The following is a 56,697-nucleotide window of genomic DNA, read 5'->3' on the forward strand; positions in this document are numbered from 1 at the left end:
GCTTCTGCAGTGAATGAAGGCAGAATGCTACTACCTGCTTGAAAAAGGCGTTACTGGGGATCCATACAGCTTAGCGCTATTGGTTACATTTCTATGCATTATCAAGCTTTGATTGTGGCGCTTCGATGGTGTTAAATGCCCTCCTCGTGAACCATAGTGATCTACAGTGATCCTATAAAGGACACGAAGATGTGCGGTAAGGCATGCACGCCACTGATGATGTAAGCCTGTAACCTGCTAAATTTGCAGAATTTTTATACGCGGAGAGAAGTCATGTCTAAAGGCAATGTCGTCTCGTTTACCGAAAGAAAGGCGGAGCTTCAAGCCGGGATTGAGTTTCTGGATCTGCTTGACCAGGACATCAAGGATCATCCGGAGGTGATTCAGCCAATCCCTCGCGGCTTGCTACAGCGAATTCAAGCGATTCGCAATCATGCAGACGACAATCGTCGTCGCGAGCTTCAAGAAGGCTAAGCGTGACAGAAAGAACGATTCATATCGAGAACGGGTGGGCCCTTTATGCCCACCCGTTGTTCGTTTCGCGTCTGGAAGAAATCACCGCAGCCATCGAACGAGCCATTGCCAGCGACCCGGATGGATTTCATCACCATCCGGCTTACAAGCTTTTCGACGCAGTTACGTCAAATATTCTAATAAACGTGCCTTCCAATCCAGCGCATCCGTGTTACCGACAAGGTAAAACTTTGGGGCGTGATCTTTTGCACTGGTTCAGGGTAAAGAAGCAGGGAATGCCTCCCCGTTACCGCTTGTTCTTCCAGTTTAGGTCAGAAGCACCTAAAACTATCATCTATGCTTGGTTGAATGACGAAAGAACGATGCGTAAAGAGGGTGATAAAAAGGATGTCTACGCTGTTTTTACTGCAATGATCAGAGGTGGAAAAATGCCTAACTCATTCAATGAGTTGATGGCGGCATCTGACTCCCTGGAGTGCGAAAGTTCAATAACGGGCACTGAAGAAGAATGATTGGACTTGGATGAAGTACCACGTCAAAGCATCCGAAAGGGAACTGTGTAGAAAGCGGCTATCCGATCCTAAGTGAAGCGACGAAACGATAGATGAAAAGACGCGATCTTTTTGCCGAGCTGACGCAAGGCGTGAACGAGATGGGCGAACATCGCGAAGGGAAGATCACCCTTCGCCAGTACGAAGTGGAGGCGATGCCGGCTCCCGAGGTGACTGCTGCAGAGATCGTTTCTCTGCGTGAAAAGTTGCACATGTCCCAGCCAGTGTTTGCCCGGCAGATCAGAACCAGCCCGGACACACTGAAGAACTGGGAGCAGTCGAAGTCAAAGCCGAACGCCCAGGCTGCGTTGTTGATCAAGCTGGTTCAGCGCTTCCCGGATATGGTTGATCGGCTCAACGCTATTTAAGTTAATGCGTATTCCGAAGCCCAGCCCTCGCGCTGGGCTTTTTGCATTAGGAATAGCTGTCGTTCAGGCGAGGTGATGAGCAATAACCTGACTATATAGCCGCACTATGATTCTGGAGTGACGTCTACTCTGCCTCCTCGCGAGACGCAGGAGGCGGCGGGTGAAAAATCAAAATCCCAGCCTCAGTCAACCGGTCGGGCGTGATTCGCGACCTATTGACTCTGTTAAGAGCAGTTGTTTCCTGGGGAGTTAAAAGTACTAGGCGATAATTTTCCTGAATGAAGGAAATTATTCCTTCGTCTGTGATGTTGCTGGTTACTAGCCGGATCACTTCTTGAGCAAAAGCTCGTTGTGGCATTACATGTTCAACTAGCACCTTTTCCCCACGTTCTCTGGCGTGGTGAGCCTCAACACTGCACTCAGCTCTCAAATCTTTCTTCAGGCTGTTGGTATGTCTAAGGTAGGGGTATTTTACACGCTGACAAAGTATGTCGAGTATTCGTTCTACGGAGTGGATCGCGCCACCATTGTCAGTAAAGCCGGTAGCGATCGCTGAATTTCTTGCATCGATGAACAAACGTAGTGCGGGCAAGAGCATGGCTGGGTTGTATTTACCTTGCATAGTTCTTCGACCATCTGCGCACATTGAAAATGTTGGCGTCTCCTACCATATCTCTGCTCCGGCGTTCTGATATGACAAAGCCCACCTAAATGCTGGGCTTTCTGTGTTTGGTCGCTTGCTATCCGCGTTTCAAAGACACCATCGCATCCACAAAACGCTCAGCTTTCTTCTGTGTATCTACAAGAGAGCTGTTCATGACGTTCCCGCCAGTGCTCCGGGTCTGTACAACCCATCGGCCGCGCTTCGAGTAGAGGGCCACGCTACCGATTGAGTTGTAGTAAATACGAGTCTGAACGGCTTTCGACGATGTTCGTGAGCTACCTGCTGCTATCGCTACGCCACCGAGAGGGACTGCACTGGCAAAGCCGCTGGTGGTCGAAAGTATGCCGCTGCCGTAGCCGATGTACTCATCAGTAAACACAACCTGTTCCGGCCTGGTCTTGAGAGGTTGTTCCATCAGCACCTGCTCAATTACTGAGCGTGCCTGCTCTGGGCTGATCTTGGCCGGAGTGTACTCAACGACCTTTGACACGCATCCTGTGAGCAGAAGCATCAGTGCAGCTATTGCGAAGGGTCTCATCACAGGCTCCGTTATTGTTGGCGGGGCATTCTGCCATGACAGCGTTGCTGATGCTAAAGTCCCGCCAAATCAATTAAGGGAACGACATGCGAATTTTGATAGGCGCTCTAGTGGTGGGGCTGTTGGCGGGGTGTTCAACACCCGGCGATCTAAAGAGCGGGAAGCCGAGCATCAGCGCCGCATCCTCGAAAGCGCCGAAGCAGTATGCCCTCTGCGTCATGCCTAAATGGCAGGATGCCCGCACAGGAGCAGCGATGTCTGAAACCGAGACCGGCTACAGGCTGATCGTTGCTACCGACACGACCGCCGAGGAACTCCTCGAAGTTAATCGCTCTCAGACCGGGAGTAACGTGGTGCTCTACCAACGCTTGTCTTGGGCTCCCGGCTACGGTCGAGCAGCTATCGAGAAGGCGGTTCGTGACTGCCTGTAAGCGATCAACAACATCAAGCCGCCTTCGGGCGGTTTTTTATGGTCTGGAGAAAGCTATGTCGAAGCACGCCATGGAATACCAACCCCTTACAACCATCAAGCTATATGGTGCACTTCGTAAGTTTGGTCGAGAATTTAAGATCAGTGTCCGCTCACCCGCTGAGGCGGTAAAAGCCTTATGCGTTCAGGTTCCAGGCTTCGAGAGATTTCTCTCAAATGCCAAGTCCAGAGGAATGGAGTTCGCTATTTTCAGAGGGTCTAAAAACATCGATGAAAAGGAGCTGAGTTACAGTGGCAGCGGTGATATTCGCATTGCGCCGGTAATTACAGGCAGCAAGCGCGCTGGCGTACTACAAACAGTTGTTGGCGCTTTACTTATTGCTGCTTCGTTCTTCACCTTCTGGGCGCCGCCGGTAGCCGCCGGACTTTTCGCAACAGGGGTGGGCATGGTCGCTGGCGGCGTAATCCAAATGCTCAGCCCTCAGGCTGGTGGTCTCAAAACCAGCGCAGCCCCCGAAAATACTCCTGGCTACGCCTTCGGCAGCGCCAAAAACACCACGGCTTCCGGCAACCCAGTGTCTCTGTGCTACGGCCGCCGACGATGGGGTGGGGCAATCATCAGTGCCGCCATCTACGCCGAAGACCAGATATAGAAACTCACGAACACCGCACCGCCCATGAGGCGGTTTTTTATTGCCTGGAGAAAAGCATGGGCGCAGCACAGCTAATTGATATCCACGGTGCCAAGGGTGGATCAGATAAGCCAAAGACCCCGACTGAAGCCCCGGACAGCCTGCGCTCTATTGCCCTGGCGAAAATGCTAATTGCAGTGGGCGAGGGAGAGTTTGACGGGACGCCTACGGCCAAAAACATCTTTCTCGACAACACTCCGCTGCAGGACGAGCAAGGCAATCTCAATTTTCCGAATGTGAAGTGGGAGTGGCGCACCGGCTCCGTGGAGCAGCCCTACATCCCTGGGATACCTTCGGTTGAGAATGAGACCAGCCTGGGCATTGAGCTGCGTAGCGGCACGCCGTGGGTACGGGCTATCAGCAATATCCAACTTTCCGCTGTGCGTCTTCGCTTTGCTTGGCCGATGCTGCAGTCAATTGATGCCAACGGGAACATCAACGGCTACCGGATCGAATACAAGGTTGAGTTGGCCACGGATGGCGGCGCTTACACGCAGGTTCTGAGTGAGGCAGCAGACGGCAAGACCACCAGCACTTATGAACGTACTCGGCGTATTGATTTGCCCAAGGCGTCGAGCGGCTGGCTGCTGCGCGTTACTCGCATCACTGTGAACCAGAACAACAACAAAATCGCCGACACGATGCAGGTTGCCGGCTTCACCGAGGTTATCGATGCAAAGCTGCGCTACCCGAATACGGCGCTGCTCTACATAGAGTTTTCTGCCGAACAGTTCCGCAATATCCCGGCGATCACGATTGAATGTGATGCACGCAAAATGTCAGTGCCGAGCAATTACGATCCTCGCGCCAGGTCCTACATCGGAATCTGGGATGGCACCTTCAAACAGGCATGGACTGATAACCCGGTCTGGATGACCTACGACATTACCGTCAACGATCGTTTCGGTCTCGGCCGCCGGATCAAGCCGTGGCAGGTCGACAAGTGGGAGCTGTACCGCATCGCTCAGTACTGCGATCAGCTTGTGCCGGACGGCAAGGGCGGGATGGAGCCGCGGTTTGTCTGCAACCTGAACCTGCAAGGCAAAGCAGATGCCTGGACGCTGCTGCGGGACATCTCTGCGATTTACCGCGGCATGACCTACTGGGCGCAGGGCCAGGTCGTTTCGCTATCAGATATGCCCCGGGCAACCGACTTCGATTTTGCCTACACCCGGGCCAACGTCATTGATGGCAAGTTCACCTATGGCAGTGCCTCGGAACGCACACGCTACAGTCGCGCACTGATCAGCTACGACAACCCGGCCAACAACTACGACACCGACGTCACAGCTGTGACTGACAGCAAGCTACAGCGTCGCTATGGAGATAACCCGCTGGAAATAAGTGCCATAGGCTGTACTCGTGAGTCCGAGGCGCAGCGCCGAGGTAAATGGGCGCTGTTAACCAACGCCAAGGATCGGGCGGTGACGTTCAGAACAGGGCTGGCCGGGCGCATCCCGTTGCCGGGGTATGTGATCCCGATTGCTGACGAGTTGATCGCCGGTCGGCCAGTGGGCGGACTGGTGGCGGCGGTTGGCGGCAAGGTCATTACCCTGGACCGCGATACCTCGGCCAAACCCGGCGATCGCCTGATCCTCAACCTGCCCGACGGCAAGTGTGAAGGCCGCACGATTCAGCTGGTCAGTGTGCGCAAAGTTACGGTCACCACTGCGTACTCCGTCGCGCCTGAACCGGAACTGGTCTGGTGCCTGGACGCTGACGATCTCGCGGTACCGCTTTACCGGGTCACCAGCGTGTCGCGACCAGAGCCCGGCGTATTTGAAATCTCGGCCGTGCAGTATGACCCGAGCAAGTTCGCGCATATCGACACTGGCGCCCGACTGGAAGAACGCCCCATCAGCGTGATCCCGATCACCGTGGTGCCGGCGCCGGCCAGTGTCACACTGACGTCGAACTCGTCGATTGCTCAAGGCCTGGCAGTGACCACCATGACCATTGCCTGGGAGTCAGTGGCAGGTGCCGTCGCTTATGACGTTGAGTGGCGCAAGGACAGCGGAAACTGGATCACGGTGCAGCGCACGGGGTCGTCCAGTGTGGATGTCACCGGCATCTACGCGGGTGCTTATCTGGCCCGGGTGCGTGCGGTCAGCGCGTTCGATATCTCCTCGATCTGGAAGTCGTCGCAGCTGACTCACCTCAAAGGTAAAGAGGGCCTGCCACCGGCTGTCAGCTATTTGACCGCTCAGAGCAGGCTCTTTGAGATCGGGTTGAAGTGGGGCTTCCCGCCAGGTGCAGAAGACACCCAGCGGACCGAGATCTGGTACGGCCCGTCCAATAGCCTGGAAAGTGCCGCCAAGCTGTCGGATTTGGCCTACCCGCAAAATGATTACAGCCTGCAGAGTTTGACCGCGGGCGCGCAGTTCTTCTTCTGGGCGCGACTGGTGGATCGCACTGGCAATATTGGACCGTTTTACCCGGTCAAAGACGGGGTGATGGGTCAGGCCAGTGCTGAAGCGGGTCCGATTCTGGAGATGATCGCCGGCAAAATCGGCGAGACCGAGCTGGGCAAACACTTGCTCGACCGGCTTGAATTGATTGACGGTACCGGCCCAGGGTCTGTGAGTGACCGGCTTGATGCTGCCAAAAAGGAACTGGAAGACCTGATTGGCGAAATCACTGACGCGCTGGAGTACGACAACACCAAGTCCTATACCTCGGGCGAAGTAGTGCGCCTGGGCAATCGGCTGTTTCAGGCGATCGCAGCCACCACCGGCAATCCACCGCCCGACGCGACCTATTGGCTCGATATGGGCACGCTGGCCGAAACCACCAATGCCCTGGTGCTCCAGGTGCAGAAGAACTCGGCCAGCATCGTCGAACAGGACGGCAAGATAACGGCTCAGGCCGAGCAGCTCAGTGCGATCAACGCCAAGGTCACTGATCCGGAAACGGGACTTGAGGCCACTGCCGGCGGCTTGAGTTCTCTCAAGGGTACAGTTGAAACCCTCGATGGCAAGATCACGGCCACCGCAGAAAAGGTGGAGGGCGTGTACGCGTTTATCGACTCCGGCTCCGCAGGGGATGAGAGCGGCAGCGCCGGCGATGAGACTTCTTCAGCGGGTGTCTGGTCGATCATGTCCGCGATTGCCGAGCGTGACTTTGCTCAGTCAGTCAGGACAGACGTGGTTGAGGCCAAGGTAGGCCAGAACGCAGCGAGCATTATCGATGTTTCCACAGCAGCTGCAAACGCCACGTCAGCGATGGCGTCACGCGTAACTCAGCTAGACGCCAAAGTTGATAGCAATGCGGCGGCCTTCAAGTCTGAAACGACTGCGCTGGCTGATGCGGACAAGGCCCTGACGCAGAAAACGGATGCACTCCAGGCGGTAGCAGGGGAGAACACCGCTGCAGTTGAAACACTCAGCAAGGCTCAGGCAGACCTCGAAGGCAATCTTTCGACCATGTGGTCGGTAAAAATGCAGGTCAACGCGAATGGGCAACTGGTCACGGCGGGCATCGGGCTGGGGATCGAAACCAATGCTGAGGGTGTGACGCAGAGCCAGTTTCTGGTCAGTGCCGATCGCTTCGCAGTAGTTAGCGCTTTGGCGGGTGGTCAGGTGTTTACGCCGTTTGTGGTGCAGAACGGGCAGGTGTTTATGCAGTCGGCATTTATTCAGGACGGCACGATTACCAATGCCAAAATTGGTGAGTACATCAGCTCAATCAATTATGTACCTGGTATTTCTGGATGGAGATTGGATAAGGCAGGAGGGCTTGAGATTAACGGAGTCGTTGAGGGAGGTGGCCGGCTAACGATCAACAATAACGTGATTCAAGTATTTGATAGTGCAGGAACTCTGCGTGTGCGCATGGGGATATGGGGATGACGGCAGGTTTTCAATGCTTCAACGCGCAAGGGCAACTGATCGTCGATATCACGGATAACCTTCCTCGGTTCATTGGCTCAGTCTTCACCGGGACCGCCGTAGGCGCGTTTGCGATACCTGCGTTTGCGGGCGGGCGTGGTTTTGCCTACAGCACGGACACAACTGACACGTATCCAGGTGATGCGGTAAATCGGCCGATCTTTCAAGTCACTCCATCAGGAATATCGTGGTCGTGGGGAAGCGGCCCACCGATCCGGCGTCCGACGACCATTTTGTATGGAGTTTACTGATGGATGCGGGCCTCCAGATTTTCAATCAGAACAACAACCTACAGATTGACTCTGCGTATTCCAACTACGTGATGACGACCAAAGGATCTGCCGTGAGCAGGCCAAGGTCGCCTGATGCAGGCTATGGGGTCGATATCGCAAGTGGCAAGAAAAATAGCATCATCGCGATTCGTTCCGGCACATACGCGGCAGTGTTCAATAGCTTGGACCCTGCGGGCAACGTCGTTCACCGAGTAGTTACTGAAACAAATGGCGCGGCGTTGGATTACTGGATATTTGCAGCTGATCCGCCTGGAGATACTTCTTTTGGGCTTGAGGTCTATAACGCAGCTGGGGTCAGAGTATTTCAGTCAACAGCGAAGTATATGCGGCTGCTTAACTTCAGCACTGTTCCTGTGACTGCCGGTACCAGCGGAAGTATCGCGACCGCAGGCAAGAGCCCAGCATGGGTTTCGGCGTCATATTGCGCGCTGTGGGAGGGCGTAACTGTACCAAACCCCGGTGGCTCGCCCATATCTCGTGGGGTTTTGAGGACGCTGATGGGGAGAGGTGTCGTTGGCGGTGCTCAGTACCGGTCAGCGATCATATATGAGTTTGGAGCAAACCGAGGGACCTCCAACAATGCTTATGGGTCATTCTTTCTGGTCGATGTAGACAATCTTTAATGCCGTGAACTCGGCAACGCAGCCCGCCACTGAGCGGGCATTTTTTCGCCTGGAGAACAGCATGGCACGACAAGAAATCATCCTGGGTACGCCGCCCTCAGGGCTCGGTGGCGATCCGCCGCGAGTGGCCAGTCAGAAAATTAATCACATGACGCAGGAGCTCTATGACAATTTTTCAGTGATTGGGACGGCGGCTTCAGCTGATCTACAGACTAAAAATAATGACTTGGCCGCAGGCAAAGTTCTGGTCGTAGGCGCTGCCGGCTGGAATGGAGGGGCTGCAATAATTATGGGGTCTGGCACTGATCTTAACGCATTGGTTACTGCCGGTATTTATGCCCTAAACGGAACCTATACAAACGGTCCGCCCGGAACCTCAGCCGGTTATTACCCTCCGCTCTATGTCCGCATAACTGTACATGGGCAAGGGGCTTGGACCTTGCAGGAAGTATTCGGGATTACTGGAGATACGAGTGCTATTCGATATCAATCTGTTGGTGAGTGGGCACCATGGAGAGTCGTTTACACCTCTTCCAATGTCGCTGGCAGTATGTCGGCTGGCGCGATTATTGAGCGAGGAGATAACGCCAGTGGGAGCTACGTCAAGTTCGCCGACGGGACCATGATGACGTGGGGGCAACAGATCATTAACGCGACTGTTTTACCTGGGCAGGCCGTTGCATGGGATGTGGGCAGGCAGCCAATGCCATTTGTTGGTCAGCCTTCACACAAGATAGATATGGCATACATGCATGGCGCTAACGGTACAGGCGATGTCATTTACACCTGTATACAAACCTATGCCACCAGCGGTAGACCGATCGTTGCAGGAGTGAATATGGGCGTCCTGCCCAGCCTGTCCCACCCCAGCTTTACATATGGCACGGTGGTATCTGCATCTCACTTTGTGTACTTCCAGTCAGTCGGGCGGTGGAAATAATGAAAATAGAATTCTTTCCTCAGCGCCTCGATAACGTGTCGGTACTTTACGAAATCAAAGGCGAGTCAGTGGTTATTGCCAATGGCGAGGCATTCGACTTTTCAAAAGTAGAGGAGGGTGATTTCCTGCCCAGAGAAGCCATCAACTCCCCGTGGTTCATGGGCTCAGTAACGCGAGTGAACGGTGAACTGGCGCTGACTTTGTTGCTACCCAACCCCATCAACTACAGCCCGGAGCAAGCATTTCCGGCGCCCATTGTGGTCAAAAAAAGCGGTCCTTTAGTCCTGCCTCAGCCCCTCCCGAAACCCTTGCCCTTTGAGCCTGTGGAGCTTACTGATGAGTAACATTGACTGGTCAAAATTGCGTAAGGCGGCCGACATCAAAGCAGAAGCCGACGCGGCACGTTTAGCTCCCTTGATTGCTGCAGAGTCTGAGTGGGTAGAGCAGGAGCGTCAGTTCGTGGCCGAGCAGCTGGAAGCCATTGAGGATGGTGAAGAGGTCCCTGGCACGGAACGCGAGTGGCGTGATTACCGGATTCTGGTGCGAGCCTGGAAAGCCGGCGCAGATGGTTATCCTGATTCAAGCCTGCGACCAGCACGCCCAAGCTGATTGATCCGCAACATCGAACCCCGCCGAGTGCGGGTATTTTTTTGTCCGGAGAAAGCCATGTCCATCACTGTGCAGCAACTGCTGCAGATTCTTCCGAACGCCGGCCAAGTTGCCGGCGTTTTTACACCCCTACTAAACACCGCGATGGTGCGGTACCAGATCGTTGGCCCGAAGCGAATCGCAGCCTTCATCGCCCAGGTTGGCCACGAGTCAGGCCAGCTCAGGTATGTGAAAGAGATTTGGGGGCCAACCAAAGCACAGGCCCGCTACGAGGGACGTAGTGATCTGGGCAACAACCAGCCGGGCGACGGTTCGAAGTATCGCGGCAGAGGTCTGATCCAAATCACCGGCCGGGCTAATTACATGATGTGCAGCGAGGCGCTGGCACTGGACCTCATCAAGCAACCCGAGCTGCTGGAAAAACCACAGCACGCCTGCATGTCAGCAGCGTGGTTCTGGGATTCCAGAGGACTCAACACACTGGCCGACGCGAGGCAGTTCGACAAGATCACCCAGCGTATTAACGGTGGCCAGAACGGCGCGGCTGATCGGCAGGCGTTGTATGCCCAGGCATTGAAGGTGTTGGCGTGAAGGTTGAGGCGGTGAAGTGGGGAGGGGCGCTGCTGTTGATGTTCGGCTTAATGGCAGGCAGTGCCTGGGCCGCATGGGAGTGGCAAGCCAATACCTACGGCCAGAAGTTGGCCTCGCAGGAAACTGCACACCAGACCGTGCTCACCAACCTGGCCAACGCCAATTCCGCGCTGATTCTGGCGGAGCAGGACAAACGCATTGCCATGGAGCAATGGCTGGCAGCCAGCGACCAAGCCCATTACCGAGCCCTGACCAATGAACAAACCAAACAAGCACGCCTGCGTGATCGCCTTGCTACTGCTGACCTGCGGCTGTCAGTCCTACTCGACGCCACCGAGTCAGTTGGTCGTGACGGAGTGCAGGCCACCACCGGCGCCGGCGGCGTGGTTTATGGAGCCCATAGAGCCCAACTTGACCCAGCGCATGCTCAACGAATTATCGGAATCACCGGCGACGGCGATCAAGGACTGATCGCGCTGCAGGCCTGTCAGGCCTACGCGAGAGCAGTCGCACGATGAGCAACGCTAGTTAGTTCGTTCTTTTGCGCATTAAAGAGTGGCAAACTCCCTGCCGGCCGGGGAGGGTCGATCATGAAAACTGTAATGCTGTCTTTTTTGCTGATATTTATTGCCGGGTGCGCTAACCACCCACTGGACTGCGCAACGGGACTCATTGCCTGGGATGACTGCTTGCCAGGAACAAAAGGGTATGAAATTCGGCAACAGAGCTTGAAGAACCTGTCCGACGCCAAGGCAGGTAAAGACTATGTGGATGATGCCAAATGCCGTTCCTACGGAGCAGTACCTGGTAGCGATGCATATGTGAGCTGCCGCGTTCAGTTAGGTAAGTAATGGGGAACGCGTTAAGCGTGATCGAGGCGTGACTGCGTGATTTCACAGGTGTACGAGCGTGCGTAAATGAAACGGACAATATTGGGCATAATCGAAGCGGGAGAGCCATTGATCCAGCAGGCTATCGAAGCCATGCGTCACCATCGCGAGGCAGAAGTTGCAGGCAAATCTCCAGATGAATTGGCGCGGCTCCGCTTGTTGGCTGACTCGCTCTACCAGGCGGTTGTCGACTATCACCCCCGAGCGATTGCAGATGGATCGCAGGCACTGCATTAGAACTGTCTCACCCCACAGCCTCTGTGAGTTTTTACGTTAATGGCTTCAGCGGCCTGACCAGTTCGGGCCCTTGGTTTTTCACATTCCCCACCGCGTTTCCAACCGGGTACCACTCAAAGTCCTCAGTTGGCTGGCAACAGCTCAACACCAATTCTTCAGCGATTTTTTGATCGAGGTCGTTTCCCAACCACTCTCGCGCATGCTCGGGTGAGAACACCACGGGCCGTCGATCATGAATGTCGACCATCCCCTGATCACTGGCAGCAGTGATAATCACAAACCCATCCCCTTCATGAGGCTCCAGGCCCGTGTGAACTTCGGCCAACGCCGCGAAGAACATCGGCATCTGACTTTTCAGACGAATGAAGTAGGGCTGTTTCTTCTTGAGATCATCCGGATCCTTGACCCACTCATACCATCCATCAGCCATAACCAAGGCGCGGTCTTTGGGCCAGAGTTGTTTGAAGAACTTCCCGGTTGTGACTGTTTCCACTCTGGCGTTGATCGGGTCAGGGCGTTTGCCCTTGGCCCAAAACGGCGCCCAGCCCCAGTGGACGGGATCAATCCGCAGCCCCTCATCTGTGCTGTGAAGAATGCTTACGCGCGTGCCAGGAGCGACGTTGTAGCGACCTATGGGCTGATTGTCATACCCGCTCACGACGACCCGGTCAGGTGCCAACACCTCCAGATAATCAGAAATGCCCTGATACTGCACAAATCGTCCGCACATGGTGGTGACCTCTTGCAAAGGGAACCTTCGCAAAGCGTAGCTCGAAGTGCTCGGGATGTTCCTCTCGTCGAAAATCCCCACAGACAAATTGACCAAAATCACGCACCACAGTTAACTGTACGTACATACAGTTAACTTAAGGCGTGCGTCATGAGCTTCACTTCTCTGGGTCCAATTGCTGAGGGGGGCATTCGCCTGCCTCTTGGTTCTTTCAAGGTCCCGGCCGGATTCCCGTCCCCAGCTGCAGACCATCTCGAAAAGGAAATCTCGTTAGACCAACTGCTGAACATCCGCGCTCCGCATGTTTACCTGGTATCAATCGATGGGGATAGCATGCAGGGAGCTGGGATCTATTCCGGGGATGTGGCCGTTGTCGACCGCTCACTCGAACCGGTCCACGGCGATGTGGTTGTAGCGTTGCTCAATAACGATCCGATTTGCAAACGTCTTTGCTTGCGAGAAAAGAAGGTCATTCTTCAGTCTGAAAACTCGAAATACCCAGACCGGCACGTGCTCGAAGGAGACGATCTCTCCATTTGGGGAGTGATCACTTACACAGTGCGCAGCCATGGCAATTAAGCCAGATCCAGTATTCGCGCTCATCGATTGCAACAGCTTCTATGCCAGCTGTGAGCGTGTGTTTCGTCCTGATCTGGCCAAAGTACCCATCGTGGTACTGAGCAACAATGATCTGAGGGGTGGGAAATGTTAGTAATTCGTGTACAGCCCGCGTAACTCGTGACGTACTCCGGAGCCCCCATTTCCGACCCTACGAAAACCCACGCAAGATAACGAACCGAGAAACGTAAAATTTTTGCTTCTAGGTCTTTATTTGGAAATGTTTATTTCCTATACTGGCCCCATGGTCACCAAATCTGAAATTTCTGCCCGCCCCGGCCGGCCACGCGAGTTCGACACCCAAGCGGCGCTGGACAAGGCGATCACGCGTTTCAGTGAATATGGATTCCACGGCACCTCGATCTCGGACTTGAATGCGTGTCTGGGGCTCACTTCGGGCAGCATCTACAAGGCCTGGGGCGACAAGCGTGGCCTGTTCCTGGCAGCGCTTGATCGGTATATCGCGCTCCGTGCAGAAGCTATTGCTGCTTGCCTGGCGAGCGCACACTCGGGCCGTGACAAAATCGAGTCCCTACTCACTCACTATGCACGCCTTAGCTGCGAGGCGACAGGCCTTACAGGATGTCTGGTGGTCGAAACCGCCGTTGAGCTTTCGTTGGCGGATAAAGAGATTGCAACCTTGATCGCTGCGCAGCAGAACAGGCGAGAAGCCCAACTGCGCCGTCTGATCGAGGAGGGCCAGCTTGATGGTTCTATCCGTAAGGAGCTCGATCCCGCCAATATGGCAAAATTGCTTTTGACCCTTCAGCAGGGTATGCGGGTGGTCGGCAAAACGAAAACTGATGCCAAGCGAATGCTTGGAATGGTTTGCGAGCTGATGCAGTTGCTTTAATAGTATTTTACTTAATTAGGAAACGATCAATTCCATTTAGGGGGAGTCATGAACGTTCGATCAGAGCAGCCGCAGTACGTTGGCGCAGATTTCATGATGCGCACCGATTTCTGGAAGTGCTTTCACCATGCAAGTGCGCGAGTTGGCGATGTCAATCTTCACTACGTTGAGGGAGGTGAGGGCCCGCCTGTATTGCTGATTCCTGGCTGGCCACAGAGCTGGTATGCATGGCGCTATGTAATGCCCCAATTGGTGGATGCCGGTTATCGAGTCATTGCGGTCGACCCTCGCGGTATGGGGGAAAGTGATGCACCGATAGATGATTATGATCTGGGTACTGTAGCCGCTGAACTGCGCTCATTTGCTGAAACAATAGGGCTATTCGAAAGAGGGCCTATCGATGTTGTGGGGCACGACGTAGGCGCTTGGATTGCTTATGCGTGGGCTGCAGACTGGCGCTCGGATATCCGACGCATCGCATTGCTTGACGCTTTGATTCCCGGCGTTTCTGCGCCGCGTACTGACCTGTCCGTCGATGAGGCTAACCGACGTAGTTGGCATTTTGCGTTCAACCAACTCGACGATCTCCCAGAGCTGTTGATTAGCGGACGCGAAGACGTGTTTCTCACTTGGTTGTTTCGTGTCAAGTCACTGCAGCCCTGGACTATCACTGCCGAAGACATCGCCGTTTATGCACGTCAGCTGGCCGCACCTGGCGCATTACGAGCCGCGACCCGCTACTACCAGTGCGCCTTGTCGCCAGAAGGAGTTGCCGCAAACCGGCTTCGCGCTGAGAAGCCACTTGATATACCGGTGCTGGCGTTGGGGGCGGATCGAGGGGTCGGCGATCATATTGTCAAGGCGTTGCAGGCCTTGGCGACTAATGTTCAGGGTGATGTGATCCTTGACGCCGGCCACTATCTGCCAGAAGAAGCCGCCAATCGAATAGCCGATTTGTTGGTGGACTTCCTCAAGCCGCAAGGGAAATAACATGCCTTTGTTCCTGTTTCTCCTAGCCGCCGCCGCTGGCGTGATGCTGCCCCTGCAGGCGGTCGTGAATGCCCGGTTGGGACGGGCAATAGGCGGCCCTCTGTGGGCAGCAGCGCTCTCGTCGGTGGTTGTAGCGACGATACTTGCCTCCCTCGCGCTGGCCTCAGGGAAGCCTTGGCCAAGACTTTCTCAGATGACAGGCCTACCTTGGTGGGCCTGGATCGGAGGGCTATGCGGCGCTGTTGTGCTGTCCGCAATGACCGCCGTCGCTCCTCGTATTGGCGCCGCCAACATGATCGCATTGGTCATGACAGGGCAGGTTCTTGCGGCCATGACTCTGGATCGCCTGGGTTGGTTCGAGATGGCTATACAGCCCTTTAGCGTTCAACGAATGGCGGCGGCAGTATTACTAATTGCTGGTGCGGTGCTGATGAGTGTTTAGGTTTCCAAAAAGCTCTGAGGCGTGGGCGCGCGATATTTGCTGCCGATGAGGAGTTGGTCGTAAACGCTCATCACATCGGAGCCGTTTACGGCCTTAACATTACGATTTAAAGGTAGAGCATATGAAGAGTCTGGAAGGAAAAGTGGCACTCGTTACCGGTGCATCCAAAGGTATTGGCGCTGCCATCGCGAAGGCACTGGCCGCGCAGGGCGCTGCAGTGGTTGTTGGTTATGCCAAAAGCCAATCGGCAGCCGAAACGGTAGTTGCTCAAATTACAGCGGCAGGAGGACGGGCAACGGCGACAGGTGGCGACGTCACTAAAGCTGAAGACGCCGAGGCGTTTGTTCAGTCAGCCATTGACGAATTTGGTCGCTTGGATATCGTGGTCAATAACTCCGGGATTTATGCTTTTAGCCCAATCGAAGAGGTTACTGAGGACGATTTCCATCTTCAATTCAATACCAACGTGCTAGGCCTACTCCTAATGACTCGTGCAGCCGTCAAACACCTGGGCGAAGGCGCCAGCATCATCAACATCAGCTCGAGTATCACCTCCCTGTTGCCAGCAGACTCCGTTCTTTACAGCGGCACAAAAGCTGCTGTCGACGCCATTACCGGGGTGCTTGCTAAAGAGTTAGCTCCGCGCAAAATCCGCGTAAACGCGATTAATCCGGGATATACGGAAACCGAGGGCACCCATCGCACCGGTATCACCGGGTCGGATATGGAAAAAAATCTGATTGCCTCGACGCCTCTAGGTCGGGGCGGAAAGCCCGAAGATATTGCCGATGTGGCCGTGATCCTGGCTTCGGATGCTGCGCGTTGGCTGACGGGGGAGCGGCTTTTCGCCTCCGGAGGGATGCGTTAGCCCGCATAGATTCGAATAACATGAGAAGGGTGCCGTGCTTATCAGTCATCTGAGACTGGTTACAGGCATAAAGCCTGGCACGATATTGTATTGATATCGCACCTGCGCTCTCAACGGGAAAATGTTAGGAGCTTATTGTGTTGTAGAATCAACAGGTTGTGGCTTACTAACAGTTAGTATCATTCAGATCGACTGACGGCTGCGTAATTGCTCGCAGCTATGACGCCAAGCCCCACGTGAAAATGGGGGAGCCGTATTTCCAGATAAAGCATCGCCTGGAGAAGCTGGGCATTGTGGCCTTCTCATCGAACTATGCGCTGTATGGCGACATGAGCGAGCGGGTCATGAGCTTGATCGAAGCGATGGTGCCGGCGGTGGAGGTCTACAGCATTGATGAGTCATTCGCTGATCTGACCGGCATAGCTGATGCTTCGGCCATGGGGCGGAAAATACGCAGCCGCATATTTCAATGTACCGGCATCCCCGTCGGCGTAGGGATCGCGCATACCAAAACCCTGGCCAAGCTAGCCAACCACACTGCGAAGCGATTACAGGCCCAAACCGGCGGGGTCGTGAACCTATGCGGGGACTTTGAACGCGATTGGGTGCTGCGTAATACAGACGTCTCTGAGGTGTGGGGGGTAGGGCGGAAAATGACTGCACACCTGGAAACAATGGGCATTCGTACTGCCATGGACCTAGCCAAGGCTGATCCGTGGACGCTGCGCAAGAAATTCAGCATCGTTATTGAGAAAACCGCCCGGGAGTTAGCCGGGACGCCTTGTCTTGAGCTGGACGAGCCTGATCCGCCAAAGCAGGAAATCTGTTGCAGCCGCATGTTCGGCAAACGACTGACTGAGCTGGCACCCATAAAAGAGGCGGTGGCCACTTACATGATGCGTGCCTCAGAGAAGCTGCGCGCCCAGAAGTCCTACTGTAAAAAGGTTCGGGTCAGTATCCGCACCGGTATGTTCAATCCGGATGAGGCCAAATACGCCAAGGGAGTGGTGGTAACGCTTCCTTATCCCACTGACGATGTACGGCTGCTGACAAAGGCTGCAGTGGATGCACTCGATCATGTATTTCAACCCGGATTTAAGTACAGCAAGGCTGAGGTCTTGCTGCTGGACCTTCGGCAGCCTGGTGAGTTTTCAGATGATCTGTTTGCAGTTAACCAGCCGGCAGAAGCATCCCGGGTGATGGCTGTGCTGGATGAAATCAATGGTCGCTGGGGAAGGGGTACGCTGCGTGCAGCGAGTGTGCCGAGCAACCCCGATTGGGGTATGAGGCGAGAGATGATGAGTCAGAGCTACACGACACAGATTCAGCAATTATGGCAGGTGTCTTGTAGGTAGATGGGAAGTGGATTTTCAGTTGGCAGGACGCCAAGGAAGGTTGATATGTGCGTCGGGAGATATTCGGGGAATTGCTACTCAGGGTCAAGCATCGTGGGGCGTCGTTGCAGCGAGCGCGAGATGCAAAGCCCTGATTTCATTGGGCTTTTAGGAGTTATGCAAGCATGGGGTGCTAGGGGTCGAGTGTTGGAATCACTCCGTCCCGACCATGTTTTTCAATGACTTAGACCAACTTTCGCGAGTTGGGCTTTTTCATGTGCGTGACTTTTGCGTGGCTTCTCCAAATCTACGCCTGCTTCCTCTTCAGAATCGTCAGCACCGGCCCGCGCGAGTCAGTTGCTGATACCTTATTTGCAGCTTATATCAGCTGCCCCAGTTCAGCGCCGGAGTAGTGGCTGGAGATGTCTAAAATACCGGGCGCTATTCAGTCGCCTGTGCCAGTCCAAAACCTGCCGTTGGTTGCATTCAATAGTCATCGAAGACGGCTGGAAATAGGGCTAAAAGTCACACCAGTCTGACCACATGCCGGGGGGAGCGGTAGTGATGTGGTACAGCCAATTGTTTGAGCCGACCTCGTTTACTAGCCGAATCGTCCCAAGACTGACTTTCGCCAATTAATCCAATTCTTCCGGGCGCCTGTGGCGGCAGGCAGAATAAATCATTCCAACTCAAGCTTCATGTGAATGATTTCTATGGGTAGCCCACCCACACCGTGACTGAAAAAACCGTGCTTTTGTGCCACAAAGCCATGCTTTTTATAGAAGCCTTCTGCGTTTAAAGTCGACTCTACCTTTATAAAGCGGATGTCAGGCCCACGTGCATTATCAATACCTGTCTTGAGCAAATGCGCACCAAGCACCTTACTGGAGGCCTCGCGAAGAAGAAAAAGCGCGTCACTTCTCCTGGCTCTGAATCGACAAAGCCAACGATCCTGCCCAGTTGCAGGGCCACCACCAGTTGCCCTTGTTTTATCAGTCGCTCATAAAACTCTGGGGTCCTTTCGCCCATCCAGCCATTGAGTTGCTCTGGGGTATACAGTCCGTTCGACAGCTCGGCTATCGACTGCCGAGTGACATGGAAAATAGCTTCGCCATCTCCTGGTTGTGCAGTTCGAAGGGTAAATTCCTTTTTCATGTCCGCTGCTTTTTTTGTTTGGATTTATGGTGCCCTTGAATCTTGTTCGAAGGTCCGTTTTTGGCCGAAAGCAGACCCTCTTACAACACTGTCAGTTTTGGAGTTCTAGGAAAAATTATCAGTCAGCAGAACTCCGTAGGAAACGACAAGGACTCGTACTGTCTTTGATTGGACGGATCGGGGGAGAGCGCTTAAGTCGCAGTTTCAATCAAGTCTAACGGGCTGCTTTAATTTTGCTACAGCAATACTGAAATAAAACATAAGTTATTGATTAATAATGATTTTTTAAGTCAGTGGCTTCGATCCATCATAGGGGCCACGCTAAAGCGTCTGGACACCGCAGAGCCCGTGTTTACGTGGGGTGCAACTGAATTCTGTACCATTTTGCTCTACGTGTTTTAGGCGTGTTTTAGGGGGTAAAAGTGCGTTTTTGATGGCTCGCTGGTACAAGGTACCAACTCATTTTTGAATTGTACCAGTTGACCATGGCCACGATCAGAGCACGGATATGCACCGACGGCAGCATCAGTTAGACGGCCCAAATACGCCTGATTCGTGAAGGGGCGCAAGTCTACCAAGAGTGACTGACTTTCGCCCGTAAACAGGCTGCCCAGCCACGGGGGGCAGGCTTCTGTTTGAGATAGATTGGGACACTCCCAGGGTTGCAAGCGTCTCAGGTCGTCGCGACTGGAACTCGATGCGCGGCTACACACTTCATCGTGGGCGATGGGGATGCTGACTGGCCGTCCATGGCCGGATGTTTTGGCTGCAGGTGGATATTGCTGGATGTTCTAGAAGGGCGGTCTAGGCACCATAAAGGCACTTTGATATCATTTTGATACCGCATTAACGCCACAACAACAGGATTTTTTTGTGCCTAAGTTCTTTACTTCGGACTGTGTGATTTCTAACTTGAGCCGGATTGAGCCCGGTAAAGATGTGTTCAAGGCGACCATTGATGGCCGGCAGATTGAGCGTTTGGTAATGGAGCCTGAGGTTCATCAGTACCTGACGGGTGTCGGTAAGGATACAAAAAACCGCGTGTGGTTTTTTGCGCCGGGATTCAAAAAAGCGCTGATCATTGGCGGCATAGAAAATGCCGCCGGTGAGCGTCAAGTCATCAAAAGCAAGCTATCGCACAAATTGTATAATCTGACGATTCGTCCAGCCTGTGCGGGTTTTCTGTTCTGGTTTGCGAGCTGGTTAGTGTTAGTCATTCCGGTTGCACTGTATGCCTACAACGTTGCCGAAAAATCATGGAAGGGGCCGGGTGCGACCATCTACAACATCATTAATCCGATTGGGATCTATGGTGGTATCGCTGTCGCCATAGGGCTTAGCTTTTCAGCCTGGCATCTGTATAAAAAACTGGCCAACCTGGAAGCTTGGCAGTCCGGTGACACCACCGCTTACACCAAGGTCGTTAAACCGGCATTTGGCTCGGGGCTGGCTGCAAAATCCAGGGCCGAAAGCATCGGTTGATTAAAGTGTTCCCGACAAAAAAAGCCCGCTGATAGCGGGCTTTTTCAGGTCACATCAACCAAGGCGTTATTTTTGGTTAATGGTGTCCGGCAATGCATAAGCGATGATGTAGTCACCCACATCAGGCGAGTGGCTCATGCCACCTGCCGAGATGACCACGTATTGCTTGCCGGTGGCGGGGGATTTGTAGATCAGCGGGGCTGCAACCGCGCCAACCGGCAGGCGTGCTTTCCAGACCTCTCTACCGGTGGCCGAATCGAGGGCTCTGAGGTAGTAGTCCTGGGTACCGGCGAAGAACACCAGGCCAGATGCTGTTGAGGTCGGGCCACCCAGGGTCGGCATGCCCAACGGGATCGGCATATGGGTTTTGATACCCAGCGGGCCGGTGTCCTGGACGGTGCCCAGTGGGACCTGCCAGACCAGTTTCTGGCTGTTCAGGTCGATTGCGCTCATGCTGCCGAAGGGCGGGGTGTTGCACGGTACGCCTAGTGGTGACTGCAGAATGTCGATTTTTACACCGCCATAGATACCGGCAACTTGTGGCCGAATGGTTCCCATGAAACCAGGCACTTCATCGCTCGAAACCTTGAACTTCTTGGTGTCTTCCTTAGTGACCAGTGACATGCGCAGCGGCATACGCATGTCGTTGACGAACATCATGCCGGTGTTTTCGTCGATGGAGATGCCGCCCCAGTTCATGCCGCCCAGCAAACCTGGCCATTCGATGTACGGTTTTTCACTTGGAGGTGTAAATGGACCCAGGTACACGGAGTCTTTGAACATGATCCGGCAATACAGTTGGTCGAATGTCGTCACGCCCCACATGGACTTCTCTGTCAGCGGGTCGACCCCAATGGTCGGCATCCCTACGGAGAAGGGTTGGGTAGGCGAAAGATGCTCGCCTTCGGCTGCTGGCGAGGTAGGAACAGCGCGTTCTTCAACTTCTGTGACTGGCTTGCCGGTACGACGATCCAGCACAAAAATGTTGCCGGTTTTGCTGGTCTGGATCAGGACTGGAGTTTTCACGCCCTGGGCGTTTTTGATGTCATAGAGGACCGGCTGCGAAGGCAGGTCATAATCCCAGACATCATGGTGAACGATCTGATAAACCCACTTGGCTTTACCGGTTGATGCATCGACTGCAACGACCGCTGTACCAAACTTTTCTTTGACCTGGTTGCGATCACCACCCCAGTAGTCGGGCGGGCCATTACCCGTAGGCAGGTAAACCAGATTCAACTCTTTATCGTAGGTCGGAACAGTCCAAACGTTAGGCGTCTCAAGGGTGAACTGATGATCGGCTGCTGCTGTGTCCTTGGCCTCTGGAGCGCCCACATCCCATGCCCACACCAACGCACCGGTCAGGACGTCGAATGCACGCACGGCGCCGGAAGGCTCGCCTGCCACAATGTCACGTACCCAGCCACCGACCACGGTGAGATGGCCCATGACTACTGGCAGTGAGGTTGGGTGATAGCGCTTGCTGTGTTCTGTCGGGCCCATGCCTTTCTTGAGATCAACGTAACCGTTGTCGCCAAAGCTCGGGCACAGGGTGCCGGTATGCGCATCAAGTGCGAACAATCGGGCATCTACAGACGACACCAGAATACGCTGGCGGCACTGCTGTTCAGTGCTGTATGACGCCTTGACCTCAGCGCTCAGGCTGTCGTCTTTATCGATGTCGTAATAGCCCACACCGCGGCAAGTTACATGCTCTTCGCTTTTGGCGTGGGGATCGAATTTCCAGATCGGGGTCCCGGTATCACCGTCCAGGGCGGTTATCAGGTTTTCCGGCGTGCACGAGTACAGAACGTTACCGATCTGTAACGGTGTGTTTTCGTCTACACCCGCGCCAGCACCCGTGGTGCGACGGCCTGTTCTGTAGGTCCATGCAACCTGCAGATCCTTGACGTTGTCCGGTGTGATTTGCGTGTAAGGGGCAAACCTTGTTCCCGATGCATTACGCCCAAAGAACTCCCAGTTTTGATCGATGCCGGAGGGCTCTTCGGCCTTGGGTGTGCCAGTGGCAGCGACCGGGTTGGAGATCCCTCCGTGCGGGTAGAACGCAGCAATAAAGGTCGCGATCAATGCCAGGAATACGGCGATCCCTAAGCGGTTGGCAACGCGTCGAGTATTCAAGGACGTGTCCGGCAACGCGGCGCCCACCCACAAGCTGAGCGTCAGGATAATGGCTGGCACGACCAGGCGTGGCAACAGTTCCCAATAGCTGAACTGACCGACCTCATAAAAGGCCCAGGCACAAGTTGCCAGGAAGATGGCAACGGAGAGGGTAATGCCAAGGCGCTTGCGCAACAGAAAGAGGACGGTAAGCACCAGATAAGCCAAGCCTGCAATCAAGTAGTAACTTGAGCCGCCCAGTGCCACTAGTTGGATACCGCCATAAATCAAAGCGATGCCCACGGTAAATACAAACAGGGAAAACAGGACCCTCGCGATATTGCTCATGGAGAGCCTTGCAGTTGGAGATGGATTGTCATTCGTCATTTTCGTGAATGCTCTGCTAGTGGATACAAGACTGTTCGCGCCGGGTGCGAACAGCTGAGTCGAATGTTCAGTTCGATCCGTAATGCACTGATGGTGGCGCGTGTTGGATTGCGCATCTTGTCGACAACAAGTGAGCACTGGACATCAACGCCGAGGACTCTACGAAAAGTAAGGCAGGTGTTTGCTTGGGTATTGAGGATTCTCGACGCTCTGTTCGTTGCCCAGAGACGCTGAGTCAGTTTATACGGGGGCGGATTTGGATAAATCCAACAGCAGGAGAAACATTGTTCAAAAAACAGTAACAATCCGTGGTGGCCTGGAGGTTGCTTATTCTCCAAGTCCTCTTTTGGCTCGATCCACTAATGATCTCAAGAGCAACTTGTTCAGAAAATGATCGCCGCTTTTGCAAGCGAAAGTCCGTAGATTACCGGTGGATTATTGCCTCATCACCCACATAATTTTTCAATTTCGTGGATATATCCAAAAAATCATCCGCTTAAACTTGCCCTCACGACTCGCGCCCGATGACATCTGTAGTTCAATAACTTTCAGGGCGACGATGCCACTGTAAAGCGAAGTTCCCGGCGGCTTCGAGCACCCGTAATCACGTTGCATTGACGGGGCTGCCCCTCAAGAAACCAGATCATGGACCCCCCTTGATGCCGCCGGTAGAAACCGGTTCGGCCCGGGTTTTCAATGGCTGGCCAGCGCCCCGGTTCTGACGAAACTTTCAGGCGTTAAGCAGGAACGGCCAGCCTGCTGCCAGGTCCGCGCGTGGTGGATCAGTACACCAACATTTTTTACGGAGCACAGCCCAAATGCTTTTTTCTTTGCGCACCCTGCTGGCACACCAGCCTGTGCGGCGGTTTGTCATTAAGTATCTTGACTCCATCCTGGGCACTGGCGGACTCATCCGCCCTGATGAATCGTTCGACACTTACCGGTGATTGGGGCGGTGAGCGTCGAAAGCTTGCTGACAAGGGAATCACGATTACCGGTGATTACAGCTCAGAAACAATTTCTAACCTGCATGGGGGGATCAAACGCGGTACGCGTTATGCGCAGCAATTACGTGTGGCTGTCAAGTTTGATCTGAGTAAATTGCTCGACACTCCGGACGCCGGATTTGTGCAGATAATGGTTAACGACCGTCGCGGCAATAGCGCCACGGAAGACTTGCTCGGCAATCGGCTGTCAGCACAAGAAAACTACGGAGGGGAATACACCCGACTGACTGAGTTCAGTTACCAGCGCAATCTGTTCTCTGCAGCGGTGTCCGCCACAGTCGGTTACCTGGTGATGGGCACCGATTTTGGTGGCATGCCGATTTTGACCAATTTTGTGAGCGCCGGCTTTTGTGCGCATCCGTTGACCATGTCCAGCGGAAGTGGGTGGGGCAACTATCCCACGGCCCATTGGGGGGCAGAGTTACGCTATGACGTTAACGACTCACTGACGTTGCAAACAGCGGTATTCCAGGTCAACCCGGAGCACAACAGTCTTCCCTCTGAAGCGTTTTCAATGCCCAGACACGATACCACCGGGGCCATTTTGCCACTGGAAGCTATCTTCAATAACCACGCCTTTCTCAGTGGCTAATACAAAGCAGGTTGGTACTACGACAGTTCGCACTCGCCAAAAATTGGCAGCATCGAAAAAAGCAGCAACCGCACCGGTGCTTATGTGCTGATGGACCAGGCTATCTGGCGGGATGAGCAAGACCCTGAAAGTGTGCTGCGTCTGTTTGGCCAGGCGGCCACCAGCAACGCGGCAACCTCGCCGATGCGGCGCTGGTATTCGGTCGGCCTGGTCAAGCAAAAGCCATTTGCCAGCCGCCCGCATGACACCATCGCATTTGGCTACGGTCGAGCCGTGCTCAATTCGCGAGCGCGGGACCTACAAGAATCGGCTGCAACCAGCCTCGGCGAATCCGAAATTATCGCCAGCCTCGACAATGGCGAGCAAATGCTTGAGCTCAATTATGGTGCGCAGGTCACCCCATGGCTGTTGCTGCGTCCGGACCTGCAGTATTACATCGAGCCGGGTGCTTTCTCCGGTAAAAAAAGAGCCAACGCATTGGCCGCTGGCCTACAGGTCAAAGTGACGTTTTAAAAGAGTCGTTTGGGTGAGCATTCAGCGAAAACCCTGCGCCAATCAAGCTATGCATCACTGCTTTGCCTTCGACACTTTATGATTGAGTATGATTATTTCTAAAAGGAGGTTTTGCAGTATGGACAAGGCATTCAAGCAGCCATTATTCGTGGTCGGGATATCGATGTTTACTACAGGCCTGGCGACTTCAATTCCCGGACTTTGGATACCCGGTAGCGTATTCATGGCCATAGGCTGGTCGCAGAAGTCGAAGGATTGAGGCTAGCCAAGGTCGAGCAAGTCCCGCCGGTATTCCTTATGGCAGTGCTGCTGCTTATCGGCGCAGGCCCGAGCGTGATCACAGCGCTCAGGCCCGAGGCTGGCTCGGGTCGCGGATGACATCCAGTATGCGGCGCAACAGAGATGTCACCTTCTAGCCGGAGTACAGGGCAGCTACGTCTGGACAGCCACTCTTGATGTCTGGCCAGGCTGCGGCCCGGAGCGCTGTCATCCTCGTACTGAGCCGCCCACTCCAGGAACTCCGGTTTGGCGCGACCGAAGCGTTCGATTTCCCGACGTTCGAGTCTCTCCAGCCGCAGTTCCACAGGCAGGGCAAGAAATACCACGAGATCAAATATATCTTCAAGGGCCTGACCCCAGCCCATGATGGAGCCGGCAACCACGGCCCTGGCTGCGCAGCGCATTTGCACAAGCAAGTGCTCATCGCGCAGGTCTTTATCAGCCAGATGCTGATAGGGCGGGTCACTGGGCAGCCACAAATAATCATCTGCTTCCAGATGCGCCAGCTGCCACTCGGCTGCCAAGGCCCGAGCCAGGGTGGTTGTGCCTGTACCTGCGGCACCAGTAATCAGGATGTAGCGTGGTGGCTCTTCGATCATTTTGTTTAAACCGTCTTGAACCTGCGCCGTCTTCCACCAGAAGCCAGAACCCCGTCCAGTTCGGTGCAGGTGTCGTTTTCACTTCATTCTGGCCGCAAAGGGCAAGCGGTTCCTCAGGTTCATCCTAATGGATGCTCGATCACCATCACGGCAGTCGTATCCGCCTCGAGGGCTTCGAACACGTGGGGCGCATTGGCGAGGTAACTGATGTAGTCGCCGGCATGCAGCAGCACCGGCTCATTGGCCGGGCCGATATTAGCGCTGCCGCTGCACAGCACCACATGTTCCACAGTCCCTGGCGGGTGGGGTAGAGACTGGCGCAATGCGCCGGGCTGCACCTCGAGCCGATAGATATCGCGCCGTACCCCTGCCGGGCAGTCCGCCAGCAGGGTCGCCGCGTAGTTGCCGTTCTCGGTATAGGCCGTCGAGCCCTCATTGGCACGAATGACCCGCGTATTCTGCCGCGGTTGCTCGAAGAACCGGGTGACCTGCAAACCCATGGCCATGGCCAGCGCCCACAACGTTTCGATGCTCGGATTGCCGAGGCCGGACTCCAGCTGGGACAAGGTCGATTTAGCCACCCCGGCGCGTTTTGCCAGCTCTGTCACTGAAAGCCCGGCTGCCAGGCGCTCGCGTCTGATCGATAGAGCCAGTTGATCTATTCGACTCAGGTGGATTGCGAGTTTATCGTTCGTTATATCGGTCATTTGTTTTTCAAATCGTCCTTAATCGGGTTGACGCTCGGGTATGCAGTGTTCAGTATGGCGGTCATTCGTTCATTATATTATTGGTGTTGCCGTGCGATAGCCAGCACGGGGTGGGCCTGAGTTCACGGTGATGCCAGCGCCAGGGAAGCAATGGGTAATGAAGTCACACACTCGTCATAGATATGATTCCAGCGGGCAGGTCCCGTGAGCTGGTTTGTGTTGCGACTTTGCTGCTTTTGGGTGTACCTGCACTGGCAGGAGCCCGAGGGCTGGCGGTCGTTGCTGGTTGCCACGCAATTGGCTGAACAACATTGCCAGCGGTTATTCTGCGGACCGCTCTGAGTGTGCACAGCCCGTAGGCAGTTACCTGTTCAGCGATTTATGTTCACGATATTCATGGAGGATTCTGACTGATGGCACGTGTGAGTTTGATCTTGACCCCCGGTTTTGCGGACTGGGAATACGCTTTGATCGCAGGAACCGGTTCTGCGTTTTATGGAATCGATGTCAGGTTTTTTGCTCCCGCTACGGGAGAGTTCCGATCGCAGGGTGGGTTGGCAGTCACCGTCGAAGGCACCTTGCAGCAATGTCTGGACTGGAATCCGGACGTAGTTGCCGTCATTGGGGGAATGATCTGGGAAAGTGCAGATGCACCGCATCTTGGAGATTTTCTACACGCCAGTCGATCAGGTGGCGCCATCTTTGCGGGTATCTGTGGTGGAACGTTGGCACTTGCAAGGGCAGGGCTTCTCGACACGGTGACCCATACCTCGAACAGTGCTGAGTTCTTGCAACACAACGCCGCTGATTATAAAGGGGCAGGGCTTTATACAAGCAGCCCCGCAGCGGTGGCCGCTGATCGCATCATCACGGCCCCTGGCACTGCTCCGGTGAGCTTTACCTGCGCAGTGTTTGAAGGTGCCGGGCTATCGACAGAGATCATTGCGCAATTCAGGTCAATGCTGGCGGCGGAACATGAGTGAGCGCCTGGTCATCCGCAGCGCCGATCAGATGCTGCTTTTAATTAGCCACTCTTGCGGGTCGTGTTGAAAAATCCGGTTTTTGACTCGTTGCTGGCACCCATGAGAATGCTTTGTTTATCCGGACTATTTCTTGTGTCGACTCCCGCTGTGGCGTCCTGACCCTGGCTGGACGACAGGGCGTTCATGCAACGCAAACCTGCCCGCCAAGTGTTCAACTCCTGTGATCTACCCGCCAAATGTCCGCCGTAATCAGGCACCGCTGTAAACTGCCTGACCCACAGGCGGTTTAATTTATCGGGCTCCAGGGTGCCGCATGCGCTTACATCCCGTTCAGCCAGGCGGCACCGGGAACTGGTTTTTGCTCTTTCGATATCCTGTTAGTGAAGGCACAATGCGCATCCTTTTTTGGCTGGCCTTGCTGGAGGCGCCTCGAAATGATCAAAACGCCGTACTACCTGATTGATAAACAGAAACTGCTGGCGAACATGCAAAAGATTGCCTATGTGCGCGAACAGTCCGGGGCCAAGGCTCTGCTGGCTCTCAAGTGCTTCGCCACCTGGTCGGTATTCGACCTGATGCAGCAATACATGGACGGCACCACTTCGTCGTCGCTGTACGAGTTGAAGCTGGGCCGCCAAAAGTTCGAAGGTGAGACTCACGCCTACAGCGTCGCCTGGGCCGACGATGAAATCGAAGAGATGCTCGCCAACTGCGACAAGATCATCTTCAACTCCATCGGCCAGCTGCAGCGTTTTGCCGAGCGCTCCGAAGGCAAGATCCGTGGTCTGCGGGTTAACCCGCAAGTCAGCAGCTCCGACTACCTGCTGGCCGACCCGGCGCGTCCGTTCAGCCGTCTGGGTGAATGGGACCCGGTGAAGATCGAAGGCGTCATCGATCAGATTTCCGGTTTCATGTTCCACAACAATTGCGAGAACGGTGACTTTGGCCTGTTCGACCAGATGCTGTGCACCATCGAAGAACGCTTCGGTGAGCTGCTGCACAAAGTCCAATGGGTCAGCCTGGGCGGCGGCATCCACTTTACCGGTGAAGGCTATGCACTGGACGCGTTCTGCGCCCGCCTCAAAGCGTTCTCCCAAAAGTACGGCGTGCAGGTCTACCTGGAGCCGGGCGAAGCGGCGATCACCAACAGCGCCTCGCTGGAAGTCACCGTGCTCGACACGCTCTACAACGGCAAGCACCTGGCCGTGGTAGACAGCTCTATCGAAGCTCACCTGCTGGACCTGCTGATCTATCGCCTCAACGCCAAGCTGGCACCGAGCGACGGTGAACACACCTACATGGTGTGCGGTAAGTCCTGCCTGGCCGGGGACATTTTTGGCGAATACCAATTTGATCGTCCGTTGACCATCGGCGATCGGCTGTCGTTCATCGACACAGCGGGCTACACCATGGTCAAGAAAAACTGGTTCAACGGCCTGAAAATGCCGTCCATCGTAGTGAAACAACTCGACGGTACAGTCGAAGTGGTTCGTGAATTTGGTTACGAAGACTACCTGTCCAGCCTTTCATAAGCTGGCGGATAAAGGAGAGATAAAGCAATTGAAAAAGAACGTTCTTATCATTGGTGCAGGAGGTGTCGCCAAGGTGGTGGCCCACAAATGCGCGCAGCACAACGACGAACTCGGTCGTATTGCTATCGCGTCGCGCAACATCTCCAAATGCCAGGCCATCATCGATAGCGTCAAGGCCAAGGGCAGCCTCAAACTGCCTGCCGAAATCAAGGCTTACACGCTAAACGCCCTGGACGTGGAAGCGACCAAGGCCCTTATCCAGGAAACCGAATCGCAGATCGTGATCAACGTTGGTTCCTCGTTCCTCAACATGTCGGTGCTGCGTGCCTGCATCGATACCGGCGTGGCCTACCTGGACACCGCCATCCACGAAGAGCCGGGCAAAGTCTGCGAGACGCCGCCCTGGTATGGCAACTACGAGTGGAACCACCTCGAGGAATGCAAAGAGAAGAACATCACCGCCATCCTCGGTGTAGGTTTCGATCCGGGCGTAGTCAACGCCTATGCTGCGCTGGCCAAGCAAAAGTATTTCGACAGCATTGATTCGATCGATATTCTCGACGTCAATGCCGGTTCACATGGCAAGTATTTCGCTACCAATTTCGACCCTGAAATCAACTTCCGTGAATTTACCGGACAGGTCTGGAGTTGGCAGAACAGCCAGTGGACGAGCAACACCATGTTCGAAGTCAAGCGCACTGACGACCTGCCGGTCGTAGGTGAGCAGAACCTGTACCTGACCGGCCACGATGAAGTGCATTCGCTGTCGAAGAATCTGGACGTGCCTAACGTGCGGTTCTGGATGAGCTTTGGCGAACACTACATCAACGTGTTTACCGTGCTGAGAAACCTCGGCCTGCTCTCCGAGCAGCCGGTCAGGACCGCCGAGGGCCTGGAAGTGGTGCCGTTGAAAGTGGTCAAGGCCGTCCTGCCGGATCCGAGCTCGCTGGCTCCCGGTTATACCGGCAAGACCTGCATCGGCGATCTGGTCAAGGGCACCAAGGATGGACAGCCACGCGAGGTGTTCATCTACAACGTCGCCGACCATGAAGAAGCCTACGCAGAAACCGACAGCCAGGGCATCTCCTATACCGCTGGCGTGCCGCCTGTAGCGGCAGCACTTCTGGTCGCCCGTGGCGAATGGGACGTGCAGCGCATGGTCAACGTCGAAGAGCTACCGGCCGAGCCGTTCCTCAACGCGCTGGATGTGATGGGTCTGCCGACCCGCATCAAGGACGAGAATGGCGATCGTCCATGGAACCGCAACGCCTGAGTCGCCTGAATAACAGGTGAGCCTCAGACCCGGGTTCCACGATACGCAAAACGCCGCTTATTAAGCGGCGTTTTGATTGAAGCCGATTGTTAAATGTATGCAGCCTTGAGTTTTGCCCCCCCTGAGCAGTGATCTTCTGTCCTGCTACCGCCAACCTCCCCCCAGTACTGCAGCAGGCGCTGTCCTGCGTGGCCTGATGCGGCGCTGTAAAGTGAACCAAAAGCGTATTACAGGTTTACATTACAGTGGTTAACCCGCTTTCTCAGGATGTGCATATGTCCACTTCTCGTAAACTGATTTCAGCTTTCACCTGCCTTGCATTGGCTTGCAGCTGCGCTGGCGCATTGGCCGACCCCGGTAACGGTAACGGGGGCGGGCAGGGCGGCCCGCCAAATAGCCAGGGGCATGGCAACCAGGACAACCCTGGCCACCCGGACGACCACGGCAAGCAGGGCGGGCCAAGTGGGCATGACGCCAACGACGGGCATCCGGGAAAGGGCGACCGGGGCCATGGCCCGAGCGTCAATTATGAAAGTGCCCGGGGCATTATCGGTGGTCATCGGGACTACTGGCGCCCGGGTCCGGCCTTGCCACCCGGCATTCAAAAAAACCTGGCGCGAGGCAAGCCTCTGCCGCCCGGCATCGGCCAAAGGCTTGATTCCCGGCTGGAGGGTCGCCTGCCGCGTTATGAGGGCTACGAATGGCGCCAGGCAGGCACGGAGCTGGTGCTGGTGTCGCTTGCATCCGGGCTCATCTATGAAATTGTCAATGGCGCGTTCAATTGAAACAACGGGCCATCCCCGCCGCAGTAGTCATGCACCGGGAGCGCAGGAGCCGGTGCATGACCTGTTCAAAGGTGTACATCACAAACCCCGGCTATAGTGAAACTCCACTCCTTGAATTATCGAGAGCCTTATGAAACGGTCAGTTTTATTTGTTCTGGCGGGCCTGGTCGCAACTCCGATTTTTGCAGCCGAAGATTTGTGCGCCATCAATCTGCAGAAATTATCCGATTACAAAGCCACAGCCAGCACGCTGGGGCAGCCACTGCTCGGGCAGATACGTGATGCGCGAGTTGAGGCACAAAAAGCACAGGCTGAAGGTGATACGCAGAAGTGCATCAGCCTCACCAATAAAGCACTGCAGGATGTTGTGAACTCGCAAAAAGGTCAGTAGCCGAAGAGGCGGGCCCGCAGTGAACCCTCAGTGAAGCGTGCGGCGATTTTCGCCAATCCGGATCCTGTCCAGAGCCCGATTTAAAGCGTCCAGGGCATCAAGCAGGGCTTTGGCCTCGGCTTCTCTGCCATCCCCCCAAAGGCGCTCAGCCATTTTGTTGAGCGCCTGTATCGATCTTTCTATATCGGCAGCGGTTACTGTCTTGGCGGGCGGCTTGTTTGGCATGGGTGATTCCTGCTGGTGCTGCCCCTAACGTCATGGCCGCTGAATATCGGCTGTGCTGCGGTTTGCTTCGGGGCGACTATCGAGGGGGCTTACTGCTTGCTGCGCAGGCGTTTGAAAAGCTTCACCAGATACCAGGGGGTGGCAAGGATCAACACCAGAATGGCTGCGAGCGGCAGAGACTCGAGCCAGAGGGATGCCATAAGCCTGGACTGGATCAGCCATCCCTCAGCGCTATTGGGATCGGTCTGGGCATACGCCGAAAGCAGTGAAATCACGCACGTGATCAGCGCCAGCCAAATGGCGGTACGAACCTGCTCTCTATTCATGTTTTTTCGATTCCCTTGGAGGCTGAGTAAAGCGCGCGATGCTATCAACATCGATACCGAGCCGGACAGAAGAATATTGTCATGCACCCGGATGCCAAAGTCGTCCACCATTGAGGAAACGCCGTTTGTGGACATAGCCTTTGCGGCCCGGATTTCACGAGCATACGCCCCCCTGTAGGAGCGAGCTTGCTCGCGAGCTTTTCAACGCGCAGAGCACGGCTCGCGAGCAGGGGGGCGGGTATCTTGGGTATCAGTTGTCAGAAACCTCGCCAGCCGGCAGGGCTTCCTTGCTGCGCCAGTGCGGCAGCGAGTTCCAGTAACGCTCGCCCTTGGCGTCGTCGTACATGCCTTCCCAACGCGAAATCACCAGTACCGCCAGGGCGTTACCAATCACGTTCAGGGCGGTACGCGCCATGTCCATCACACGGTCAACACCGGCGATAAAGGCCAGGCCTTCAAGCGGAATACCCACGCTGCCCAGGGTTGCCAGCAGCACTACGAAGGACACGCCCGGTACGCCGGCGATGCCTTTGGAGGTGACCATCAAGGTCAGTACCAACAGCAATTGCTGGCTGATCGACAGGTCGATGCCATACAGCTGCGCGATAAAAATCGCCGCGATACTTTGATACAGGGTCGAACCGTCAAGGTTGAACGAGTAGCCGGTCGGTACCACGAAGCTGCAGATAGCCTTCGGTGCGCCGTAGGCTTCCATCTTCTCGATCACCCGCGGCAGCACGGTTTCAGAGCTGGCAGTGGAGTAAGCCAGAACCAGCTCGTCCTTGAAGATGCGCATCAGCTTGATCACCGAGAACCCGAACAGACGAGCAATCAGGCCCAGCACCACGAAGGCGAAGAAGGCAATGGCGAAGTAAACCAGAAGCACCAGCTTGGCCAGCGGCACCAGCGACGCAAAACCGAAGTTGGCAACGGTCACGGCGATCAGCGCAAACACACCGATTGGCGCGTAGTTCATGATCATGTGCGTGACTTTGAACATCGACTCGGACACGCCCTGGAAGGTTTTCACCAACGGGTCACGCAGCTCGGCGTTCAGGCTCGACAGGCCGAGGCCGAAGAGTACCGAGAAGAAGATGATCGGCAGCATCTCACCGCGAGCCATGGCAGCGAAGATGTTCGACGGAATCAGATTGAGGATGGTTTGAATGAAGGCGTGCTCATGGGTCACTTCAGCGGCAGTGGCCTGATACTTGGAAATATCGACCGTGCCCAGTGTACTCATGTCGATGCCGGTGCCCGGCTGGAACACGTTGGCCAGCACCAGGCCGACCAGAATCGCGATGGTGGTCACCACCTCGAAGTAAAGGATGGTTTTAAGACCGATACGCCCAAGCTTCTTCGCATCACCGACGCCTGCAATCCCGACAACCAGCGAGGAAATCACGATCGGGATCACGATCATCTTGATCAGACGGATAAAGATATCACCGGCAGGTTGCAGAACGTTGCTGATCCACCAGGCCTTTTCGGCACTGAAATGGTTAAGCAGGGCGCCGATTGCAATCCCCAGTACCAGACCGATGAGGATTTGCCAGGCGAGGCTAAGTTTTGCCTTCTTCATATTATTTTTCTTTTACCTTTACTTCAGTTTTACGTAGGTGGGTGCCCGAGCCGGAACGCTCTTTGGCGCAAAAATCTGAGTATGTGCCCCCGGACAGGGTCGCCTGCAGCTCTCTGGCAGGTGCCCAGGGCGGCGCGACTATTCCAATGCGCGAGGGCGCCGTCTAATGCTGTAAATGCCTACCCCATGCTGAAACTGCATGGGATTTGTCCAGCAATACCTCTGCCGGCAACGGTTCGAATACGCCATTTCGGGGGGCATAAGTGCCGGAATCCGGCCATCGCAGATCAGGGTGAAGCGTTTTCTGGTTGGCCAAATCAAGGGCTAAAGCCAAGGCCGATGAGCCCTGCACAAAGGCCTTTATGTTAGTTTTTGGCGGTATTGCCGCTGCCCGATCCGGTATTTGCAGATGCTGAAGCCATCAGCAGGGTTGCCGATGACATGTTCGACCATGGCCTGAACACCGCAAAGCTGGCGAGCGCCAGCAACAATACGCTGCTGGCGCCATACACCAGTACCCAGCCGAAACCCTGGTTCAGGGCCGCGTGAAAGATAGCGGCTGGCACTTCGATCTTGCCGGCCGCCAGGGTTTGCGCTGCGGCCTGTAATGCCAGCGGGTCAGGCGTACCAGGTAAGGTCTGGCGCAGGCTGGCAGCAATCCCTTCCACCAGTATCCAGCCCATTACGGCGATGTTGATCGCAAGCGATATCATCCGCGCGCTCATGTCCATGCCGGATGCCATGCCTGTCCTGGCCGGGGGCACGGACCCGGTACTGAGATTGGTCACCGGGGTATTAGTCAGGCCAAGCCCGGTACCCGCCAGCAAGCAACCGGCGGTCATGCACGCCAGCAGCCACTGCGGGTTCGCGACACCTGTAGCCATCACTATCAGCCCTGCACCTATGGCCAGCATTCCGGCGGGAATCATCACCCCCGGGTGGAGGGTGAGCATCAGTCGCTCAGCCAGCGGTGGAATCAACAAGGTCGGGAGGGTGTAAGCCAGTAGCAGCAATCCACCCTCGAGCCCGCTAAGCCCCATGCCTGTCTGGACGTAGATGGGCAGATAAATCATTAACGGCCAAAAGCTGAAATTCATGCCCATGGATCCCAGCAGTGCCCCAGAGAATTGCCGGATCCGGAATACCGAAAAGTCGATCACCGGTTGCGGGTTGAGCTTTTGTGAAATCAGAAAAACCATGAAGGTCAACAGCGTGGCCAGTGCTGCCCAGCAGACCGTCGCTCTCGACATATCGGGCTGGGGGCCTTGAATAATCAGGTAGGTCAAGCCAAAAACGCTCAACGCCAACAGCACGATACCGAGGCTATCAAGCTTGCCTGCGGGAGCATCCCGTGACGACTGCACACCTGCCCGGCCGAGGGCTGCGGTCAGCAGTGCCAACGGCACATGCACCAGAAACACCCATTGCCAGCTCGACAGGGCAACGATCCCCGCGCCGATCACAGGCCCCAATCCCAGCCCTGCGCCAAACACCACACCCCACCAGGCAAAGGCTTTGCTGCGGCTGACGGGATCGGCGAACTGTCGGGACAGAATGGAAATCTGGCAAATCAACATCGCGCCCCCGCAGGCTCCTTGCAAAGCCCTGGCGACAATCAGCAGTGGCGCGCTGTCGGCAAGCCCGCAGGCCAGCGAGGTCAGACCGAACAGCGTCACGCTGGTTAAAAACAGGGTTTTGCGACCGTAGCGGTCGAGCCAGGCGCCGACCGCCATCAACACCGTGGTACAGGCCAGGGTGTAGGCATTCATGACCCATTGCAGGTCGCTGAAACGGGCTCCGAGCTGGGTGTCCAGGGTTGGCAGGATCACCGGCACGCTGGATATTTCCAGGCCGAACATCATCGCCGCCAGGCATACCGCCGCCAACGTTACTGGCGCTCTCATCGATTCCTTCATGCTGCATGACTTCCATGGGTTCAAGTTCAGGCAGCGATGATCAGGGGAGGGCGCACGGGTGGAAATCGGCATAAAGGCCATGTATCGTCAATTTCATGCCAAAACTCATTGATGACACTCTTGCCCCCTTTAACGCCATGCTGGTGGTACTGGCTTACGATCAGCTGTGCACTTTCGAGTTCGGCACCGCCATCGAGGCATTCGGGCGCGATGATCCGCAGCGCAAGGCACCGCTCTACGATCTGCGGGTTGCTGCTGTGGAGCCGGGACCGCTGAGGGCCTTCGGGGGTGTGCAGATCGTTGTGCAAGGAGGGCTTGAGTTACTGGCGCAGGCCGGCACCATTGTCATCCCGGGCTGGCGCGACCTTGCACCGGACGTGCCCGCAGAACTGCTTGAGCAATTGAGGGCGGCCAGTGCCCGGGGCTGCCGGATTGTCACGATTTGTGCCGGCACCTTTGTACTTGCAGCCACCGGCTTGCTGGCGGGCAAGCGTGCCACTACCCACTGGCATCATCACCTGGCCCTGGCCCGTGCCTACCCGGATATCCAGGTTGAGCCCTCGGTGCTTTACGTCGATGAGGGCGACATCCTGACGTCCGCGGGCAGCTCCTCCGGGATCGATGCCTGCCTGCATTTGATCCGCCGCGACTTTGGCCCTGACGCTGCGAACCGCGCCGCCCGGCGCATGGTGACGCCTCCGCACCGGTTGGGGTGTCAGGCGCAATACATTGAGCAACCCGTCAGCGTCAAACCCGGCAGCAGCCTGGCGCCCCTGCTGGATCAGTTGCGGGCGCACCCGAACAGCGAAATTGATATTGCGCATTTAGCCCGCATCGTCAACATGAGCCGCCGCACCTTCCTGCGCCGCTTTCACGATGCCACCGGCACCACTCCCGGCGACTGGTTGCTTGGGGTCCGGCTAGAGCGTGCCAAGGTCTTGCTGGAGACCAGCGTATTGTCCATACCGCGGATTGCCGAACAATGCGGGCTGGGTTCGGCAGAGAACTTGCGCCACCACTTTCGCAACAAACTGGGGAGCAGTCCTACCTGTTATCGCAAACAGTTCGGGCGGGCAGTGCCGGCTGATTGAATAGAGCGCGCCAAGGCGGTTCACCTCGACAGGTCATTAAACGGGATCTACATGGACGAGCAAGAGGTTTGCAGCAACAGCCACTGGGCAGTGACTCATCGGCGAGATGCCCGTTACGACGGCTACTTGATCATGTCATCGGTACAGGTCGCATCCGACCTCAGCGATTTAAGCGACCAGGCGCTGTCATCCCTGGGGCTAATGATGAAAACCCTGGAGTGCCTGCTGGTAAAGGCGTATTCGCCCTACAAGGTGGTGTTTTACAAATTGGGTTTCTCCCCGGGTTTCAACGTACATTTTCATGTTGCTCCCGTCTCCCGGGCCTTGCTGTCAGAGATAGCAGAACACCCCGCATACCCCGACGAGCCTGACGGAAATGACGTCATCCTTTATCTGAGTCGGCACTATTGCGAAAGACCTCTGCGCGCAGAGGAAACCGCAAAACAGCGCTCGGCGGTTCGTCTGCTGCGCACTTTTGTGTGAACAAATACCCATCAGTGGAGGGTTGCAGTCCGGTGCCTTGTCGTTTCTTCAACTGTGTTGCTATGTGGTTTGTTCTCTCATATCGGGCATAAAATTTGTATTTATTGACCGGTATCGACTGAGGCGTGCAGGTTCGGCCATGTAGTTCGATCGCAGAATTGTGCGTTACGCCAGTGCCGCTTCAATCTGCAGTCCCGATGAAACAAGGCTTATAGCCTTAAAAGTGTGCAAAGGTAACGACTGCCTGCTGCGTTGTGTAGCCTCGTAACGCTTCTTTGACCTATTGACTGATTCCACATAATTGTTGGCGTCGCTGGGTTTTGACTGAGTGACACTCCGGTCTGGCGATCTGCTAAGCATGCTGTTAGCGCTCAAAAATCTCCTCTTGGACCCTCTGCACGCAGTAACCATTGGCTATTGAGAGAGACTTGATTGCGGCCCCGGCATCACGGCATTCCAGGGGCGTTCGTTTGGCGAGTGAATAGTGGCTGCCAATCGGTCATTCCAACCCCGAATCGGTCAATGGCATATGCAATGCAGTCTTGCAGGCATTACAGATGCTGCCACTTCACCAGACAGGCTTGATCATGACGAAACCATTCCCGAATCAGACCGATGCCTACGACGTTGTCGTTATTGGCGGCGGCGTTGTGGGATGCGCGATGGTACGGCGCTTTACCCTCGAAGGCGCGCGGGTGCTCCTTCTGGAGAAAAGCCCTGACATCCTTTCCGGCGCCAGCAAAGGCAACAGCGCCATTTTGCATACCGGCTTCGATGCGCCGACCGCAAGTCTCGAACTGCAGTGCATGAAAGACGGCTACCGGGAATACCTGGATATTCGCTCGAAAATGTCGCTGCCCCTGCTGGAAACCGGGGCAATGGTCGTGGCCTGGAATGAGGCTGACCTGCACAAGCTGCAGGGGATTGTTCAGCAGGCCCATGACAACGGTGTCGCGGACGTCTCGTTGATCGATCGCCAACAGGTGCACGCCCTGGAACCGTACCTGGCACTGAACGCACTGGGGGCGGCCAGGGTCCCGGGTGAATTTTTGATTGATCCGTGGTCGGCCCCGTTGGGCTATCTGCTGCAGGCGCTGATGCACGGCGCTGAAGTGAAATTCAATACACAAGTCGACGGCGGCCGGTTTGATGGTCAGATCTGGTCTCTGGAGACCACTGCCGGGATGATCCGTGGCAAGACCATCATCAACTGCGCCGGTTTGTTCGGCGATGTGCTGGAGCAAAAGCTGCTGGGCCAGTCAAGCTTCTCGATCCATCCGCGCAAGGGCCAATTTGTGGTGTTCGACAAGGCAGCAGCCCGCTACCTGACGAACATCATCTTGCCGGTTCCGAATGAACGAACCAAAGGCATCGTCCTGACCCGCACGGTCTACGGCAATCTGCTGGTCGGGCCTACGGCCGAAGAACAGCAAGACCGGATTCATGCAGGGCTGGACAGCGAGGTGCTGCAACAGTTGGTGGATGCTGCGGTTGAGCGTATTCCGCAACTCGAGGGCATGCCTGTCACGGCAACCTACGCCGCGCTGCGACCTGCAAGTGACAAGAAAGAGTATCGGGTGGGCCGGGTCGAAGGTAAAAACTGGATGACCGTCGGCGGCATTCGCTCAACGGGGCTGACCGCTGCGCTGGGGATCGCAAAGCACGTGTTCAGCCTTTACCAGGAACACCATGTGCCGCTCCCTGCTACCAGCCTGCAATGGCCGGCGCTGCCTAACCTTGCCGAACATTTGCCGCGGGATTATCAGCGCCCCGGCTACGGGGAAATCATTTGCCACTGTGAAATGGTCACCCTCAGAGAAATCGAGAATGCTCTGGCCAGTGCACTTCCACCCGGCGATCTGGGGGGGCTGAAGCGCCGCACCCGTGCCTGCATGGGGCGCTGTCAGGGTTTTTATTGTGGGGCCCGGGTAGCTGAGCTAAGCGCCGGCCATCTGGCCATTCCCCTCGCTACAGGTGTTTGTCATGAATCCCATTGAAATCCAGTACGTTGATGTCGCCATTGTCGGTGGTGGCCCGTCGGGCCTTTCGGCTGCGATAGAGCTGCGCAGGCTTGGCGTATCCAGAGTGGTGGTGATTGAGCGCGAGCCGCAAGCGGGCGGCATACCGCGCCATTGCGGGCATCCGCCTTTTGGCTTGCGCGAATACGCAAGGGTTTATACCGGTCCCGATTACGCCCGGCGCAACGTGGATGAGGCGTTAAAGGCCGGCGTGGATATTCGGCTTCAACACTCGGTAACCCGGCTGGGGGACGATGGCCTTCTGGAGGTTGCAACGCCCGACAAGGCAATCATTATCCAGGCCGGTCGCGTGCTGATTGCCACAGGCGCAAGGGAAACCCCGCGTTCTGCCCGCCTGGTAGGGGGCGATCGCCCGCTCGGGGTCATCAATACCGGGGCCTTGCATTCCTATCTCTACCTTGAACACCTCAAGCCTTTCGAGCGGCCATTGATTGTGGGGACCGAGCTGGTCAGTCTGTCTGCGGTGCTGAGCTGCCGTCGTGCCGCAATCAAGCCCGTGGCGATGATCGAGAGCAATGCTAGGGCCACGGCCCGCTGGCCGTTGTCCCTGTTCCCCAGGCTGTGCGGGGTACCCATGTACTTCGGTGCGCAGTTGCTGGAGATCCACGGCACCGGCCGGGTAGAGGGCGCAAGCGTGCGGCTGGCCAATGGCAGTGTCAGGCAACTGGACTGTGACGGGGTGTTGCTTACCGGGTGTTTTATCCCTGAGTCCAGCCTGGTGCGAATGAGCAATCTGAAGCTGGATCTCAAGAGTGGCGGGCCGGAAATTGACCAGTACGGTCGCTGTTCCGATCCGGTGTACTTCGCTGCGGGCAACCTGTTGCGGCCTGTCGAAACCGCAGGCTGGTCGTTCCGTGAGGGCCGTAAAATAGCCGCCATGATGGTCAAGGACATGCACGGCCAGCTTCCGGATGCAGAGCATGGGGTGCCAATCATCTGCAAGGGCGGGTTGAAACTGTGTGTGCCACAACGCTTGAACCTCTCTTCAGTAGCCGGTATGACGCACCTGCAAATGAGGGTGGGCAAGGCAGTCAAAGGGCGTCTGGTGGTGCGCGCGGATGGCAAGGAACTTTGGTCGCGTGCCGGCTCCTGCCTGCCGGAGCGCCGGCTGCTGGTGCCGATTGCAAGTTTGAATGTGCCAAAGGGCGTGCAGCAACTCGAAGTCGACTTTGTCGGCCAATAACAACCCATACGGCGAGGAGACTTTAAATGCGTATTGCCGCTCTCGATCAAGGCACCACCAGCACCCGGGTGCTGGTGGTGACCGAAAATGGCTCGGCCGACATCCAGCTGTCGCTCCGTCACCAGCAGCACCATCCACAGCCGGGCTGGGTAGAGCACGATCCGCTTGAGTTGCTGAGCAACATTGAGCGGTGCCTGGAAGCCACGGGCCAGGTGGACGCCATCGGGATCGCCAATCAGGGGGAGAGTTGTCTGGCGTGGGATGCCAGGACCGGAGAGCCTTTATCTGCGGTCATCGTCTGGCAGGATAATCGTACCTCTGCACAGATCGCCAGGCTGCGCAGTGACGGCGGCGAGACATTGACCCTGGAGCGGGCCGGGCTGCCGCTGGACCCTTATTTTTCGGCCAGCAAACTCGCCTGGATAGTACAAAACCTGCCCGCCGCCCAGAACGCCCTGAAAGCGGGCCGGTTGCGTCTGGGTACCACGGATGCCTACTTTCTGGATCGCCTCACCGGTGTCTTTGCCACCGATGTCACCACCGCATCGCGAACCTCGCTGATGAATCTGTCTACCGGGCAATGGGACAGCGAGCTGTGCGAATTATTTGGCGTGCCCATTGAGACGCTGCCTGAAATCCGCGATACCGTCGGCCACTTTGGCGAGATTGGGGTGACCCCGGTAACGGCATCCATTGTCGATCAGCAGGCCTCTCTCTATGGTCACGGTTGCCGTGAAGAAGGCGATGCAAAGATTACCTTCGGTACCGGTGCATTCGCGCTGACCCTGACCGGCGAGCAAATTATCAGGGCTCCGGAAAAGGGACTTTTGGCAACCATCGCCTGGCAGATAAACGGCAAGCCGACCTATGCCATGGATGGCGGCGTTTATGATGCGAGCGCGGCGGTCGAATGGGCAGGGCGGCTCGGCTTGTTCTCGGACTTTTCGCAGCTTGCGGCTTTTGATCAGCCGCCAGCCATTTCCCGGCAGCTGGCATTTGTGCCTGCGTTGTCCGGGCTCGGCTGCCCGCACTGGGATCGAAGTGCAGCAGCGCTCTGGGTCGGCATGAATGGCGGTACGACACGCGAGGACATGTGCCAGGCATTGCTTGAAGGCGTTGCGTTGCGCAGTGTTGAAGTGATCACGTCCATGGATGATTTCTTGAATGTGACCGATCATTTATCCATCGACGGCGGGCTGGCGCGCAGCCCCTATTTTGCCCAGTTTCTCGCGGATACCTTGCAACGCAGCATTGTCACCCAGCGTTTTGACGAACTGACTGCCTTCGGTTGTGCCGCTCTGGCCGCTAAAGGCATAGGTGTCGAACTCAAAGCCCCGCGCAACACCAGTACCACGTTCCGACCCAAAGCCAGCGCCGGGGAGGCGCTGCAATGGCGAGCTACCTTCGCCGATGCCGTGAAGCGCTGCACCCACTGGCGTTAGATGCCGGGCAACCGGATTCAGCGAGGGGCAGACAACCGCGTTCGCCCCTCGATCATTCATGGCCAGTCGGGTTTGTTCAGGGCGGGGGCCTCATGCACCTCAACCCGGGCGTCGGCCAATGCTTTGGCAAGTTCACCCATGGGTTTTCGATCGATCACAAGCCGGTCAATCCGCTCCAGCGGGAACACCTGGAACAGCGCTCTTTTGCCCAGCTTCGAAGAGTCTGCAATGACGGTCAGGTAGCGTGTACGCGCAATCATCGCCCGGGTGATTTCCGCTTCCTCAATCGAAAAGTCAAAAGCCCCGTCCGTGCTCAGCGCACCAATCGTCACCACGGCATGTTCGGCGTTAAATCTGGCGATTTGCTCCATGGCCAGTGCGCCGGTGTTCTGCTCCGATTCGGGGCGATATTCCCCTCCGATCATAAATACTCGATTGCCGCTTGCGCCAATACTAGCCGCGATTTGCAGTGAGTTGGTAATCACCGTAATGCGATTGAGGCGCGCCAGGTCCCGGGCAAAAAACAAGGTGGTGGTGCCCGTGTCGATGAGGATGCTGTCGCCGGGTGCGTAGAGCCCTGCCGCATATTTGGCCACTGCCCGTTTTTCCTGGGAGAACTCGTTCATCCGTGTCTGAAACGCGTTTTCGTGTTCGCCGCAGGGTGGCAGCGATGCACCGCCATGGAATTTGGTGACTTGCCCATCCTCGGCCAGAGAGGTCAAATCCCTGCGAATGGTTTCCTGTGACGTGCTCAGGGTTCGTGCCAGTTCGTCGACCGAAATCCGCTCGCGCTGACGAAGCAGTTCAAGGATGTGTTGTCGTCTTTCGTTGGGGCGCATGTTCAATCCTCTCAGTGCTACGCGAATGCTCTTTGGCCGCGCATTGCTGTTACCCGGGCACACAAATGATGCCGGGGTAACGACGTCAGTGAATAGCTGCTCGCCATGGAAGACTTCAGCGTTTGGTATTCACCTTTGCCGCCACACATCGCTGGCCCATTGCTTTCAAGGGGTCGCTCAAGAGTACGGAATAAAAATGACCGATTCCAGTGGGTTTAACGATCAAAACCACATCAAAACAACAAATGGCATGCGAAGTGGTTACTAATACGGCGTGAGTGAAACCTTTGGGCGCAGATACACAGCGTGCAGACGATGAAGCACAAACAAAACAGGGTATTTGAGTCCTGGTCGCTTCGGTTGATCCCCGGTGGATTTTCGCGAACGATCCAGCAATCGGTTTATGAGCCTCAGCGCTCATTCGTTGGTGCGACCAGCTTTGGCTGCGCCCGTTCAAGCATTTGATTCAGCACAGGTGATGGCAATGGCGGAATTCGGGAATTACGTAATTTATCTGATCATGATAGGTGCCGTTGTCGGGGCTTTCGCCTCGGTGCTCAAGCCAGAGAGCGGCCTTGGTAAAGAGTTCGTGAACGGCATTCACTCGATCGGTCCTGTGTTTCTGGCGCAGGCAGGGATCATGGTGGCAATCCCGTACCTGTCGAAATTCATCGAAGTCGCTCTGGGGCCTTATTTCGGTGCAATGGGCTCGGATGTCTCGATTGCCGCGCTGTCCATCATTGCCGTGGACATGGGCGGGTACCAGTTGGCCGATGCTCTGGCGGCGAACCGCGACATGTGGATTACCGCAATGATTGTCGGCTACACCTCGGGCGCCACCATCGTTTATCTGATCCCGGTCGGCTTGATGATGCTTGACCGTAAAGACCACAAGTATCTGGCGTTGGGTGCGATGGCCGGTTTGATCAGCATCCCGTTTGCAGTGCTGGCATCGCTGATGATGATCACCGCATTCAATCTGCCGGTACGTGAAGTCGTGTCCACCACCGCCCCCGCACTGCACTACCTGACACTGGACTTCGTCGGCTGTCTCAAGTTGCTCGCGCCGCTGTTTGTGTTTTGTTTTTTGCTGGCTGGCGGGTTGCGCTACAAGGCCTCGCTGATGGTGTCCGGCTTTCTGATCTTCGGCAAATTGATGGATGCTTTCATCAAGATCGTATTGGCCCTGGCAATCGTGGAGCACTTCACCGGTTTCTTCATGAAGAATTTTGGCGTATGGGGCTTCGATCCGATGTTTGCTGATCAGAAGGAGCTGTTCCGCGCCATCGAAATTGCCGGTTATATCGGCATCATGCTCGCGGGCACATTTCCGATCTGCTACCTGTTTCAGCGCTACTGCAAAAAACCGATGGAAGTGCTGGGCAAGCATCTCGGGCTTTCGGCCAATGGTGCCGCGGCATTCATCATGGTGTTCGCCAATATCATTGCGGTGTATCACCTGTTCAAGAAGATGAATGCCAGGGACAAAGTCCTGTGTGTGGCGCTGGGTGTTTGCGCTCAGGCGACCATTGGCGATCACCTGGCATTCACCGCGAACTTCCAGCCGACGCTGATCATGCCGATTCTGCTGGGCAAACTTTTCGGCGGCCTGCTGGCGGTCGCGATCGCGATCCGTATCTCCGTGCCAGCCGCTCAACGTTATGAAGCCGAGGAGCAGGCACGGGCGCAAATTGCCGATCAGTTTGGTGTTGCGTCGATCCAGCCTGCCTGAAACCGGACATCCGTAGTCGGGGAGGGCACAGGCTCTCCCGTTATAACGAGGTAAACATGAGAAAGATTTTTCTGGCCTGCCCTTACAGCCATGCAGACGCATCGGTCACCCATAATCGTTTCATCGAGTGCAACAAGGTGGCAGCAAGGATCATTGAGTCGGGCAACGTGGTCTTCAGCCAGGTTTCAATGTCCCACCCGATCAACCTGGCATTTGCAGGCAAGGACAGCGCCACCATCGGCAAGCTGTGGGCGCCGGTGGATGCGGTGTTCATGGACATGATGGAGGAACTGATCGTTCTTGATCTCGTAGGTTGGGACCTGAGCTCGGGGATCAAGCGTGAAATCGAGTTCTACAAAAACCGTGGGCAGAAGGTAAGCCTGTGGTCGGAAGTGCAAAGCGAATTTAACTGACGCTCCTGCAAGCAGTCCGGGGCCCTGCAAGGGGCCCTTTTTTATGGGCACCAGTGTGCATTTACGGGCGGTCGGGTTTTTGCCGTGGCTGCGCTTGACACAGAGACTGATTAGACGATAAATATGAAGCGCTTCATAAAACGACTTGGTAAAAAATAAATCTAATAAATTGTTTCGTGTCAGTGCTTATTTTAATTGGCTATAGCCGAGTGGCATGCATCTGAAGCGATTCATTTAGTGTCGAGGCATCGGCACTGAACCAGGAGAGAATAATGAATAAAAAACACTGGGTTGCCTCTGTCTGCGCGCTCTTGACGGTCAGCGCATCGCTTGTAGCCCATGCCGATGTAAAGCTGGGCGCGCTGTATCCCTTCAGCGGTTCCCTGGCCCTACTCGGTGACGAGAGCTATCGCGGACTGGAAATCGCCATCGCAGAGCGCAATGCTTCAGGGGGCTTGAAGGGCGAACAGATCAAACTGCTCAAGGCGGACGCGGTAGATGCCGGTCAGGCCGTGGGGGCTGCGCGCAAGCTCACCTCGGTAGAAAATGTTACGGCAGTGTTCGGCAGTTATTCTTCAGCCCTGGCTTTTGCCGCGACCCAGGTCACCGAGCTGGCAGGTGTGCCTTATTTCGAGTTGGGCGCGGTGTCGGACAACATCACCGAGCGCGATCTTAAATACGTGATGCGCAGCAATCCCACCGCGCGCAATTTTGCTGAAGGCACCATCACGGCGATCACCGACGTTGCGGCTCCCGCACTGGATATCGACCCGCAAAAGCTAAAGGTCGCAATCATTCACGAAGATGCCCTGTATGGCACCACGATCGCGAACTTCCAGAAAAAAATTGCCCAGGAAAAAGGCTTGAATGTGGTTGAGGTGCTGCCCTATTCAGCCAAGGCGGTCGATCTGTCTTCCTTGATTCTGCGCCTCAAGGGCTCACAGGCCGATGTGGTTCTGCAAACCAGTTATCAGAATGATACGACCCTGTTTTTCCGTCAGATCCGCGAGGCCGGTTTCAAGCCCAAGGCCGTAATTGGCGCGGGTGGCGGCTATTCCATGCAGGACACGCTCAAGGTCGTGGGTGCAGAAAATATGGAAGGCATCCTGGACGTGGATTTCCCGCAGTTTCAAACCAACGAGGCAGGCGCGCCGGGGATTGCTGCATTCGCCCGGGTCTATAAAGAACGCTACGGCACGGACCCGCGTTCAGGGCACAGTCTGATGAATTACGTGGGGGCAAAGATCTTTCTCGACGCCATGGAAAGCAGCGAGTCTCTGGACGCAGATGCCATTCGGGCGTCGGTGTCCCGGGTCGACATTGCCGTGGGTAATACCGCCGCCGGGGTCGGTGCAAAGTTTGCCGATAACGGACAGAACGAGCGCGCCAGTACCGCCATCATGCAATGGCAGGACGGTGTGTTGAAAACGGTTTATCCAGAGTCTGCAGCTGTGGCCAATGTGCGGTTTATCGACCCCCAGTAATGCACTGACACTAGTAGTGTTGCCTATTCGTTCGCTCGACAAGAGGGCGCTCCGTGGATATTTTTCTGCAGCTGGTTCTGAACGGCTTATTGCTGGGAGGAACATTAGCCATCATCAGTATCGGCCTGACTTTGATATTCGGCATCGTGCGCGTGGTCAACTTTGCCCACGGCGAATTTTTAATGATCGGGCTGTACGCCGTTTATTTCATGAATGCCAAGTTCGGGATTCATCCCTACGTTGCAATTATTCCGGCGACGATAGTGTTGTTTGCGGCAGGCGCGGCGATGCAGCGCTTCATCATTGAGCCGCTGCTGAGCGCTGAGGGGCATATTCAAATCTTCGCCACGGTAGGCGTCTCCATCGCGCTGATGAACGCAGCGCTGCTCATGTTTGGCGCTGATGTGAGGACGGTGCAGGACGTTTCATTCGGGACCGGGTCCGTGACCCTTGGCCCGTTTCGCGCCAGCAGCGGGCAGTTGATTACCTTTGCCGCTTCGCTGGTGATGGTTGCCGGCCTGCACTGGTTCTTGCACAGCACATTTCTGGGGCGGGCCGTACGGGCAACCGCCCAGCATCGCGACGCTGCCCAGCTGATGGGCGTGGATGTGAAAAAAATCTACATCTTTGCCTTCGGTCTCGGCTGTGCATGCCTGGGCGTGGCGTCCGGCCTGATTGCACCGCAATACCCGGTATTCCCTACGGTGGGTACTTTCTTCGTGCTGACCGCTTTCGTCATCGTTGTTCTCGGCGGTCTGGGAAGTTTGTCGGGAGCGCTGATGGGCTCCATGGTCATTGGTGTGGTGGACAGTCTGGCGGGTTATTACATTGCCCCGGACTTGAAGGAGGTCGTCTACTTTTCGATCTTTCTGGCCATTCTGGTTTTCCGCCCGACCGGGCTCTTCGGCGCCGGCCGCGGGTCTGAATAGGAATTAGGCTGATGAATATCTTGCATCCCCGCGTCTATATGAGTTTTTTGCTTCTGGCGCTGTTGCTGATCATCCCGATCAGTGCCGGATCGCCCTTTGTTTACCACCTCTTCATCTTGATTTGCAGTTACGCGGCGCTGGCCAGTGCCTGGAACATAGTGGGCGGTTTTGCCGGCCAGCTGTCTCTTGGGCACGCGGTGTTTTATGGCGTCGGCGCCTACACAACCACCTTGCTGATGATCAACTTTGGCTTGAGCCCGTGGATCGGCATGTTTGCGGGGGCCATTCTCTCGGCGCTGGTTGCGATAGTTATCAGTTGGCCGTGCTTCAGGCTGCGCGGGCCATTCTTTGCCCTGGCAACCATCGCCGTACTTGAAGTGGTGCGGCTGGTAGCCATCAATCAGCACGATGTCACCGGCGGCGCGGCAGGGCTGGGGGTGCCCCTCAAGCTGGGTTTTGAATGGATGTTGTTTCGGCCTCGCTGGCCGTACCTGTTAATAGCCTTCGGGTTCTTGGTCATCACCCTGGCAGTGTCCTGGAAAATCAAGACGTCACGTTTGGGCTATTACCTCATCGCCGTGCGCGAGCGTGAAGACGCGGCGCATGCAGTGGGGGTCAACTCGGTAAAAGTGAAGCTCATAGCAGTGGTGCTGTCTGCTTTCCTGACCAGTCTGATCGGCAGTTTCCATGCGATGTACCTGACGTTTATTGAGCCGGGGTCCATGTTCTCTCTCGACTTGTCGATCCAGATTGCGATGTTCGCGCTGATCGGTGGTCTGGGTACGGTTTCGGGGCCGCTGATCGGCACTCTTCTGGTTCTGCCGCTGGCCGAGCTTGCCCGTGGCTGGCTCGGAGACATGGGCAGCGGTGTACATGGCCTGGTGTACGGCATTGTCCTGGTGGTGGTGGTACTCACTATTCCCCAAGGGCTTGTGGGCAGGTTCGGCGCGAGAGTGTTTGGCTGGATCGATTCGTTACCTGGCGGCAAGACACCGCAGCGCAGGCCGGCACCGCTCGCAACTGTTTCGCCGACGCCACAGCGCCCGGTGACAAAGGGCGAGCCGATTCTTGTTGCAAAGCATTTGCACAAGTTTTTCGGCGGTTTGCACGCCACCAACGATGTGTCATTGAGCCTGGCCGAAGGTGAGATCGTCGGGGTTATCGGCCCGAACGGCGCGGGTAAAACCACCGTGTTTAACCAATTGTCAGGCTTCCTCTTGCCGTCCGAGGGGAGGGTCAGGGTGCGCCTGCCGGACGGTGAGTGGGTGACACCCGCCAGCCCGGCAGAGTTTGCAAGGGCAGGAATCGGCCGGACCTTCCAGATCGTGCAGCCATTTGCTGATCTGAGCGTGAGTGAAAACATCATGCTCGGTGCGTTCATGCATACCGCCGACACGGACGAGGCCCGGGCTATCGCCAGCCAGGTCGCGCAGTTGACGGATCTGGCAGCCTTGCTCGACACCAGGGCCCGAAACCTCACCGTAGGCGGCATGAAGCGCCTTGAAATGGCCCGGGCACTGGCGACCCGTCCGCGAATCCTGTTGCTTGATGAGGTGATGGCCGGCCTCAATCCGACCGATGTGGTCAAGGCCATCGAAGTCATTCGCCGGGTTCGCGACTCCGGTGTGAGTGTGCTGATGATTGAGCACCTGATGCAGGCCACCATGAGTCTGTCCGATCGAATTATCGTCATCAGCTCAGGCTCGATGCTGACCCAGGGTGCGCCTCAGGATGTGATCAATGATCCCCGGGTAATCGAGGCCTATCTGGGCAAGGAGTACAGCCATGCTTAAGTTGACTGATGTGCATGCCGGGTATGGCGGTACCGAGATTTTGCGCGGTGTTTCATTTGAAGTGAATGCCGGTGAAGTCATCACCATTGTCGGTGCCAACGGTGCCGGCAAAACCACCACGCTGCGCAGCCTTTGTGGTGTGGTGGAGCCCACCCGGGGCACCATCGAGTTTGAAGGCGAGCGCATTGACGGGCGCCGTCCCGACCAGATTGTTGCAGCAGGTCTGACCCTTATCCCGGAAGGGCGACAGCTGTTTCCTTTCTTGAGTGTGCGCGACAATTTGCTGATGGGGGCCTACAAGCGCAGCGCACGTTTGAATTACAAAAAGCAGCTGGATGATGTGCTTGATCTGTTTCCTCGAGTACGCGAACGGCTGGAGCAAAATGCCGGGACCCTGTCGGGCGGTGAGCAGCAAATGGTTGCCATTGCCCGTGGCCTCATGGCGCAACCCAAGTTGCTGATGTTCGATGAACCGTCCCTGGGCCTCTCGCCGCTGCTGGTTTCCCAGGTCTTCGACATCATCAACAAGATCCTGGCGCTCGGCACCACGGTGCTGATCGTCGAGCAGAACATCGTTCACACACTGCGCATCGCCGATCGCGGGTACGTACTCGAAAACGGCGAAGTGGTACTCAGCGGGACGGGGCAGGAGTTACTCGATAACCCCCACGTCAAGCGCGCATACCTGGGGCTGTAAGCCGGTGACCGGGTCACCTACGATTATCAAGTAAGAGGCGGGTCATGAAAAATCTCCGACATGCCGGACGTGTAGTCCTGGTCACGGGCGCCGGTGGCGGAATCGGCGCTGCTATCGCCCGGCTGTATTGCGAAGAAGGCGCCAGTGTTGCACTGGTTGATTTTGATGAGGCCAGTGTGCGGCAGCAGGCGGCTTTGCTGCGCGAGGCCGGACATACGGTTGAATGGGCCAACGCCGATGTCGCGCAGTATGACGCGTGTGCAAGGGCTTGCGCTCAGCTCGCGGCGAAGCTCGGCCCGATCGACACGCTGATCAACAATGCCGGGGTGTCGCCCAAGCACAACGGTGCTCCGGCGCCGGTCTGGGAAATGCACCCGCAAGAGTGGGAGAGGGTGGTCGGGATCAACCTTACGGGTTCTTTCAATCTTGTACGGGTGCTGACGCCGTCGATGGTCGAGCGCCGCTTCGGGCGCATTGTTAACATGTCGTCCGTCGCAGGGAGTGCATACCTGCCCATAGTGGCGGTTCATTACAGCGCTACCAAAGCGGCGATTATCGGTTTTACCCGGCATTTGGCCGGTGAGCTTGGGCCATACGGCATTACGGCCAACGCCCTCGCGCCCGGCCGGATCGAAACGCCAATGCTCAAGACGGTGTCTGCCCAGGCTAACCAGGCGGTGGCTGCCGAGACTCCGCTGCGGCGTCTCGGCACGCCTCTGGAAGTGGCGAAGGTGGCGTGTTTCCTGACCTCGAACGAAAGTGATTTTGTGACCGGGCAGGTTGTTGACGTAGCGGGTGGCTGGTTGATGCGTTAAGGGTCTGCCGCCGCCCGGGCAAATTGCATAAGCTGATTGCGGGGGCTATGGTCCGGTGGTCCCCGGCCACATTTTTTCCGGCGTGTTGATCCAGGAATGCAGATCTTTAGATGAAAAATAACCAAAAGCCCAAGCTCAAGGATGTCGCTGAACTGGCGGGGGTTTCGATTGGCAGTGCTTCCCGGGCCTTGTCCGTACCGCACCTGGTAAAGCCTGTAACGTTAGAAAAGGTTTCAGCGGCTGTATTGAAGCTTGGCTATGTGCGCGATGGCGCAGCGCGGGCCCTGGCGTCACGGCGAACCCATAGCATCGGGGCGATCTTTCCGACCTTCAATAACCCGGCTTTTGCCGAAGCGGTGCAGGCCCTTCAGCAGCGACTGAGCGAGCTTGGCTACCACCTGATCATTTCTTCGCACGAGTATGATCAGGGCCAGGAACTGATCTGTGTCAGGAACATGATCGAGCGGGGCGTGGAAGGGTTGCTGCTCGTGGGTACAGAGCACAGCCAGTCGGTGCATGATGTATTAAACAGCTCCAAATGCCCGTTTATCCTCATGTGGTCCCTGGATGGCGCGCACCCCCATCACTGTGTCGGTTTCAGTAATGAGGAGGGCGGGCGCATGATCGCGCGGCATTTGATCAGCCTTGGGCACAAACATATCGCCATGATTGGGGGTGTCGCTGCCTACAACGAGCGGGCCCACTACCGAAGGGTCGGCCTGGTCGGCGAACTCCTGCAGAGCTCGATCGAACTGCCCGGCTCGCGGATCATTGAACAGCCCTTTACCCTGGAAGGCGGGCGGGCAGGTCTGCGGATTGCCATGGAGATGACGCCCAGGCCAACAGCGATTGTCTGCAGCACCGATGTGACCTGTATGGGGGCCATCGCCGAAGCACGGATCATGGGGATCAAGGTACCCGAAGAGCTGTCCATTACCGGTTTTGACGATATCGACTTTGCGGCTGTATCGGTCCCGGCGCTTACCACGGTGAACGTACCGTCTTCGAAAATCGGCATCAGCAGTGCCAACAACATTGTCTCGTTGATTGAAGGGCGCCCGTTTGCCCGCCGCGAGCGCGTGCAAATAGAGCTGATTGTTCGTCAGAGCACTGCTGCCTGTCCTGATTGAATCCCTTTCCATGCGGCCACGAAGAGCTCGCTCCTACAGGGTGTTTTCAGCCATAAAAAACCTCGCTTCCTTGACAGGAGGAGAGGTTTTTTTATGGTGCTGTCTTATGCCGAAGTGGGCGTTTTCGGACGGCGTACATCAGGCTGCTTCCAGGACTCGGCCGAGGCTTCGTCGATGGCTTGCTGGATGGCCTTTTTGCGATGCTCTTCGGCACGGCGGCTGAAGAACCACACCAGGAAGGTCACCAGCGACACCGCCAGCAGAATCAGGCTGGCCACGGCGTTGATCTCGGGTTTGACCCCCAGACGTACCGCCGAGAACACTTCCATCGGCAAGGTGGTGGAGCCCGGCCCGGACACGAAGCTGGCCAGTACCAGGTCATCCAGCGACAGGGCGAACGACATCATGGCGCCCGCCGCCAGTGACGGCGCAATCATCGGGATGGTGATCAGGAAGAACACTTTCCACGGTTTGGCACCCAGGTCCATGGCCGCTTCTTCGATCGACAGGTCCAGCTCGCGTAAGCGCGACGACACCACCACGGCCACATAGGCCGAGCAGAACGTGGTGTGGGCAATCCAGATGGTGACGATGCCGCGTTCCTGCGGCCAGCCAATCATCTGCGCCATGGCCACGAACAGCAGCAACAGCGACAGACCGGTGATCACTTCGGGCATCACCAGCGGTGCAGTCACCAGGCCGCCGAACAGCGTGCGGCCCTTGAAGTGGCTGATCCGGGTCAGCACGAAGGCTGCCAGGGTGCCCAGCGCCACCGCCGCAATCGCCGTGTACAGGGCGATTTCCAGCGAGCGCATCACCGAGCCCATCAGTTGCGTGTTGTCCAGCAGGCCCACGTACCACTTCAGCGACCAGCCGCCCCACACCGTCACCAGCTTGGACGCATTGAACGAGTAGATGACCAGAATCAGCATCGGCAGGTAGATGAACAACAAGCCTGCGACCAGCATAAAGCTGGAAAAACGGAAGCGATTCATACCTTGCCCTCCAGTTCTTTAGCCTGGCTGCGGTTGAACAGAATGATTGGCACGATCAGGATCGCCAGCATGACCACGGCAAGCGCAGAGGCTACCGGCCAGTCACGGTTGTTGAAGAACTCTTGCCACAAGACTTTACCGATCATCAGGGTTTCCGGGCCGCCCAGCAGTTCCGGGATCACGAACTCGCCCACCACCGGGATAAACACCAGCATGCAGCCAGCGATGATGCCGTTCTTGGACAGTGGGACGGTGATTTTCCAGAAGCTGTTGAAGGTGCTCGAGCCCAGGTCGGACGCGGCTTCCAGCAGGCTGTGATCGTGTTTGACCAGGTTGGCGTACAGCGGCAGGATCATGAACGGCAGGTACGAGTAAACGATGCCGATATAGACCGCGATGTTGGTGTTGAGGATCTGCAGCGGTTCGCTGATCCAGCCCATCGACATCAGGAAGCCATTGAGCAGGCCGTTATTGCTGAGGATGCCCATCCACGCGTAAACGCGGATCAGGATCGCGGTCCAGGTCGGCATCATGATCAGCAGCACCAGCACGGTCTGCATCTCTTTGCGCGCATTGGCAATGGCGTAGGCCATCGGATAACCGATCAGCAGGCACAGCGCCGTGCTGAAGAAAGCCATCTTCAGCGAGCCCAGATAAGCGGCGATGTACAACTCGTCGTCACCCAGCATGGCGTAGTTGCCCAGGTTCAGCAGTAGCTGAATTTTTTGGTCAACGTAGCTGTAGATCTCGGTGTACGGCGGAATCGCGACGTCGGCTTCGGCAAAGCTGATCTTCAGGACGATGAAGAACGGCAGCATGAAAAACAGGAACAGCCACAGGAATGGAATCCCGATGACCATCTGGCGGCCACCGGGGGTTATTCGTTGCAGACGGCGTTTGAGTTTTCGAAGGTTCATGAGCGCAATACCACGCCGCTGTCGTCTTCCCACCAGACATAGACTTCGTCGTCCCAGGTCGGACGCGCACCGCGGCGTTCGGCGTTGGCGACAAACGACTGCACGATCTTGCCGCTCGGCAGTTCGACGTAGAACACCGAGTGGCCACCCAGGTAGGCGATGTCATGCACCTTGCCCCGCGACCAGTTGTATTCGAAGACCGGCTTGACGGTCGTGACCAGCATTTTTTCCGGGCGGATTGCGTAGGTGGTCGACTTGTCCTCCAGAGAGGTGGTTACGCCGTGACCCACATAGATATTACGCTCCAGTTCCGGGCAGTGAATGATTGCGAACCCTTCCTCGTCCTCAATCACGGAGCCTTCGAAGGCATTCACGTTGCCGATGAATTCACACACCATCCGGCTCACCGGTGCTTCGTAGATATCCACCGGGCTGCCGATCTGGGCAATCCAGCCCAAGTGCATGATCGCGATGCGCTGGGCCATGGTCATGGCCTCTTCCTGATCGTGGGTCACCATGACGCAGGTCACGCCGACGCGCTCGATGATTTCCACCAGTTCGAGCTGCATTTGCGAGCGCAGTTTTTTATCCAGCGCCCCCATCGGCTCATCGAGCAGCAGCAGCTTTGGACGTTTGGCCAGCGAGCGGGCCAGGGCCACACGTTGACGCTGGCCGCCGGACAACTGATGCGGCCTGCGCTTGGCGTATTGGGTCATGTGCACCAGCTTGAGCATCTCTTCAACGCGGGCGTCGATTTCGCTGGCAGGCAGGCGGTCCTGTTTGAGGCCGAAGGCAATGTTTTGCGCCACGGTCATGTGCGGGAACAGGGCATAGGACTGGAACATCATGTTGATCGGCCGCTCGTAGGGCGGCATGTCGGTGATGTCGATCCCGTCGAGATAAATCCGTCCTTCTGTCGGGCGTTCGAAGCCTGCCAGCATGCGCAGCAGGGTCGATTTTCCGGAGCCGGAACCGCCGAGAAGGGCGAAGATTTCGCCTTGATGGATCTCCAGGGACACATCGTCCACGGCGGTGGTTTCGTCGAATTTTTTACTGACCCGGTCGACTTTCAGCAGCACCTTTTTGGGTGTGTGCTGGCCTTCAAGTGCCTTTCTGTAGAGGCTGGAGGCGTTTGCCATGTGAAACTCCCAACAGATTTCAGTCGTCAGGCCAGAAGGGCCCGACTTAATAATGGATTGCAAGCCGGCTGTGAACGGGCTTGCCCGGCGCCGCCGTCCTGGCTGTCTGGTTGTACTTTTTTGTTATTGCGGTTTGTTGTTGTGCGGGGCGGGCGTGCACAGGCCCGGCCGTCCCTCACAAGGGCAGCTAACTATTGAATCGGATTGTGGGGTTTTCAGTCAGCGGGCTTCATGGGGCGCCGCCCGCTGCAAACACGGCATGCATAAGAGGAAGGGGGTGGTGATGGGTGCCGCAAACACCTGGATCGCGACTCTGACAACACACAAATGCGGGGCGCCGCTGACATGCCAGGGATGCAGGCCAGTCTGTTTTGACGCACGCAGTAACACCGGTCAATGGCTTGATTGCCATTTTTATCACCTCGAAGTTTCACACTTGAACGAGCTTTTTCGGAGCTTAGCCTTGTTGATTTTAATTAACAACTCCCATGTAAAAAATTCTAAACACGCAACGTCTAACTTTCATAATTAACCGCTAGGCCACGATTCAATGGGCTCAATTTGACCCAGAAATTGCCTAAAAAATAACAATGGAGGGCGGGGTGTTCGCTATTGACTTCACTTTGCCTTTCGGATTGACTGAGTTCCAGAAACGGCTGTGAACATAATAATTAACATAATAGGTGCCTCATGTCGGTCCCCCTGCGTGCCATTCAGCTCAATGAAGCGAACGCATTCCTTAAGAAATATCCTGAGGTTTTGTACGTCGACCTTCTGATTGCAGATATGAACGGTGTGGTGCGCGGCAAGCGCATCGAGCGCACCAGCCTGCACAAGGTCTACGAAAAAGGCATTAACCTGCCGGCATCCCTGTTTGCTCTGGACATCAACGGTTCTACGGTAGAAAGCACCGGTCTGGGCCTGGACATCGGTGATTCGGACCGCATCTGCTACCCCATCCCGAATACGCTTTGCATCGAGCCCTGGCAGAAGCGCCCGACGGCGCAACTGTTAATGACCATGCATGAACTCGAAGGCCAGCCGTTTTTCGCTGACCCGCGCGAAGTGTTGCGTCAGGTTGTCAGCAAGTTCGATGACATGGGGCTGACCATTTGCGCCGCCTTTGAACTCGAGTTCTATCTGATCGACCAGGACAACGTGAACGGTCGTCCGCAGTCACCACGCTCGCCGGTATCCGGCAAACGTCCAATGTCGACCCAGGTGTACCTGATCGATGATCTCGACGAGTACGTTGACTGCCTGCAGGACATTCTCGAAGGTGCCAAAGAGCAGGGCATCCCGGCTGACGCAATCGTCAAGGAGAGCGCCCCGGCGCAATTCGAAGTCAACCTGCATCACGTCAACGACCCGATCAAGGCGTGCGATTACGCGGTGCTGCTCAAGCGCCTGGTGAAGAACATCGCCTACGACCATGAGATGGACACCACCTTCATGGCCAAGCCGTACCCGGGTCAGGCGGGTAACGGGTTGCACGTGCACATTTCGATTCTGGACAAGGAAGGCAATAACATCTTTGCCAGCGAGGATCCCGAGCAGAACGCCGCACTGCGTCACGCGATCGGCGGTGTGCTCGAGACCCTGCCGGCGCAGATGGCGTTCCTGTGCCCGAACGTCAACTCGTACCGTCGTTTCGGTGCGCAGTTCTATGTGCCCAACTCGCCGAGCTGGGGCATCGACAACCGTACCGTGGCGGTGCGTGTGCCTACCGGTTCTGCCGATTCGGTGCGTATTGAACACCGGGTTGCCGGTGCAGATGCCAACCCGTACTTGCTGATGGCTTCGGTACTGGCCGGTATACACCACGGTCTGACCAACGAAATCGAACCCGGCCCGCCGGTGGAAGGCAACAGCTACGAGCAGAACGAACAGAGCCTGCCGAACAACTTGCGCGATGCCCTGCGCGAGCTGGATGACAGTGAAGTCATGGCCAAATACATCGACCCGCTGTACATCGATGTATTTGTCGCCTGCAAGGAAAGCGAGCTGGCCGAGTTCGAGAACTCAATCTCCGACCTTGAGTACAACTGGTACTTGCACACGGTTTGATTGGCCGAGCCGTCATTCAGAAACAGAACATAGCG

The 56,697-nt window shown here is 56.2% G+C and carries 55 protein-coding genes and 3 pseudogenes; 42 read left to right on the forward strand and 16 right to left on the reverse strand.

From position 1 onward, the window contains the following. The first annotated feature begins 273 nt into the window (after window positions 1–273). The 3 genes from AOC04_RS07475 (at window position 274) to AOC04_RS07485 (ending at window position 1,393) form a co-directional block, all read left to right on the forward strand. The gene (locus AOC04_RS07475) at window positions 274–474 is read left to right on the forward strand and encodes an AbrB/MazE/SpoVT family DNA-binding domain-containing protein (protein ID WP_060692022.1); all 201 of its coding nucleotides are present in this window, start codon (window positions 274–276) and stop codon (window positions 472–474) included. 2 nt (window positions 475–476) lie between these two features. Further along, window positions 477–986: a type II toxin-antitoxin system YhaV family toxin gene (locus AOC04_RS07480; protein WP_060692024.1), complete on the forward strand. Its 510-nt coding sequence runs from the start codon at window positions 477–479 to the stop codon at window positions 984–986. Between the two features lie 92 nt (window positions 987–1,078). Next, window positions 1,079–1,393 (forward strand): helix-turn-helix domain-containing protein, encoded by a 315-nt coding sequence (locus tag AOC04_RS07485; RefSeq protein WP_060692026.1) that lies wholly within the window; start codon window positions 1,079–1,081, stop codon window positions 1,391–1,393. A gap of 124 nt (window positions 1,394–1,517) precedes the next feature. On the opposite strand, the gene AOC04_RS07490 is transcribed toward AOC04_RS07485, so the two are convergent. Further along, a complete protein-coding gene (locus AOC04_RS07490) occupies window positions 1,518–2,015 on the reverse strand; it encodes a hypothetical protein (RefSeq protein ID WP_060696898.1) in 498 nt (165 codons plus the stop codon). A gap of 118 nt (window positions 2,016–2,133) precedes the next feature. After that, complete coding sequence (locus AOC04_RS07495) at window positions 2,134–2,595, reverse strand: hypothetical protein (protein ID WP_060692028.1); 462 nt, start codon at window positions 2,593–2,595, stop codon at window positions 2,134–2,136. An 86-nt stretch (window positions 2,596–2,681) separates the two neighbouring features. Here AOC04_RS07495 and AOC04_RS07500 point away from each other — a divergent pair, with 86 nt between their 5' ends. The 11 genes from AOC04_RS07500 to AOC04_RS24115 all read left to right on the forward strand — a co-directional run bounded on the left by AOC04_RS07500 (window position 2,682) and on the right by AOC04_RS24115 (window position 11,787). Next, entirely contained in the window at window positions 2,682–3,026 is a 345-nt protein-coding gene (locus tag AOC04_RS07500; RefSeq protein ID WP_060692031.1) for a hypothetical protein, read from the forward strand. A gap of 55 nt (window positions 3,027–3,081) precedes the next feature. Then, on the forward strand, window positions 3,082–3,678 hold the full coding sequence (locus tag AOC04_RS07505) for a tail assembly protein (protein ID WP_060692033.1): 597 nt from the start codon (window positions 3,082–3,084) through the stop codon (window positions 3,676–3,678). 56 nt (window positions 3,679–3,734) lie between these two features. Further along, window positions 3,735–7,565, forward strand: coding sequence for a TipJ family phage tail tip protein (locus AOC04_RS07510; RefSeq protein WP_060692036.1), 3,831 nt, complete (start codon window positions 3,735–3,737; stop codon window positions 7,563–7,565). 289 nt (window positions 7,566–7,854) lie between these two features. Beyond that, entirely contained in the window at window positions 7,855–8,520 is a 666-nt protein-coding gene (locus tag AOC04_RS07520) for a hypothetical protein (protein ID WP_060692040.1), read from the forward strand. 61 nt (window positions 8,521–8,581) lie between these two features. Then, a complete protein-coding gene (locus AOC04_RS07525; protein ID WP_060692042.1) occupies window positions 8,582–9,460 on the forward strand; it encodes a pyocin knob domain-containing protein in 879 nt (292 codons plus the stop codon). Then, a complete protein-coding gene (locus AOC04_RS07530; protein ID WP_060692044.1) occupies window positions 9,460–9,804 on the forward strand; it encodes a hypothetical protein in 345 nt (114 codons plus the stop codon). The genes AOC04_RS07525 and AOC04_RS07530 overlap by 1 nt, the downstream gene beginning before the upstream one ends. Then, on the forward strand, window positions 9,797–10,069 hold the full coding sequence (locus AOC04_RS07535) for a hypothetical protein (protein WP_060692046.1): 273 nt from the start codon (window positions 9,797–9,799) through the stop codon (window positions 10,067–10,069). Before AOC04_RS07530 ends, AOC04_RS07535 begins: the two co-directional genes overlap by 8 nt. A gap of 57 nt (window positions 10,070–10,126) precedes the next feature. After that, window positions 10,127–10,660, forward strand: coding sequence for a glycoside hydrolase family 19 protein (locus AOC04_RS07540; RefSeq protein ID WP_060692048.1), 534 nt, complete (start codon window positions 10,127–10,129; stop codon window positions 10,658–10,660). Next, entirely contained in the window at window positions 10,657–11,178 is a 522-nt protein-coding gene (locus AOC04_RS07545; RefSeq protein ID WP_073514956.1) for a lysis system spanin subunit, read from the forward strand. The genes AOC04_RS07540 and AOC04_RS07545 overlap by 4 nt, the downstream gene beginning before the upstream one ends. Before the next feature lie 72 nt (window positions 11,179–11,250). Continuing rightward, a complete protein-coding gene (locus AOC04_RS07550) occupies window positions 11,251–11,511 on the forward strand; it encodes a hypothetical protein (protein ID WP_060692050.1) in 261 nt (86 codons plus the stop codon). Between the two features lie 66 nt (window positions 11,512–11,577). Next, the gene (locus AOC04_RS24115; protein WP_060692051.1) at window positions 11,578–11,787 is read left to right on the forward strand and encodes a hypothetical protein; all 210 of its coding nucleotides are present in this window, start codon (window positions 11,578–11,580) and stop codon (window positions 11,785–11,787) included. A gap of 31 nt (window positions 11,788–11,818) precedes the next feature. On the opposite strand, the gene AOC04_RS07560 is transcribed toward AOC04_RS24115, so the two are convergent. Then, on the reverse strand, window positions 11,819–12,517 hold the full coding sequence (locus tag AOC04_RS07560; protein WP_060692053.1) for an SOS response-associated peptidase family protein: 699 nt from the start codon (window positions 12,515–12,517) through the stop codon (window positions 11,819–11,821). A gap of 150 nt (window positions 12,518–12,667) precedes the next feature. Between AOC04_RS07560 and AOC04_RS07565 the strand changes: the two genes are divergently transcribed. From AOC04_RS07565 to AOC04_RS07590, 7 genes and pseudogenes are all read left to right on the forward strand, one after another. Beyond that, complete coding sequence (locus tag AOC04_RS07565; RefSeq protein WP_060692055.1) at window positions 12,668–13,096, forward strand: LexA family protein; 429 nt, start codon at window positions 12,668–12,670, stop codon at window positions 13,094–13,096. Next, window positions 13,086–13,208, forward strand: a pseudogene (locus AOC04_RS23380) (Y-family DNA polymerase); the annotation flags it as partial. The gene AOC04_RS07565 and the pseudogene AOC04_RS23380, both read left to right, overlap by 11 nt. A gap of 147 nt (window positions 13,209–13,355) precedes the next feature. Then, complete coding sequence (locus tag AOC04_RS07570) at window positions 13,356–13,988, forward strand: TetR/AcrR family transcriptional regulator (protein WP_205891794.1); 633 nt, start codon at window positions 13,356–13,358, stop codon at window positions 13,986–13,988. Between the two features lie 48 nt (window positions 13,989–14,036). Continuing rightward, a complete protein-coding gene (locus tag AOC04_RS07575) occupies window positions 14,037–14,978 on the forward strand; it encodes an alpha/beta fold hydrolase (RefSeq protein WP_073514958.1) in 942 nt (313 codons plus the stop codon). A gap of 1 nt (window position 14,979) precedes the next feature. Further along, window positions 14,980–15,420, forward strand: a complete 441-nt coding sequence (locus AOC04_RS07580) for a DMT family transporter (RefSeq protein ID WP_060692058.1) — start codon at window positions 14,980–14,982, stop codon at window positions 15,418–15,420. Window positions 15,421–15,541: 121 nt separating this feature from the next. Beyond that, window positions 15,542–16,288, forward strand: coding sequence for a glucose 1-dehydrogenase (locus AOC04_RS07585; protein ID WP_060692061.1), 747 nt, complete (start codon window positions 15,542–15,544; stop codon window positions 16,286–16,288). 191 nt (window positions 16,289–16,479) lie between these two features. Next, window positions 16,480–17,643, forward strand: a pseudogene (locus tag AOC04_RS07590) (Y-family DNA polymerase); the annotation flags it as partial. A 658-nt stretch (window positions 17,644–18,301) separates the two neighbouring features. On the opposite strand, the gene AOC04_RS24120 reads toward AOC04_RS07590, so the two are convergent. Both AOC04_RS24120 and AOC04_RS07595 read right to left on the reverse strand, forming a co-directional pair. Continuing rightward, on the reverse strand, window positions 18,302–18,502 hold the full coding sequence (locus AOC04_RS24120) for a GNAT family N-acetyltransferase (protein WP_237178896.1): 201 nt from the start codon (window positions 18,500–18,502) through the stop codon (window positions 18,302–18,304). Next, on the reverse strand, window positions 18,436–18,777 hold the full coding sequence (locus tag AOC04_RS07595) for a GNAT family N-acetyltransferase (protein ID WP_237178978.1): 342 nt from the start codon (window positions 18,775–18,777) through the stop codon (window positions 18,436–18,438). The genes AOC04_RS24120 and AOC04_RS07595 overlap by 67 nt, the downstream gene beginning before the upstream one ends. 873 nt (window positions 18,778–19,650) lie before the next feature. Here AOC04_RS07595 and AOC04_RS07600 point away from each other — a divergent pair. Continuing rightward, window positions 19,651–20,259, forward strand: coding sequence for a hypothetical protein (locus AOC04_RS07600; protein ID WP_060692063.1), 609 nt, complete (start codon window positions 19,651–19,653; stop codon window positions 20,257–20,259). Window positions 20,260–20,325: 66 nt separating this feature from the next. Here the strand turns inward: AOC04_RS07600 and AOC04_RS07605 are convergent, their stop codons facing one another. Beyond that, entirely contained in the window at window positions 20,326–22,725 is a 2,400-nt protein-coding gene (locus AOC04_RS07605) for a membrane-bound PQQ-dependent dehydrogenase, glucose/quinate/shikimate family (RefSeq protein ID WP_125878534.1), read from the reverse strand. Between the two features lie 857 nt (window positions 22,726–23,582). On the opposite strand from AOC04_RS07605, the pseudogene AOC04_RS07610 reads away from it, so the two are divergent. After that, window positions 23,583–24,876, forward strand: a pseudogene (locus tag AOC04_RS07610) (carbohydrate porin). A gap of 221 nt (window positions 24,877–25,097) precedes the next feature. Here the strand turns inward: AOC04_RS07610 and AOC04_RS23390 are convergent. Next, window positions 25,098–25,754 (reverse strand): AAA family ATPase, encoded by a 657-nt coding sequence (locus AOC04_RS23390; protein WP_073514959.1) that lies wholly within the window; start codon window positions 25,752–25,754, stop codon window positions 25,098–25,100. 119 nt (window positions 25,755–25,873) lie between these two features. Beyond that, complete coding sequence (locus AOC04_RS07620; protein WP_060692071.1) at window positions 25,874–26,461, reverse strand: helix-turn-helix domain-containing protein; 588 nt, start codon at window positions 26,459–26,461, stop codon at window positions 25,874–25,876. 413 nt (window positions 26,462–26,874) lie between these two features. Between AOC04_RS07620 and AOC04_RS07625 the strand changes: the two genes are divergently transcribed. The 5 genes from AOC04_RS07625 to AOC04_RS07645 all read left to right on the forward strand — a co-directional run bounded on the left by AOC04_RS07625 (window position 26,875) and on the right by AOC04_RS07645 (window position 31,425). After that, complete coding sequence (locus AOC04_RS07625) at window positions 26,875–27,444, forward strand: DJ-1/PfpI family protein (RefSeq protein WP_060692073.1); 570 nt, start codon at window positions 26,875–26,877, stop codon at window positions 27,442–27,444. Between the two features lie 434 nt (window positions 27,445–27,878). Further along, window positions 27,879–28,976 (forward strand): carboxynorspermidine decarboxylase, encoded by a 1,098-nt coding sequence (locus tag AOC04_RS07630; protein ID WP_060692075.1) that lies wholly within the window; start codon window positions 27,879–27,881, stop codon window positions 28,974–28,976. Between the two features lie 28 nt (window positions 28,977–29,004). Then, the gene (locus tag AOC04_RS07635; protein ID WP_060692077.1) at window positions 29,005–30,249 is read left to right on the forward strand and encodes a saccharopine dehydrogenase family protein; all 1,245 of its coding nucleotides are present in this window, start codon (window positions 29,005–29,007) and stop codon (window positions 30,247–30,249) included. A 275-nt stretch (window positions 30,250–30,524) separates the two neighbouring features. Beyond that, the gene (locus AOC04_RS07640) at window positions 30,525–31,034 is read left to right on the forward strand and encodes an anti-virulence regulator CigR family protein (protein ID WP_060692078.1); all 510 of its coding nucleotides are present in this window, start codon (window positions 30,525–30,527) and stop codon (window positions 31,032–31,034) included. Between the two features lie 130 nt (window positions 31,035–31,164). Further along, entirely contained in the window at window positions 31,165–31,425 is a 261-nt protein-coding gene (locus tag AOC04_RS07645) for a hypothetical protein (protein ID WP_060692080.1), read from the forward strand. A 27-nt stretch (window positions 31,426–31,452) separates the two neighbouring features. Here the strand turns inward: AOC04_RS07645 and AOC04_RS07650 are convergent, their stop codons facing one another. From AOC04_RS07650 to AOC04_RS07665, 4 genes are all read right to left on the reverse strand, one after another. Further along, window positions 31,453–31,650: a hypothetical protein gene (locus AOC04_RS07650; protein WP_060692082.1), complete on the reverse strand. Its 198-nt coding sequence runs from the start codon at window positions 31,648–31,650 to the stop codon at window positions 31,453–31,455. A gap of 89 nt (window positions 31,651–31,739) precedes the next feature. Beyond that, a complete protein-coding gene (locus tag AOC04_RS24025; protein WP_171970596.1) occupies window positions 31,740–32,111 on the reverse strand; it encodes a hypothetical protein in 372 nt (123 codons plus the stop codon). Between the two features lie 115 nt (window positions 32,112–32,226). Continuing rightward, on the reverse strand, window positions 32,227–33,558 hold the full coding sequence (gene gltP / locus AOC04_RS07660) for a glutamate/aspartate:proton symporter GltP (protein ID WP_060692083.1): 1,332 nt from the start codon (window positions 33,556–33,558) through the stop codon (window positions 32,227–32,229). A gap of 365 nt (window positions 33,559–33,923) precedes the next feature. Further along, complete coding sequence (locus tag AOC04_RS07665) at window positions 33,924–35,462, reverse strand: MFS transporter (protein WP_237178897.1); 1,539 nt, start codon at window positions 35,460–35,462, stop codon at window positions 33,924–33,926. A 107-nt stretch (window positions 35,463–35,569) separates the two neighbouring features. Here AOC04_RS07665 and ftrA point away from each other — a divergent pair, with 107 nt between their 5' ends. The 5 genes from ftrA to AOC04_RS07690 all read left to right on the forward strand — a co-directional run bounded on the left by ftrA (window position 35,570) and on the right by AOC04_RS07690 (window position 41,712). After that, window positions 35,570–36,565 carry a transcriptional regulator FtrA gene (ftrA, locus tag AOC04_RS07670; protein WP_060692086.1) on the forward strand — a complete coding sequence of 332 codons (996 nt, stop codon included), beginning with the start codon at window positions 35,570–35,572 and terminating at the stop codon, window positions 36,563–36,565. A 51-nt stretch (window positions 36,566–36,616) separates the two neighbouring features. Continuing rightward, a complete protein-coding gene (locus AOC04_RS07675; RefSeq protein ID WP_060692088.1) occupies window positions 36,617–37,048 on the forward strand; it encodes a hypothetical protein in 432 nt (143 codons plus the stop codon). A 587-nt stretch (window positions 37,049–37,635) separates the two neighbouring features. Continuing rightward, on the forward strand, window positions 37,636–39,045 hold the full coding sequence (locus AOC04_RS07680) for an NAD(P)/FAD-dependent oxidoreductase (protein ID WP_060696902.1): 1,410 nt from the start codon (window positions 37,636–37,638) through the stop codon (window positions 39,043–39,045). After that, window positions 39,032–40,270 (forward strand): NAD(P)/FAD-dependent oxidoreductase, encoded by a 1,239-nt coding sequence (locus AOC04_RS07685; protein WP_060692090.1) that lies wholly within the window; start codon window positions 39,032–39,034, stop codon window positions 40,268–40,270. Before AOC04_RS07680 ends, AOC04_RS07685 begins: the two co-directional genes overlap by 14 nt. Before the next feature lie 26 nt (window positions 40,271–40,296). Continuing rightward, a complete protein-coding gene (locus AOC04_RS07690; protein ID WP_060692093.1) occupies window positions 40,297–41,712 on the forward strand; it encodes a glycerol kinase in 1,416 nt (471 codons plus the stop codon). Window positions 41,713–41,768: 56 nt separating this feature from the next. Here AOC04_RS07690 and AOC04_RS07695 read toward each other — a convergent pair whose 3' ends face one another. Then, on the reverse strand, window positions 41,769–42,551 hold the full coding sequence (locus AOC04_RS07695) for a DeoR/GlpR family DNA-binding transcription regulator (RefSeq protein WP_060692094.1): 783 nt from the start codon (window positions 42,549–42,551) through the stop codon (window positions 41,769–41,771). 484 nt (window positions 42,552–43,035) lie between these two features. Here AOC04_RS07695 and eutH point away from each other — a divergent pair, with 484 nt between their 5' ends. The 8 genes from eutH to AOC04_RS07735 all read left to right on the forward strand — a co-directional run bounded on the left by eutH (window position 43,036) and on the right by AOC04_RS07735 (window position 51,544). Beyond that, window positions 43,036–44,283, forward strand: coding sequence for an ethanolamine utilization protein EutH (gene eutH, locus AOC04_RS07700; protein ID WP_060692096.1), 1,248 nt, complete (start codon window positions 43,036–43,038; stop codon window positions 44,281–44,283). Between the two features lie 56 nt (window positions 44,284–44,339). Beyond that, window positions 44,340–44,696, forward strand: coding sequence for a DUF1937 family protein (locus AOC04_RS07705; RefSeq protein ID WP_060692098.1), 357 nt, complete (start codon window positions 44,340–44,342; stop codon window positions 44,694–44,696). 272 nt (window positions 44,697–44,968) lie between these two features. Continuing rightward, window positions 44,969–46,180, forward strand: coding sequence for an ABC transporter substrate-binding protein (locus tag AOC04_RS07710; RefSeq protein WP_060692100.1), 1,212 nt, complete (start codon window positions 44,969–44,971; stop codon window positions 46,178–46,180). 53 nt (window positions 46,181–46,233) lie between these two features. Continuing rightward, on the forward strand, window positions 46,234–47,109 hold the full coding sequence (locus tag AOC04_RS07715) for a branched-chain amino acid ABC transporter permease (RefSeq protein ID WP_060692102.1): 876 nt from the start codon (window positions 46,234–46,236) through the stop codon (window positions 47,107–47,109). Window positions 47,110–47,120: 11 nt separating this feature from the next. Further along, window positions 47,121–48,902 (forward strand): branched-chain amino acid ABC transporter ATP-binding protein/permease, encoded by a 1,782-nt coding sequence (locus AOC04_RS07720; RefSeq protein ID WP_060692103.1) that lies wholly within the window; start codon window positions 47,121–47,123, stop codon window positions 48,900–48,902. After that, on the forward strand, window positions 48,895–49,599 hold the full coding sequence (locus AOC04_RS07725) for an ABC transporter ATP-binding protein (RefSeq protein WP_060692105.1): 705 nt from the start codon (window positions 48,895–48,897) through the stop codon (window positions 49,597–49,599). The genes AOC04_RS07720 and AOC04_RS07725 overlap by 8 nt, the downstream gene beginning before the upstream one ends. 44 nt (window positions 49,600–49,643) lie before the next feature. After that, window positions 49,644–50,414, forward strand: a complete 771-nt coding sequence (locus AOC04_RS07730; protein WP_060692107.1) for an SDR family oxidoreductase — start codon at window positions 49,644–49,646, stop codon at window positions 50,412–50,414. A gap of 110 nt (window positions 50,415–50,524) precedes the next feature. Further along, on the forward strand, window positions 50,525–51,544 hold the full coding sequence (locus AOC04_RS07735; RefSeq protein WP_060692109.1) for a LacI family DNA-binding transcriptional regulator: 1,020 nt from the start codon (window positions 50,525–50,527) through the stop codon (window positions 51,542–51,544). Between the two features lie 104 nt (window positions 51,545–51,648). Here AOC04_RS07735 and AOC04_RS07740 read toward each other — a convergent pair whose 3' ends face one another. Genes AOC04_RS07740 through AOC04_RS07750 form a run of 3 tightly spaced genes read right to left on the reverse strand, consistent with a single transcriptional unit; the run spans window position 51,649 to window position 54,595 of the window. After that, window positions 51,649–52,539: an ABC transporter permease subunit gene (locus AOC04_RS07740; RefSeq protein ID WP_060692111.1), complete on the reverse strand. Its 891-nt coding sequence runs from the start codon at window positions 52,537–52,539 to the stop codon at window positions 51,649–51,651. Continuing rightward, the gene (locus AOC04_RS07745; protein ID WP_060692113.1) at window positions 52,536–53,456 is read right to left on the reverse strand and encodes an ABC transporter permease subunit; all 921 of its coding nucleotides are present in this window, start codon (window positions 53,454–53,456) and stop codon (window positions 52,536–52,538) included. Before AOC04_RS07745 ends, AOC04_RS07740 begins: the two co-directional genes overlap by 4 nt. Further along, on the reverse strand, window positions 53,453–54,595 hold the full coding sequence (locus tag AOC04_RS07750; protein ID WP_060692115.1) for an ABC transporter ATP-binding protein: 1,143 nt from the start codon (window positions 54,593–54,595) through the stop codon (window positions 53,453–53,455). Before AOC04_RS07750 ends, AOC04_RS07745 begins: the two co-directional genes overlap by 4 nt. Window positions 54,596–55,285: 690 nt before the next feature. Between AOC04_RS07750 and AOC04_RS07755 the strand changes: the two genes are divergently transcribed. Beyond that, window positions 55,286–56,662, forward strand: a complete 1,377-nt coding sequence (locus tag AOC04_RS07755; RefSeq protein WP_060692117.1) for a glutamine synthetase family protein — start codon at window positions 55,286–55,288, stop codon at window positions 56,660–56,662. The last annotated feature ends 35 nt before the right edge of the window (window positions 56,663–56,697 follow it).

The sequence above is a fragment of the Pseudomonas versuta genome, from assembly GCF_001294575.1.
Lineage (GTDB): Bacteria > Pseudomonadota > Gammaproteobacteria > Pseudomonadales > Pseudomonadaceae > Aquipseudomonas > Aquipseudomonas versuta.

Excerpts from the sequence above, each read along its gene's own strand:
- AOC04_RS07475 (WP_060692022.1), top strand. The coding sequence starts at position 274 with ATGTCTAAAGGCAATGTCGTCTCGTTTACCGAAAGAAAGGCGGAGCTT.
- AOC04_RS07485 (WP_060692026.1), top strand. The coding sequence starts at position 1,079 with ATGAAAAGACGCGATCTTTTTGCCGAGCTGACGCAAGGCGTGAACGAG.
- AOC04_RS07490 (WP_060696898.1), bottom strand. The coding sequence starts at position 2,015 with ATGCAAGGTAAATACAACCCAGCCATGCTCTTGCCCGCACTACGTTTG.
- AOC04_RS07495 (WP_060692028.1), bottom strand. The coding sequence starts at position 2,595 with ATGAGACCCTTCGCAATAGCTGCACTGATGCTTCTGCTCACAGGATGC.
- AOC04_RS07500 (WP_060692031.1), top strand. The coding sequence starts at position 2,682 with ATGCGAATTTTGATAGGCGCTCTAGTGGTGGGGCTGTTGGCGGGGTGT.
- AOC04_RS07505 (WP_060692033.1), top strand. The coding sequence starts at position 3,082 with ATGTCGAAGCACGCCATGGAATACCAACCCCTTACAACCATCAAGCTA.
- AOC04_RS07510 (WP_060692036.1), top strand. The coding sequence starts at position 3,735 with ATGGGCGCAGCACAGCTAATTGATATCCACGGTGCCAAGGGTGGATCA.
- AOC04_RS07520 (WP_060692040.1), top strand. The coding sequence starts at position 7,855 with ATGGATGCGGGCCTCCAGATTTTCAATCAGAACAACAACCTACAGATT.
- AOC04_RS07525 (WP_060692042.1), top strand. The coding sequence starts at position 8,582 with ATGGCACGACAAGAAATCATCCTGGGTACGCCGCCCTCAGGGCTCGGT.
- AOC04_RS07530 (WP_060692044.1), top strand. The coding sequence starts at position 9,460 with ATGAAAATAGAATTCTTTCCTCAGCGCCTCGATAACGTGTCGGTACTT.
- AOC04_RS07535 (WP_060692046.1), top strand. The coding sequence starts at position 9,797 with ATGAGTAACATTGACTGGTCAAAATTGCGTAAGGCGGCCGACATCAAA.
- AOC04_RS07540 (WP_060692048.1), top strand. The coding sequence starts at position 10,127 with ATGTCCATCACTGTGCAGCAACTGCTGCAGATTCTTCCGAACGCCGGC.
- AOC04_RS07550 (WP_060692050.1), top strand. The coding sequence starts at position 11,251 with ATGAAAACTGTAATGCTGTCTTTTTTGCTGATATTTATTGCCGGGTGC.
- AOC04_RS24115 (WP_060692051.1), top strand. The coding sequence starts at position 11,578 with ATGAAACGGACAATATTGGGCATAATCGAAGCGGGAGAGCCATTGATC.
- AOC04_RS07560 (WP_060692053.1), bottom strand. The coding sequence starts at position 12,517 with ATGTGCGGACGATTTGTGCAGTATCAGGGCATTTCTGATTATCTGGAG.
- AOC04_RS07565 (WP_060692055.1), top strand. The coding sequence starts at position 12,668 with ATGAGCTTCACTTCTCTGGGTCCAATTGCTGAGGGGGGCATTCGCCTG.
- AOC04_RS07570 (WP_205891794.1), top strand. The coding sequence starts at position 13,356 with ATGTTTATTTCCTATACTGGCCCCATGGTCACCAAATCTGAAATTTCT.
- AOC04_RS07575 (WP_073514958.1), top strand. The coding sequence starts at position 14,037 with ATGAACGTTCGATCAGAGCAGCCGCAGTACGTTGGCGCAGATTTCATG.
- AOC04_RS07580 (WP_060692058.1), top strand. The coding sequence starts at position 14,980 with ATGCCTTTGTTCCTGTTTCTCCTAGCCGCCGCCGCTGGCGTGATGCTG.
- AOC04_RS07585 (WP_060692061.1), top strand. The coding sequence starts at position 15,542 with ATGAAGAGTCTGGAAGGAAAAGTGGCACTCGTTACCGGTGCATCCAAA.
- AOC04_RS07595 (WP_237178978.1), bottom strand. The coding sequence starts at position 18,777 with ATGAAAAAGGAATTTACCCTTCGAACTGCACAACCAGGAGATGGCGAA.
- AOC04_RS07605 (WP_125878534.1), bottom strand. The coding sequence starts at position 22,725 with ATGAGCAATATCGCGAGGGTCCTGTTTTCCCTGTTTGTATTTACCGTG.
- AOC04_RS23390 (WP_073514959.1), bottom strand. The coding sequence starts at position 25,754 with ATGATCGAAGAGCCACCACGCTACATCCTGATTACTGGTGCCGCAGGT.
- AOC04_RS07620 (WP_060692071.1), bottom strand. The coding sequence starts at position 26,461 with ATGACCGATATAACGAACGATAAACTCGCAATCCACCTGAGTCGAATA.
- AOC04_RS07625 (WP_060692073.1), top strand. The coding sequence starts at position 26,875 with ATGGCACGTGTGAGTTTGATCTTGACCCCCGGTTTTGCGGACTGGGAA.
- AOC04_RS07630 (WP_060692075.1), top strand. The coding sequence starts at position 27,879 with ATGATCAAAACGCCGTACTACCTGATTGATAAACAGAAACTGCTGGCG.
- AOC04_RS07640 (WP_060692078.1), top strand. The coding sequence starts at position 30,525 with ATGTCCACTTCTCGTAAACTGATTTCAGCTTTCACCTGCCTTGCATTG.
- AOC04_RS07645 (WP_060692080.1), top strand. The coding sequence starts at position 31,165 with ATGAAACGGTCAGTTTTATTTGTTCTGGCGGGCCTGGTCGCAACTCCG.
- AOC04_RS07650 (WP_060692082.1), bottom strand. The coding sequence starts at position 31,650 with ATGCCAAACAAGCCGCCCGCCAAGACAGTAACCGCTGCCGATATAGAA.
- AOC04_RS24025 (WP_171970596.1), bottom strand. The coding sequence starts at position 32,111 with ATGTCCACAAACGGCGTTTCCTCAATGGTGGACGACTTTGGCATCCGG.
- gltP (WP_060692083.1), bottom strand. The coding sequence starts at position 33,558 with ATGAAGAAGGCAAAACTTAGCCTCGCCTGGCAAATCCTCATCGGTCTG.
- AOC04_RS07665 (WP_237178897.1), bottom strand. The coding sequence starts at position 35,462 with ATGAGAGCGCCAGTAACGTTGGCGGCGGTATGCCTGGCGGCGATGATG.
- ftrA (WP_060692086.1), top strand. The coding sequence starts at position 35,570 with ATGCCAAAACTCATTGATGACACTCTTGCCCCCTTTAACGCCATGCTG.
- AOC04_RS07675 (WP_060692088.1), top strand. The coding sequence starts at position 36,617 with ATGGACGAGCAAGAGGTTTGCAGCAACAGCCACTGGGCAGTGACTCAT.
- AOC04_RS07680 (WP_060696902.1), top strand. The coding sequence starts at position 37,636 with ATGACGAAACCATTCCCGAATCAGACCGATGCCTACGACGTTGTCGTT.
- AOC04_RS07685 (WP_060692090.1), top strand. The coding sequence starts at position 39,032 with ATGAATCCCATTGAAATCCAGTACGTTGATGTCGCCATTGTCGGTGGT.
- AOC04_RS07690 (WP_060692093.1), top strand. The coding sequence starts at position 40,297 with ATGCGTATTGCCGCTCTCGATCAAGGCACCACCAGCACCCGGGTGCTG.
- AOC04_RS07695 (WP_060692094.1), bottom strand. The coding sequence starts at position 42,551 with ATGCGCCCCAACGAAAGACGACAACACATCCTTGAACTGCTTCGTCAG.
- eutH (WP_060692096.1), top strand. The coding sequence starts at position 43,036 with ATGGCGGAATTCGGGAATTACGTAATTTATCTGATCATGATAGGTGCC.
- AOC04_RS07705 (WP_060692098.1), top strand. The coding sequence starts at position 44,340 with ATGAGAAAGATTTTTCTGGCCTGCCCTTACAGCCATGCAGACGCATCG.
- AOC04_RS07710 (WP_060692100.1), top strand. The coding sequence starts at position 44,969 with ATGAATAAAAAACACTGGGTTGCCTCTGTCTGCGCGCTCTTGACGGTC.
- AOC04_RS07720 (WP_060692103.1), top strand. The coding sequence starts at position 47,121 with ATGAATATCTTGCATCCCCGCGTCTATATGAGTTTTTTGCTTCTGGCG.
- AOC04_RS07725 (WP_060692105.1), top strand. The coding sequence starts at position 48,895 with ATGCTTAAGTTGACTGATGTGCATGCCGGGTATGGCGGTACCGAGATT.
- AOC04_RS07730 (WP_060692107.1), top strand. The coding sequence starts at position 49,644 with ATGAAAAATCTCCGACATGCCGGACGTGTAGTCCTGGTCACGGGCGCC.
- AOC04_RS07735 (WP_060692109.1), top strand. The coding sequence starts at position 50,525 with ATGAAAAATAACCAAAAGCCCAAGCTCAAGGATGTCGCTGAACTGGCG.
- AOC04_RS07740 (WP_060692111.1), bottom strand. The coding sequence starts at position 52,539 with ATGAATCGCTTCCGTTTTTCCAGCTTTATGCTGGTCGCAGGCTTGTTG.
- AOC04_RS07745 (WP_060692113.1), bottom strand. The coding sequence starts at position 53,456 with ATGAACCTTCGAAAACTCAAACGCCGTCTGCAACGAATAACCCCCGGT.
- AOC04_RS07750 (WP_060692115.1), bottom strand. The coding sequence starts at position 54,595 with ATGGCAAACGCCTCCAGCCTCTACAGAAAGGCACTTGAAGGCCAGCAC.
- AOC04_RS07755 (WP_060692117.1), top strand. The coding sequence starts at position 55,286 with ATGTCGGTCCCCCTGCGTGCCATTCAGCTCAATGAAGCGAACGCATTC.